Here is a 56207-nt window from a genome sequence, read left to right on the forward strand (position 1 = left end):
TCGACGCTGATGAACATCCTCGGCTGCCTCGACGTGCCCACCAGCGGCACGTACCTGGTGGACGGCACGGACGTGGGGGTGCTCGGCGACCGGCAGCTCGCCGTCCTGCGCAACCGGAAGATCGGCTTCGTGTTCCAGTCGTTCAACCTGATCCCGCGCATGAGCGCCCTGGCCAACGTGGAGCTGCCCCTCGCCTACGGCGGCGTCGGCGCGTCCGCCCGCCGCACGAGGGCCCTGGCCGCGCTCGACCAGGTGGGGCTCGGCGACCGGCTGCACCACGAGCCGAACGCGCTGTCCGGCGGCCAGCAGCAGCGCGTCGCCGTCGCCCGCGCGCTCGTCACCGCGCCGTCCCTGCTCCTGGCCGACGAGCCGACGGGCAACCTGGACACCACCTCCACCGAGGACGTGCTGCGGATCCTCGACCGGCTCAGCTCTTCTGGACGGACGATCGTGCTGATCACCCACGAGAACGACGTGGCCGCGCACGCCAAACGCGTCATCAGGCTCATCGACGGGCGCATCGTCGACGACCGCCGCCAGGCGCCGGTGGACGGCCCCCCGCCCCGGTTCGCGCGGGTGGCCCCCTGATGGGCGCCCTGGAGGTCCTGCGGTTCGCCGTGCGCGGGCTGACCGCGAACAAGATGCGCAGCGCGCTCACCACGCTCGGCATCCTCATCGGGGTCGCGGCGGTGATCCTGCTGGTCGCGGTCGGCGAGGGCACCTCGCAGTCCATCCAGCAGAACATCCAGCGGCTCGGGTCCAACACGCTGACCGTGATGCAGTCGTTCGCGGGCGGCGGCGCCCGGGGCGGCGGCGGGTTCGGGGCCGCCGCGCCCGGGAGCCGACAGCAGGGCGGCACGGGCCCGCGCACGCAGGCCAAGGAGCTGAGCCTCGACGACGCCCGCGCCCTCGCGGACGCCACCGCCGCGCCCTCGGTGAAGAGCGTGTCCCCGGTGGTCACGGCGTCGTCGCAGGCCGCCGCGTACGAGGGGGCGAGCCACTCGATCGCCCAGCTCGTCGGCACCTACCCGAGCTATTTCGAGGCGTCCAACAAGCCGATCGCCAAGGGCTCCTACTTCTACAACGACGACGTGACCGCCGCCCGCAAGATCGTCGTGCTCGGGCAGACCGTCGTGGACGACCTGTTCGGCGGCGTGGACCCGATCGGCAAGCGGATCACGGTCGCGGGCGTGCCGTTCACCGTGGTCGGCGTGCTCAAGGCGGCCGGGTCCTCCGGGTTCCAGGACGCCGACGACGTGGCGATCGCGCCGCTGCCCGCCGTCCAGCAGAGCCTCACCGGCTTCGGGCCGCTCGGGCAGATCATCGTCCAGGCCAAGAGCGCCGACGCGGTCGACACGGCGCAGTCCGAGGTCACGGAGATCCTCGACCAGCGGCACGGCGTCACCGCGACGTCCACCGCCGACTACCGCATCCTCAACCAGGCGCAACTGCAGGAGACGGTCAGCCAGACGATCGGCACCTTCACCGTGCTGCTCGGCGCCGTCGCCGCGATCAGCCTGCTTGTGGGCGGCATCGGCATCACCAACATCATGCTGGTCACCGTCACCGAGCGGACCCGTGAGATCGGCATCCGCAAGGCCATCGGCGCGCCGCGCGGGGCCATCCTCGGCCAGTTCCTCGCCGAGGCCACGATCCTCAGCCTCGTCGGCGGGCTGCTCGGCGTCGCGATCGGGTTCCTGGGCAGCAGGTTCACGATCGCCGGCGTCCAGCCGGTCATCGTGCCCACCTCGATCGCGCTCGCCCTCGGCGTCTCGGTCGCGATCGGCCTGTTCTTCGGCAGCTACCCGGCCAACCGCGCGGCCAAGCTGCGGCCCATCGAAGCGCTCCGGCACGAGTGACGTACGGCAACCGCACCAAGGAGTGACATGAGCGACATGGGCACGCACAGACGCGGGCCGTACCCCGCCGAGGCGCCCGACGACCCGCTGGAGACCTCCCCGTTCGACGGCGACCTCGACGCCGTGCTCGCGGCCCGGCCCGAGGCCCGCCGGACGTCCCGGCTGACACTGGCGCTGGCCGCCGGGGTGATCCTCGTGCTCGGCATGCTGCTCGGCATCCAGGCGCACAAGGCGTGGGGGCCGGGCGGCGAACGCGGCGGCACGTCCTTCGGCGCCGTGACCGGCCAGCGGGGGACGAACGGCGGCATGCGGACCGGGTTCGGCGGCCAGGCAGGGCAGGCGGGCCAGGGCGGGCAGCCGGGTCAGGGCGGCGTCCCGGGGCAGCCGGGCGGCCAAGGGCAGGGCGGCGGGCTCACCGTCGGCACGGTGAAGCTCGTGGACGGCGGCAAGCTCTACGTGCAGACCGCCGGCGGCGGCCTCGTCGTCGTCACCACCACGGACGGCACGAAGGTGCAGGTCAGCAAGGCCGGCAAGCTCAAGGACCTCAAGCCGGGCAGCACCGTGGTCGTCCAGGGCACCCAGGGCGAGGACGGCTCGGTCAGCGCCACGTCCGTCAGCAGCGGCGGGTTCGGCGCGCGGGGCGGCGGCTGATGGCCGGACGCGAGGCCGGGCCGCGAGGGCGGCCGGCGCCGGGCGTCGGCGAGGCCAGGCTGCTGGTCGTCGACGACGAGCCGAACATCCGCGAGCTGCTGTCCGCCACCCTGCGCTACGCCGGGTTCGACGTGCTCACGGCGTCCGACGGGCGCGAGGCCGTGCAGGTCGCCGAGCGTGTGCGCCCCGACCTGGTCGTCCTCGACGTGATGCTCCCCGACATGGACGGCTTCGCGGTCGCGGGCCGCCTGCGCACGGCGGGCCGGCGGGTCCCCGTCCTCTTCCTCACCGCCAGGGACGAGCCCACGAGCAAGCTGACCGGCCTCGGCGTCGGCGACGACTACGTGACCAAGCCGTTCAGCCTCGACGAGGTGCTCGCCAGGATCCGCGCGGTGCTGCGCCGCACCCGGGCCGACCTGGAACTTCCCTCCCGCCTCCAGGTGGCCGACCTGGAGCTCGACGAGGAGGGGCACCAGGTGTGGCGGGCCGGCGAGCGGGTCAAGCTGTCGCCGACCGAGTACAAGCTGCTGCACTACTTCATGGTCAACTCCGGCCGCGTGCTCTCGAAGGCGCAGATCCTCGACCACGTCTGGAACTACGACTTCGGCGGCGACCGCAACGTCGTCGAGTCCTACGTCTCCTACCTCCGTCGCAAGATCGACACCGTCGACCCCCGCCTCATCCACACACTCCGGGGGGTGGGCTACGTCCTACGAGCACCACGCCCCTGACCTCCCCACCCCCCAGCAGGAGAACACCGGCCCACCCCCCTCCACCACCACACCGACGGGGGCGGCCGTCGTCCGGTGGGTACGCGCCCCTGTGCGCGAACTGCGGCGCCGCGTCGCGCGCACCCCGCTGTGGCTGCGGCTCGTCGCCGGGACGCTGGTGCTGGTCACGCTGGCCGTGACGCTCACCGGCGGGTTCGCCGTCCAGCTCCTGCGCGGGTACCTGGTGGACCGCGTCGACCGGCAACTGGTGCTCGCCGCCGTGATCCGCCGTGAACCACCCCTTCCCCCACCCGCGGACGGCGCGCGCCGGCAGTACGGCCTGTACTACGTCGCCCTGCTCGGCCGGGACGGCGCGGTGGAGCGCACGCTCCAGGAGAGCCCCGGCACCGACCCGCCCACCCTCCCGGCCCTCACCCCGGACCAGGTGCGGAACACCGCGCCCCGCCCGTTCACCGTCGTGTCCGGCTCCGGCACGAGCTGGCGGGCGATCGCCGTGGAGGACGGCGACGGCGCCCACGTCCGCGTGGTCGCGATCCGCATGGCCGACATCGACGCCACCGTCACCCGCCTCGCCGTCATCGTCGCCACCGTCGGCGGCGTCGTCCTCGTCCTGCTCGGATTCGCCTGCCACTGGCTGGTACGGCGCAGCCTGCGGCCCCTCGGCGAGATCGAGCGCACGGCGGGCGCCATCGCGCGTGGCGACCTGTCGCGCCGCGTCCCCTTGCGCCACCGCCGTACCGAGGTGGGACGGCTGGGCCGTGCGATCAACGGCATGCTGGCCCAGATCGAGGCCGCGTTCCGCGACCGCGAGGCGTCCGAGTCCGCCGCCCGCGAGTCCGCCGCCGCGGCCCGGGAGTCGGCCATCGCCGCCCGTGAGTCGGCCGCCGAGGCGCGCCGCTCGGAGGAGCGCATGCGCCGCTTCATCGCCGACGCCTCCCACGAGCTGCGCACCCCGCTGACCTCGATCAGAGGGTTCGCCGAGCTCTACCGCCACGAGACCCCGGACCTCGCCGAGGCCGCCCGGCTGCTCTCCCGCATCGAGGCCGAGGCCGCGCGCATGGGCCTGCTCGTGGACGACCTGCTTCTGCTGGCCCGCCTGGACCAGCACCGCCCCCTGGAACGCGACCCCGTGGACATGCTCAGCCTCGTCGCCGGAGCCGTTCTGGACGCCCGCACCCTCGCCCCCGACCGCGAGATCGACCTGCTCCGCCTCGACGACGCCGACGACCCCGTCACGGTGATCGGCGACGAGCCCCGCCTCCACCAGATCATCGCCAACCTGATCGCCAACGCCCTCCGCCACACCCCACCCGGCACCCCGTTCCACGTCGCCATCGGCAACCTCGGCCCCCTGGTCGTCGTCGAGGTCGCCGACCAGGGGCCGGGCCTGCGTCCCGGGGACGCCGACCGCGTCTTCGAACGCTTCTACCGCGCCGATCCGGCCCGCACTCGCACCGGCAATGGCGGCACCGGCCTCGGTCTGCCCATCGCCGCCGCCCTGACGCACGCCCACGACGGCACCATCACCGTGACGTCCGCCCCCGGCCACGGCACCACGTTCCGCGTCGAACTCCCAGCGGCGGGCGGCGCCTCCTAGATCACTCTGGGAACGGTCCGTCGCCGACAGGCCGTTCGGCCGTGGGTCGCCACGAATGCTCTATCTCTATATATCGAGAACATGTATCTTGACGCTGGAGGCCGAGTGACTGAACGCGGGGGGTCCGCGGGGGCAGTCCTCGGGCGTCGGCGATCAGCGGCCGGCGACGGTCCGGGCCGCTGAGGAAGGAGGATCATCAGAGGGATGGGTTTCCACGTGTTGGGCGGGTGCGCACGGGCTGTGCGTGCTCGCCCGAAGGTGCCTTACGCGGGGCAGGTGCCTTTGGCTGCGACGGCTCCGGGGACGGGCCGGACGCGCGCGTTGCTCGCGCTCCTGGTCGCCGTTCTCCAGGTCACCTTCCCGTTCACCGCGAGGTCGAGTGGAGGTGTGACGTGATGGCCACTTCTGAGAACTCCGGGGCGGCTCGCGGCGGCGACGCCGAGGTTCGTCCCATCACGCGAATGACCGACCAGATGCTGTCCGTGCTGTCCGTGCTGCTGGTCTGTGCCGGCAGCGAGAAAGGACGGTACGGGCAGGCCATCGCAGCCGCCACCGCCCTTCGTACCGGCACCGTGTACCCGATCTTGATCCGCTTCGAGCGTGCGGGCTGGGTGACGAGTCGGTGGGAGGAACGGGATGACCCGAGCGAGTCGCGTGACTCGGGAGCGTTGCGGAAGTACTACAAACTGACGCCCGAAGGCCGGGAGCGCGCCCGTGACGCGCTTACCAGGCGAGAAGAGGAATTGGCCAAAGCCGTTTCGTCCCTCCGTCTTGTGCTGCCTCCCGGTTCGGTCCTCGGGCAATGATCAGAAGGAGAGAACCGCCCGATGAACGCCCATGACGCCCTGCCCGACGGGAGATACTTACTCCTGTTCTTCGCGGGCCTGGCACTCACGCTCCTGTTCGGAGTGTCCTCCGATATCAGGCTCGGCAGAACTCTCCGCGAGATCGAAGCCGCGACGGGCGACCGGCCGGAGGACGGGGCCGCCATCCGCGAGCACGTGGGGAGCACCCCCGGCCGCGTTCTGAAGCGCTTGGTCGCGCGAGCCTGGTTGAACCGGGTCCGGCCCTCCCGGTGTGAACGTCTCGCGGCGTTCGTCAACTCCCTGGGAGCCGCGATCGTCGGCGGCTCCTTGGGGAGGGACCTCCACATGCAGTGGACGGCCGACCTGAGGAGCAGCAAGAATCAGGGGCGTATCCCTCCCGAGCTGCTCCTGGAGGCGCTCGGGAACTTCATCGGCTCCTTCAAGATCCTCGTATCCGAGAGGATATTGGAATTCCTGCGGACCCGTTACGAGATGCAGTGCCGGGTCGGGGCGGGATTCCTGGACTTCGTGGCCCGTTCGAAATCGACCGCCTTCGTGCTGGTCGGCCTCCCGGGCGTGAGCGCTGTGACCCTCTTCGCGTACGTGCTCGGAGGAGAGCAGCTCGCGTATGCCCTGCTGGGCGCCTCGGTCTACGCCGTGCCCAATCGCGCCATGAAATGGCAGGCCGAACGCCTTCTCGCCATTCGCACCAGGCTCGCGACCCGGGAGAACGAGCCTGAACGAACCTGAACCGGGCACCTGCCGACCGAGGGCTTCCTCCACGAGGGAGCCCTTTCGGCCTTCATGGTGCGCTGCGGACCGACCGCCTGCTCGGCGTACGCGTGCCGGGCCCGTGATCCGTCACTCCACCGCGCCTGCGCCCCCGACAAACTCTCCGACCCCACCTACCTACGCTGACACCACCACCTGACGTCCCTGCTGGCCGAGGCACGCCCGGACCTGGACGCCGCCTTCTACGCGCACACCCTGCTGGCCATGTTCGACGCCGACCTCGTCAGGGCCGTCACCGCCGACGGCGGCGCCGTCCGCCTGTCCGCCTCCCTCCGCACCCTCGCCGGCGCGATCCTCCGCGCGCCGGCTTGATCTCGTGGTTTTCCAGGAGGACGTGGGGTGCGGGACCGGCTGTGATGGAGGTGCGTCGAGGAGGGCGCGTCGGTTCGCGGGCGGGAGAGTGTCATGGGCGACGCTGAGCGAGGATCGGGGTTAGGGCGGCGCGGTTTTCTGGGGCGGGCATTGCTGGGTGGGGCGGCGGCGGTGGGCGGGGGAGTGCTGGTGGACGTCGCCGCGCCCGCGCCGGCGCGGGCGGGGGCGAGTGACGCGTTCCGGTGGTGCAGCCGGTGTCAGAACATGTGGTTCATCGCGGGCGGGAACAACGGGCACTGCCCGGTCAGCCACCTGTGGGACCACAACCATTACACCAATGGAAGCTGGACGTTCTGGCTGCCCGACGACCAGTCCACCGACACCTTCGGCCAGCTCCGGCTGAAGTGGTGCCAGACCTGCAAGGCCGTGTACTTCGGCCAGGGGCGGGGTGTCTGCCCCAACAACGGGAACGGGCACACGCCGTCCGTGCGGGCGTACCGCATCGAGACCAACGTCGGCGGCACGATCTCCGGCTTCCCCAAACAGTCCGGCTGGCGGCGCTGCGAGCGATGCCTGCTGCTGTGCTGGGGCCCCGGCTGGATGGACGGCCACTGCCCCATGGGCGGCGGCGCCCACGTCATGGCCTGCTTCATCCACCCCACCCTGGGCTGGATCTTCGAGGACTACATGCCCCGCCACACCTGACCCACCGGCTTCGAGGTACATGGACGATCTCCGGGGGGAACGCTTCCTCGCCCGGCGCGGGCGTGGGTGGTGGTTGACAGGTTAGTTTCAGGTTCGGCTCATGGGTTTCTGAGGTTGGGGGGTTGGGATGGGGGAGCCAAAGTCCCTCGGTTTCCCGACGGAGTCCACCTGTGACCGCGTTGCGTCGTGTCGTCGGCACCGCCGCCGTAGCCGCCACTCTGCTGACCTCCGGCTGCGGTGGTGGGGAGTCGCCGCAGGCCACGACCGGAGCCCATCCTTCGCCCACTGGGTCCGGAGACGGGCGTGCGGCGTTCGTCGCGTGCATGAGGCAACACGGTGTGGAGGTGCCGTCCGGCCGTCCGGAAGGGCGGCCGACGGCTCGGCCCAGCGGTTCCCCGTCCGTTCCGCCGAGCGGGGGACCGAGGGACTTCGGCACCATGCCCTCCCAATCTCCGCAGATGCGCCAGGCGCTTGAAGCGTGCCGCTCCCTCATGCCGGGCGGATTCGGCCAAGGCCGCCGGATGGGCGGGGGCGTGGACGCGTCGGCGCTCCAGGCGTTCCGCACCTGCATGAAGGACAACGGCGCCGAACTACCGGAGAACGGCGGCATGCGCGGCCTGAAGACGGAGGACCCGTCCATCGCCAAGGCGCTGAAGAAGTGCCGCCCGCTGCTGCCCACCATGCCTCCCCGCAGCCCCGGCGACACGGCCTCTCCCACGACCTCCCCGGCCACGGGCACCTGATCCGGACCGGCATGAGGCCGAGGGCTTGACCTGGTTCCGCGTGCGGCCAGGTTTGCGGCTGGTTCCGCGTCTGGTTGGGCATCTGACCTGGTTCCGTGCGCGTTCCGGCATCTGGCTTGATTCAGGACTTTGACCCGGTTCCGCGTGTGGTCAGGTTCGCGTCCGGTCGGGGATCTGACGTAGTTCCGCGTGTGGCTCGGCATCTGACCCGGTTCGGGTATCTGACCCTGGTTTCGGTCGGCGTACGGCACCGGACGCGGGCGGCGTGAGGCCGGTGACCTAGGGTTTTCCGCAGGCGGTGGATAGGTGGCGGTTCCTGGGGCATGACCGGTCGTATGGCAGGGAACGACGGCCTGCTCACGGCCTTGGAGAACCTGCGGCGCCTGCTCGATCACGACCTCTTCCCCCTGGAGATCGGGGACGTCGCCTCGCATCGCCGTGCCCTGAAGGAGCTCAGGGGCCAGCTCGACGACTACCTGCTCCCTCGCGTCGCCGCGATGGACGCGCCCCTGCTCGCCGTCGTCGGCGGCTCCACAGGAGCGGGCAAGTCGACGCTGGTCAACTCGCTGGCCTGCGCCGACGTCACCGAGCCCGGCGTGCTCCGCCCGACCACGCTGGCTCCCACGCTCGTCGCCAACCCCGCCGACGAGCCCTGGTTCGGCAGGCAGAACGTCCTGCCCGGCCTCGCCAGGACCACGGGCCGCGGCCGGGGCGAGCCGGGAACCCTGCGGGTGGTCACCGCCGTGACCCTCCCGCCGGGGCTCGCCCTGCTGGACGCGCCCGACATCGACTCGGTCGTCACGGCCAACCGCGAGATCGCCGCGCAACTGCTCGCCGCCGCCGACCTGTGGCTGTTCGTCACCACCGCCGCCCGGTACGCCGACGAGGTCCCGTGGGGCTTCCTGCGCAGCGCCCGCGAGCGCAGCACCGCCCTGGCGGTCGTCCTGGACCGCGTGCCGCCCGAGGCGCTCGAACCGGTCCTCGCGCACCTGACCCGGCTACTCGACGAGAACGGCCTGTCCGGCACGCCGCTGTTCAGCGTCCCCGAGGTGGCGCTCCCCGAGGAGAACGCCCGCCTGCCCGAGCCGGCCGTCCGGGACGTGCGGGACTGGCTGGCCGGCATCGCCGCCGACGCCCACGCCCGCGCCCGGATCGTACGCCGTACGCTCGCGGGCGCGCTGGACAGCATCTCCACCCGCGTCCCCGCCCTCGCCGACGCGGCCGAGCGGCAGCGCGCCGGGCTCGCCGACCTGCACCGCATGGTCGGCAGCGCGTACGGGGCCGCCATGGCGACGTTCGACGACGGGATCCGCGACGGCTCCCTGCTGCGCGGCGAGGTGCTGGCCCGCTGGCAGGACTTCATCGGCACCGGCGACCTCATGCGCTCGCTGGAGTCGCGGATCGGCTGGCTGCGCGAACGCGTCGTCTCCGCGTTCACCGGGCGGCCCGCCCCCGACACGCGGCTCCGCGTCGCCCTGGAGACCGGGGTGGAGGCGCTGATCCGCTCCGCCGCCGACACCGCGGCCGAGCGCGCGTTGGAAGCGTGGTCCGGCACGCCCGCCGGGCACGACGTGCTCGAACGGGCCGGCGTGGTCTCCGCGGGACGGCTCGGCCGCGCCTCGTCCGCCCTGCCCGAGCGCTCCGCCGCCGCCGTACGGGCCTGGCAGGGGTACGTCCTCGACCTGGTCGCCGAAGAGGGGGCCGAGAGGCGGACGACCGCCCGGCTCGCGTCGTTCAGCGTCAACGGGGCGGGGCTGCTGCTGATGCTGATGGTCTTCGCCTCCACCGGCGGGCTCACCGGCATCGAGGTGGGCATCGCCGGAGGCACCAGCGTCCTCAGCCAGAAGCTGCTGGAGGCCGTCTTCGGCGACCAGGCCGTGCGCACGCTCACCCAGGCGGCGCGCGACGACCTGCGCGGCCGGGTGCGCGCCGTGCTCGACGAGGACGCCGCCCGGTTCACGTCCCTGCTCGAAGGCGCGGGCCCGCCCGAGGACGTCGCCCCGGCCCTCCGCCAGGCGGCCCGGGCCGTGCGCGACCACCGCGACGAGGTCGAGGCGCCCGACGCCCCGATCGTGGAACAGGCGGACCGGTCGCGATGAAACTACTCCGCCGTACCAAGAGCCTGCCGCTGGACGAACGGCTCGCCGCGCTGGCCGAGGCCGCCGACCTCGCCGAAGGCCGTCTGGACACCGGCGCGGTCGAGGCCGCCCGGGCCGTCGTCGCGCGTGCCGGGGCGCGCCGGCGCCTGTCGGTCGACCACACGGTCGTGGCCCTCGCCGGAGCGACCGGCAGCGGCAAGTCGTCCCTGTTCAACGCGCTGTCCGGCACGTCCCTCGCCGGTGTGGGGGTGACGCGGCCCACGACGTCGGCGGCCCAGGCGGCGATGTGGGGCGCCGAGGGCGCCGGGCCGCTGCTCGACTGGCTGGACATCCCCCGCCGCCACGTCGTCGACGACACCTCGGCCGTGGACGGCGCGCCGTCCAGCCCACGGGACGGCCAGGAGCCGCTTCCCGGGCTGATCCTGCTCGACCTGCCCGACCACGACTCCATCGAGCTCGCCCACCGCCTGGAAGTGGACCGGCTCGTCAACGTCGTCGACCTGCTGGTGTGGGTGCTGGACCCGCAGAAGTACGCCGACGCCGCCGTCCACGAGCGGTACCTGCGCCCGCTGAGCCGCCACCGGGACGTCATGATGATCGTCCTCAACCAGGTGGACCGCCTGACGCCCTCGTCGGCGGGCCGCTGCCTCAACGACCTGCGCAGGCTCCTCGACGAGGACGGGCTGCGCGGCGTCCCGGTGCTGGCCACGTCCGCCCCGAGGCACGAGGGCGTCGAGGAGTTGCGCTCGGCGCTGGCGCGGCGGGTGGCCGACCGGCGCGCGTGGGCCGCCCGGCTCGGCGCGGACGCGGTGACGGCCGCCGACACGCTCGCCGTGGCCGCCTGCGACGACCCGTCGAAGGACGCCGACGGGCGGGCGCACCCAGTGGCGGATCAGGCCCTTACGGACCTGGGCGGACGCGCCGAGGCGGCCGAGCGGGCGGTCGGCGGGGAGCTGGCCGGGCCGCTGACGGCGGCGCTCGCCGAGGCGGCCGGGGTGCCGCTGGTCGTGGCGGCGGTCGCCAAGGCCCACCGGCACCGTTCGATCACGGCCACCGGCTGGCCGGTCACGCGCTGGCTGCGCCGCTTCCGCCCAGACCCCCTCCGCCGCCTCCGCGTCGGCGTCCCACCCTCCGGCCACGCCTTGATCAGCACTACCGCCCGGAGCGATACGCCCGCCCTCCCCTGGAGCGACACGGCAGGCGGTACGGCACCCGTCCCCCGGAGCGGTACGGCACCCGTCCCCCGCAGCGGCACGGCGAGCGGTACGGCCCCCTTCCCGCGGAGCAGCGTGGCAGGCGGTCCGCCCTCAGCCCCAGGAAGCAGAGCGGCAGAGGGTACGGCTGCCGTCCCAGGAAGCGGTGCGGCAGAGGGTGTGGCCGCCATTGCGCGGGAAGGTGCACCCGGCGTTCGGCGGGGCGGTACGCCTGCCGTGCCGGGGAGCGGAGCGGCAGGTGGGGCGGACGCCGCGCTGCCGGCCGTAGGCGCGGCTCCGCAGGGTCCCTCACGTGGCCCGAGCGGGTCCGCGACCCCGGCCGTGCGTCGCGCGCGCACGGCGCCCGTCATCGGCCGTACCTCGATTCCGCCCGCGACGGCGATCCAGCGGTCGCAGATGGACATGGCGATCCGGGAAGCGGCGGCCGAGGCAGCGGAGGGGCTGCCGGAGCCGTGGGCCCTGGCCGTACGGCGGGCGTCCCGGTCGCGGGCGGACGAGCTGGCCGACCGGCTCGACCAGGCGGTGTCGGTCGCGTCGGTCGGCGCGGGCCGGCGACCACGCTGGTGGCGGGCGGTCGGCGTGCTGCAGTGGCTGGTCTTCGCCGTGATGATCGCCGGGCTGCTCTGGCTGTCGGCGCTGTTCCTCGTCGACTACATGCGGCTCCCCGAGGTGCCGACCCCCACGCTCGGCGTCGTCCCCTGGCCCACGGTGCTCCTGGCGGGCGGCGCGGCGCTGGGCGTCCTGATCGCCCTGCTCTGCCGCCTTCTCGCGGCCATCGGCGGGCGCCGCCGCGCCCGGAAGGCCCGCAAAGCGCTGTGCTCCAGCGTGGACACCGTCGGCCGTGAACTCGTCCTCGACCCGATGCGCGCCGAACTGTCCCGCACCCGCGACTTCGCCGCCCACCTCACCACCGCCCGCTCCTGACCCGCCCGCTTCTGACAGGCGTCCCCCCCGGAGACATCGCGCTCTGGTGTGGTCACAGGCGCCTGGGATAAGCCCCGGGCGAGGCGAGGCAAGGCAAGGTGGGGCGAGGCGAGGTGAGGCAAGGTGGGGCGAGGCCGGGCAGGGCAAGGCCGGTAGGCGCGGGGCGGGGCAGGCGTGGGCGTCCCCGGCTCACGGCTCCTTGTGGAGCTTGTCCTTTTCGGCGGGTGCGGGCTCGGGGACGTTCAGGTCAGGGACGGGGTTGAGGTTAGGCGTGCCCGCGGTGAGCGAGCGCGGGCCTGACTCCTCGGCGTCGGCGATGGCGGCCTTGGCGGCCTCCTCGGCCTCGGTCGCCGCCGTCATGGCGGCGGACCTGGTGTCCGGGACCTCACGGGTGGCCGGCGACTTCGGCAACGCCTCGGTGAACGCCTTCGACACGCCCTGGAGCGCGGAGGTCACCTCGCTCGGGATCACCCAGAAGGTGTTGCCCTGACCCTGCGCGAGCTGCGGAAGAACCTGGAGGTACTGGTAGGCGAGCAGCTTGGGGTCGGGGTCGTTGCGATGGACGGCCTGGAAGACCTCGTCGATGGCCTGGGACTGGCCCTCGGCCTTGAGGATCGCTGCCGTGCGCTCACCCTCGGCGCGCAGGATCGCGCTCTGCTTCTCGCCCTCGGCCGTGAGGATCTGCGACTGGCGCAGGCCCTCCGCGGTGAGGATCGCGGCGCGCTTGTCACGTTCGGCGCGCATCTGCTTCTCCATCGCCTCCTTGATGGTCTTGGGAGGGTCGATGGCCTTGATCTCGACGCGGTTGACCCGGATGCCCCACTTGCCGGTGGCCTCGTCCAGCACGCCGCGCAACTGGCTGTTGATGGTGTCCCGGGAGGTCAGGGTGCTCTCCAGGTCCATGCCGCCGACCACGTTCCGCAGCGTCGTGACCGTGAGCTGTTCGACGCCCTGGATGAAGTTGGCGATCTCGTACGCGGCGGCGCGCGGGTCGGTGACCTGGAAGTACAGGACGGTGTCGATGTCGACGACCAGGTTGTCCTCGGTGATCACGGGCTGCGGCTTGAACGAGACCACCTGCTCGCGCAGGTCGATCAGCGGGCGCACCCTGTCCACGTAGGGGATCACGAAGTTCAGGCCGGGGCCGAGCGTCCGGTAGTACCGGCCGAGGCGCTCGACGTTGCCGGCCCGCGCCTGCGGGACGATGCGCACGCCACGGAGCACCGTGAACACCGCGAAGAGGACGATCACGATTCCGGCGATCATGGCGGCGTTCATGCTCTACTCCCGTGGATATACGAGGGCGGTGGCCCCTTCGATTTCGATGACGTCCACCGTCGCGCCCGGCGGGATCACCAGCGACTCGTCGTAGGCGCGGGCGGACCATTCCTCCCCGCCGATCCGCACGCGGCCGTTCCTCGCCGTGACCTCGTGCGTGACGTAGGCGGGCTTGCCGACCAGGGCCGACACCCCGAACCGCTGGGCGGGCGGCTGCGTGAGATGGCGCCGGGCGACGGGCCGCAGCAGGATGAGGCTGGACACGGACGCGAGGATGAACGCGGCCATCTGGATTCCCGTAGGCAGGCCGATCGCCGCGACGGCGGCCGTCAGCAGTGCGGCGGCGCCGAGCAACCCCAGTGCCGCGGTGAGCGTGAAGATCTCCGCTACGCCGAGCACCGCCGCGAGTATCAACCAGAAGATCCACGAGTCCATCGCGTCGGCCCTCCTACATGAGGAACGCGTTTCCGTCGTCAGTGGTTCCGTGAATGCCACGCTAACCCCATTTCCCCCTCACCGACACATCCCCCCACAACCCAACCCCGCTCCGCCGTCCTTAACCCCCCACCGCCTCACCCGCCCGCAATATCCCTGTCTCGTCCCCCCGCCCCCGCCCCCCACCCCCCACCCACACTCCCCGGTCGGCTCCGCTCTGCCCGGTCGGCTCCGCGCCCCGTTCGCTCTGCCCCGTTCGCTCTGCCCCGCTCGCCTTGCCCCGCCCCGTGCGCCGTCCGCCCCGCTCTACCTGGTCAGGGTTGGGGTGGGGGGTGTAGGGCGCTGCCTTGGCGCCATTGGGGCCAGGTGAGTTGCCAGAAGCCCCAGCCGTTCCACCATTCGAGGGGTCTGTCGGTGCCGGTGACGGTGACGGGGTCGCCGCGCAGGGAGCTGTCGAAGAACCACTTCGCCTGGTCCGGGCGGGCGTTGACGCAGCCGTGGCTGACGTTGACGCGGCCCTGCGCCCACACGTTGCCGAGGGCGTGGACGTACTCGCCGCTGTTGGAGATGCGGACGGCGTGGTCGATCATGCGGTCGTAGTAGCCGGGTTCGCCCTTGCGCCGGCCGGGGGACACCATGCGGACCGGATCGCCCTTGTCCATGGTGAGGTGGATGCCGCTGGTCGTGGTGTACTCGCGGGTCGTGCCTTTGCCCGCGCTGATGGCCATGCGCCGCACGAGCCGGCCGTTCCGCAGGACGCGCATCTGGTGGGTGCGGGTGTTCACCACGCTGGTCTGCCGCCGTCCGATGGTGAAGCGCAGGGTGTGGTCGGCCGCGCCGTACGTGTGCGGGGCCGCGCGAACACCGGCGAGGTGTGCCGTGAGGGTTACACGCCGCCGGGCCGGCCACAGGGCGCGCGGGCGGTAGACGACCTGGCTCTCGCCGAGCCACCGCCATGCCCCCTCCACAGGTTTACCGTCCTCCGCGCCGGGTGTGTCGTCGGCCGGGTCCGGCTGCACGCCGGGTGTGTCGTCGGCCGCGTCCGGGCCGGGGGAGGTTCGGCTCGCCCGTACCTCCAGGGCGCGTTCGACAGCGGCGCGGTTTCGTACGGGGGTCGTGAAGGTCAGGATGATCGGCATGCCGACGCCGACCGTCTCACCGGGGCTGGGGACGGCCTCCTGAACAGTGAAGGGGCGTGACGACGGGCGGGTGTGGAAGGTCGCCACGAGCGTGGCCGGCCGGTCGCCCGGCCGGACGGGGCTCGCCGAGGCGGAGACCGCGTACGAGGCGCCCGGCACGAGAGTCCAGGACGATCGCCAGGTGCGCCGCGCGCGGTCGAAGCGGCCGGGCACGCGCACGCCGCCGACGGAGACGCGCACGCCGATCAAGGTGCCTTTCGCGGCCGTGACGCGCACATGGCGATCGGGGCGCGCGCGCACCGAGCCCGGGGCGGGCGCGACCTCGATGGCCACCGAGGGAGGCGAAACCCGCCTCGCCTCGGTGATCACCTGCGAGCCGCCGGCGACGAACACGAGAAGGATCAGAGACACGACCAGGGGGTGCCGCATCGTCCCGCCCTCCACCCCATCGATGATCAGGAACACGCCTAGAGTACCTCTGCGTGTCCGTCACGTGACGTGGAGTGAGGGGGCTGTGGATAACCTGGCCGCCTCGGGTCAGGAGGGCTGGGCGGGCTGGATCGTGCCGGTGGCCTCGGCCAGGGCGATGACGCTTCCGTCCGGGCCGGGGGCGGTGGCGGTGAGGGTGACGGTGTCGCCGTCCTCCAGGAACGTGCGGGTCTGGCCGTCGGAGAGTTTGAGGGGTTCCGTCCCGTTCCAGGTGATCTCGATGAGAGACCCGCGCCGGCCCGGCTCCGTCCCCGAGACCGTCCCGCTGGCGAACAGGTCACCCGTCCGCAGTGACGCGCCGTTGACGGTCATGTGCGCGAGCATCTGGTCGGGCGTCCAGTACATCTCCCGGTACGGCGGGGTCGAGATCGGCTCGCCGTTCAGCTCGACCCGCAGCGTGATGTCCAGCCCCCACGGCTCCCGCCTGCGCAAATAGTCCAGCGGCTCGGGATCCTGCGCCCGCCCGGGCACCCGTGCGTGCTGGAGCGCCTCCAGCGGGGTGATCCACGCGGCGATCGAGGTGGCGAACGACTTGCCCAGGAACGGCCCGAGCGGGACGTACTCCCAGGACTGGATGTCCCGGGCGCTCCAGTCGTTCACGAGCGTCACCCCGAAGACGTGGTCGGCGAAGTCGCCCGCAGGCTCGCCGAGACGGGTCGGCGTCCCGACGACGAACCCCAGCTCGGCCTCGATGTCGAGCTTGACCGACGGCCCCAGCACCGGCGGCCGTCCCGGGCCGGGAAGCCGCTGCCCGCGCGGCCGGGTGATCGGCGTGCCCGACACCACGACCGTGCCCGACCGTCCGTGGTACCCCACGGGCAGGTGACGCCAGTTCGGCAGCAGCGGCTCGCCGTCCGGGCGGAACATGCGGCCGAGGTTGGTGGCGTGCTCCAGCGAGCAGTAGAAGTCGACGTAGTCCCCGACCTCGATCGGGGGGTGCAGGCGCACCTGGCGCAACGGGATGAGGTGCGGCTCGATCGCCGCCCGGTTGGCCGCCGCCTCCGTGGCCCGCGCGGACAGCAGCCGCTGGACGAGCCGCCGCGTGTCGCTCCACGCGGTACGGCCGCGGGCGAGGAAGCCGTTGAGGCTTGCGGCGGCGAACACCTCGTCGTGCAGCGCGGGCGCCAGGTCGAGCACGTGGTCGCCGATGCGTACCCCGACGCGCGGCGCCTCGCCGGGAAGGGAGAACACGCCGTAGGGCAGGTTCGCCAGGCCGTACGGCGAGGCGTCCGCCCCGGGCACCCAGCTCGACGTCACGATGCGTCCTTCCTCGGAGGAGTCGGCGGTCCCTGCCCCGGCGGTGGACGCGGCCGGGGCGGTCGCGGGAGAAACCGCGGAGCTCGTCACGGCGGATGTGGCCGTGCCACGGGACGGGGCGGCGTGGTCGATGAGGCCGAGGGCGCGCAGGTCCTCGACGGGCGTGGTGGTGTTGCACGACCCGTACGAGACCAGCAGCTCACGGGCGCGCAGCGCGGTCTCAGGCCGCACGGTCCGCGCGAACTCCACCAGCTCGCGCCGTTCCATGAGTTCCAGCACGGACACGGGGTCGCGTCCGTCCACGGCCGCGCACACCGCGAGCAGCAGGTTCAGGAACCCGTGCCGGTACACCCCGAGGGTCGGATCGGGGTGGCGCACGGCGTGGTGGAGGCCCGCGGTGGCCTTGAACGGCGTGCCCCGCTGGGCACAGGTGCGGATGAACGCGCCCAGGTCATGCACGGAAGGGAACAGGTCCGCGGTGATCCCACCACAGCGCACCTTGGCCCCCACGCCCGGAGGAAGGTGGGCGAACTCCCCGGCGGGCACCTCGACGAACAGCCGCGCCCGCGGCGCGGCCTCCCGCACCCGTGCCGCCAGCGCGGAGACGTCCGCGCCGGCCGGCAGGGCGACCTCCACCAGCTCGACGGCGACGTTCGTCAGCTCGGCGAGGCCGTCCAGGTCGGGGGACTCCGACGGGTCGAGGATGATCCCGGCGCGGACGGGCCGCGTCAGCAGGGCGCGCAGCTCGTCCAGCCGGCCGATCGGGCACAGCAGGCGGTGCGTGAGGATCGGCTCGGCCGCGTCCTCGTCGGTGTAGTGGCGGGCCAGCGCGTCGGACATGGGGAGCGACGTGGGCGGGAACAGCCCCGCGTCGTCCACGAGCTGGAGGAACAGCGGGTTCGTCACGCTCTGAACGGCGCCGGCGAGGGCGGTGGGGTCCTGGCCCGTCATCGCGCCCACGTCCAGGCGTAACCCGGGTCCTCGCAGGACAGCGCCGCGTCGCCGAGGTCGAGCGGGCGGAAGGTGTCCACCATGACGGCCAGTTCGCTGGTCTCCTTGATCCCGCGCCGCACGGCCTCGACGGACGCCTCGACCGCGCCCGGCTGCGGGCCGTGCGTGAACCCGGCCGGGTGCAGGGATATGGAGCCGATGTCGATCCCGGACCCCTTACGGGCGGTGTAGTCGCCGCCCACGTAGAACATGAACTCGTCGGAGTCCACGTTGTGGTGGTTGTACGGGATCGGCACGGCGTCGGGGTGGAAGTCCAGCGGCCTCGGGCAGAACGAGCAGACGACGAAGCCGGGCCCCTCGAAGGTCTGGTGGACGGGCGGCGGCGCGTGCGTGCGCTTCACGATCGGCTCGAAGTCGGCGATGTTGAACGCGTACGGGTACAGGTGGCCGTCCCAGCCGACCACGTCGAAGGGGTGGTGGGCGTAGGTGAGCCTGGTGAGGCCGCCACGGGTCCTGACCAGCACCGGTGTCTCGGAATCCTCGACGATCAGCGGCTCGCCCGGCGCCCTCAGGTCGCGCTCGCAGTACGGCGCGTGCTCCAGGAACTGGCCGTACTGCGACAGATACCGCTTCGGCGGGCGGATGTGCCCGGCGGCCTCGATGGCCAGCGCCTTGACCACGGTCCCGTCGAGCGGCACCCACCGGTGGATGGTCCCGGTGGGGATGACGACGTAGTCGCCCTCGCCCGCCTCGATCACTCCGTACGTGGACTCGAACCGCACCCGGCCCGCGGCGACGTAGACGCATTCGTCGCCCTTGGAGTTGCGGTACAGCTCGCTCGGGCGGTCGGCGGCGGCGTACGACATGCGGACGTCGCCGTTGCCGGCCAGCACCCGGCGGCCGGTGACGAGGTCGCCGCCGACGGGAAGGCTCTGGGTGCGGAAGTGCCGCGGGGACAGGGGCATGTTGGGCGACAGCGCCGCGCCCGACCCCTCGGTGACGGCCTCCGCCTTGACGATCGCGGTGGGGAGGTGGCGGTGGTAGAGCAGGGAGGAGTCGGAGGAGAAGCCTTCCTCGCCCATCAGTTCCTCGGCATACAGCCCGCCGTCGGGCCGCCTGAACTGGACGTGCCGTTTGCGCGGCACCTCTCCGACCGTGCGGTAATACGGCATCGGACCCTCCCGGTGTACGCATATCGGACGACAATGTCCTCTATACGTACGACGATCCGCCATCGAGCACCCAGTGTCAACCTCGCCCCGGTCATGACACGCGACCTCTGGACCGGCCTGCGGCGCCGGTCCAGGGAACGCCGGTTTCGTGGGTCGGTCAGGTCGTGCTGAACGGTGGGGAGCCGTGGCGGTGGGCGCGGCGCCGGACGGTACTGGACCGAATTAGGAACTTCGGTCGGACTGTAGGGAAAAGGGCGGGCGGAATGGGATGCGCCTGTGGCGAATCGTGGCCTGAGTAAGGTCGACTTGGGGATTCCGTGGTGAAATTGCGGCGGATGTACCGAATGACCGCTCGGGAGGGCGAGGCCGGATGTCGGATTATCCGCCGAAGATCACGCGAACCGCCGCGGAAAGCGGCTTGGGCGAGATCGTGGGCCGTTATCGCCAGTCGGTGTTGTGGGAATTGGTGTACGCCGTCTGCTTCACGGTGTTCGGACTGATCTGCGTCCTGGCCGGCGACGAGGTGGGGAGGTGGATGGGGGCCGTTACGCTGGTGCTGGCGTCGCCCTGTTACCTGACGGCCTGGGTGAAGGCGCGCAGACACCTGTACCTGTGCTCGGACGGGCTGCTGACCACGACGGCGAAGACCACCGTGAGAATAATCCGCGCCTGGGTGGACGTCGTTCACCTCCGCGTATGGACCGTCCGGATTTATCAACAGGGCGGCCCGCAGGACATCCCGCGGTGCGTCCTTGTTCTGGAGGACGGCACGAAGGTGAACCTGGCGAGACCGCCTTATGCCAAGAGCGAGGAACTCATCATGGCGCTCGAACAACGGCTCGCCCCGACCATCCATGCGCGCAGGACCGCGGAGATCGACGAGAAGGGGGCCACCGAATTCGGCCCGATCACAATCACCGTCGAGGGAGTGCGCGACGGCGACCGGTTCGTGAGATGGACGGACATCTCCCAAATGGAACGCGGGCGCGCCCGGTTGCGCATCTGGAGCGGTTGGGGGAGACCGGTCATCTCACGGCAGCTGCGAAGGATCCCCGATGTGCGGGTGCTGATGACTCTCGTGGCGGAGAACGTCGAGCGCCACAGCGAACCGCTCCGGGAGGCGTGAGAGCGGGCGCCCGGAGGTCAGGTCAGCGCCTCCCGGAGTTCGATCGCCGTGCGGACCACGCGGGGGCCGAGGGTGGCGCCGTCGATGGGGCCGAAGGTGACGATGCCGACGGACGCCTCCAGCCAGGGCAGGCCGGGAAGCGGGGCCGCGATGCCGCGGGCGCCCTCCTGGAGCTGGCCCTCGGTCACCTGGTAGTCCGTGCGGCCCTCGCGGAGGGCCAGGATGGCCAGGCCCGCGGCGCCGCGGGTGAGGGGATGGCGGGAGCCCTCACGGTAGGCGACGTGCATGTCCGTCCAGGTGGGCTCGACCACGGCGATGGCGAGCCCCTCGTCGCCCTCGGCGGCGGTCAGGTGGGCGGTGGCGCCGGTCTCCTCGGCCAGGCGGCGCAGCGCGGGCAGCGCGGCGGCCCGCAGCAGCGGCTGGACGGCGCGCGCCAGCGCCAGCACCCCGAACCCGAGGTGGGCGCGCCCCTCGGCGTCGCGGCGGGCGAAGCCCTCGTTCTGCAGCGTGGTGAGCAGCCGGTAGACGATCGGCCGGCTCAGACCGAGTTCCTGGGCCAGTTCGGTGGGGGTGCGCCCGCGGTGGCCGTCGGCGAGCAGGCGCAGCAGCCGCAGGCCCCGCTCCAGGGTCTGCGCCGATTCCGGATTGCCCTTGTGATCGCGCATCTCCCGATTATGCGAGGCGGCGCCATACCAGTCGGCGAGGAGGCGGGACGTTTACCCTTCGATGTCCGGGAAGATCGTGCAGGTGAGTAGCGGGTGAACTGTCCCGTCACGGCATGGGCGTCACCTGGGAATCCGCCCGATGCACTGGTCGACAACAGATGTCCCCGATACAGTCTTTTCGATCGTTTAGTGATGATCGCCATGATTTCGCGCCCGCCCAAGGAGACGCTCGATGCGAATCAGGAGAGCACTGGCCCTCGGCGCCGCACTCACCGTTCTCGGCGTGGGGATCCCGGCCGCTTCGGCGTTCTCCGAGGACGGCGAGGGCGACTGCAAGAACGTCACCAACGGCGGCTCGCAGTCCGACCCGCAGTGCTTCTGGATGGCCCCCACCCCTGAGGACGCCCTCAAGGTGGTCAGGTTCTGGACCGAGAACGACAGCGCCAAGCTCAAAGAGGCCACCGAGTACCCCGTCGGCTGGATCGACTGCAAGGTCGAGCAGTGCAGCGCCGACGGCGAGGGCGACGGCCAGGCGCACGGCGAGGGCGACCCCGCGCCCGAGGGGTACGTGGAGGACAATACGCCGCCCACCTGCGACGTCGGCGGGCAGCCCTGCTCGGTGAGCCCCGAGGAGATCGCCGCCGCCGCGCGCACCGCCGCCGGGCAGGCCATCGCCGCCGCCGCGGCGAGCAACATGCGCGTCTGGATCGACAGCGAGCTCCTCGACGACTACAAGGCCGGTCCCGCCGCCTTCGCCGCCGCCGTCAAGAAGGTCGGCGCGCTGGCCGCCCAGCCGGGCGTGGTCGGCATCCGGTTCACCTCCCAGCTCGGCTACAACGGCGCCGTGAAGACGCCGGAGGAGATGAGCGGGTTCGTCGGCGCGGCCGCCGCCGCCCTCCACCAGGTCGCCCCGGGCAAGAAGCTCGGCATCCACACCGTGGTGCCCGCCTTCGGCTGCGGCGCCAGCGAGCCGTGCGCGGCCGAGATGACCAAGAAGTACCCGCTGCTCACCCCGCAGGCCATCGAGCCGCTGCTCACCTCCGGCTCGGTCGACCAGCTCGCCCTGGACGCCGGCCTGCTCCAGTCGGCGTACGGCACCTGGAAGATCAGCGCGCAGGACGCCCAGCGCAACCAGTGGGCCAAGGTCAAGGCCCTGGCCTGGGACACGCTCGTCCAGATCTCCGCCGAGGACGCCGGGCTCGCCGACAAGGACGCCTCGCCGCTCACCGCCGACCAGGCCGCCACGGTCGCGCAGGAGCGCGTCGCCGCCCCGCTGCGGGACGGCGCCGCCACCGTCAACCTGTGGACCCGCTGGCAGGACGGCACGGGCGCGACCTACCGCGTGATGGGCGCCCGCCTGGCGAACACGCCCGCCTGGGAGCAGCTCGACAAGCTGGAGCCCCTGCAGCGCCGTCTGACCACCATGTACGACCCGGCCGCGCCGGAGGTCGGCATCGGCCAGGACATCAAGAAGCTGTCCGAGGTCTTCGGCCAGCTCTACGTCACCGAGTGACCGCACGAGCGTGAAGGGGCCGTGGCGCGCGCCGGCGCCACGGCCCCTTTCGTGTGGGACCGGCTCGCACGGCGCTCAGGCGGTGCGAGCCGGCCCGGTGGGACGTCCCGGGTCAGGGTGTGGGGGTCGGCTCGCCGGGAGTGGCGGAAGGCGTCTCAGAGGCGGCCGGCGGCGGAGACGCCGAGCCGTTCATCTCGCATTTGCTGTCCTTGGTCGCGTCCTTGACGTCCGGCAGCCGGTCCACCAGCGAGACCTTGGTCTGCGCGGTCCAGCCGACAACGGTGCCGACCGGCGCGCCCACCGTCTTCGCGTCGACCACCGTGCCGCGCTCCCCGAGCAGCGTGAAGGTCTCCGGATCGAAGATCTTCTGCTCCAGGACGCCGTCGATCACCCGGCCCAGCGCCACCCCCTCACGTCCGGTGGAGTCCTTCACCTTCGGCGCCTCCTCGACGCCGGGAAGGGTTTTGGCCGCCTCGAAGAGCGCCTGCCGCTGGGCCCGCGGCATGTACGTCTCCCGCGTCAGGTCGCCGAACCTGTCGAAGGCCGCCTCGTCGGCCGGTCTGTCGCCCCCGTCCCGGGTGTAGAGCACCTCACGCATCTTCGCCGGGGTGGCGGGAAGGGTGCGGAGGTAGGCGTAGTCCCGGCGTGTCGAGCTAGGCCAGCCGGGACAGTTCGCGCCGATCTCGTTCCAGCCGCCGCCCTTCCACTGCTCGGCCTCCGCGGGGAGCGGCCGGCCGGGGACCTGCCGGGGGGAGCGCCCCTCGATCCACAGCAGCCCCTGGTGGCCGTCGGCGGACTGGTAGAACTTGCGGTAGGTCCGGTACAGGTAGCGGCCGGCCGTCTTCGAGTCGCCGATCACTTCGGCGAGGTTCATCGTCTCGGACTCGAACACGATGAACTGGTCCGGCCGCGGGTCGAGTTCGGCCAGCCGGCCGGGCGCCGTCACGTCCGCCGACGAGGTCGCCGTCACCGCCCCCGGTGTCACGGCGGGTCCCGGCCGGGACGACAACGCCACTCCCAGCCCTCCGGCCAGGGCCAGCGTGAGCCCGAAGGCCCCCACCGCCTGCCAGCCGAGCCTGGGGCGCCACACCCGGCCGCGGCCGGTGGCCTCCGCGAGCAGACGGTCCCGTGCCGCGCGCCGGGCCTGCTCGGGGTACGAAGGAGCGCTCGGGCGCGCGTCGGTGAACTGCTGGATCTCGTCGCTCATGCCATGGACTCCATGCTCAAGGGGTCGGTACCGCCGAGCACCCGGCGGAGTTTGGCCCGGACGCGGTGCAGGCGGGAGCGCACCGTCCCGACCGGGATCGCGAGCGCCCGCGCCACGTCCTCGTAGGTGAGGTCGGTCCACGCGACGAGCAGCAGCAGGTCCCGCTCCTTCGAGGACAGCGCGGCGAGCGCCCGGGCGAGCCGGGGTCCCAGCTGCCCGGCGGCGACCCGGTCGACGCTCCTGTCGTCGAACGTGTCGGCTCCGGGCCGCTGCCCGGCGACCTTGACCAGCGCGCGCACGCGGCGGCGTTCCGCCCCGCGATGGTGCGCCACCACGTTGGTCGCGATGCCGTACAGCCAGGGTCTGGCGTCGGGGTGGGACGGGTCGTAGCGGTCCCGGCCGCGGAAGGCGGCGAGGAACACCTCCGCCACCACGTCCTCGGCCGGCTCGGGTCCGAGGCGGCGCGCGGCGTACCGGAAGATCTCGTCGGCGTGCCGGTCGAACAGCAGGGCGAACAGCTCGGGCTGGTCGCGTGAGCGTGTGATCACGGTCGAGTCGTCGAGCGTGGATCCGTCGAGCAGTGCCTGGGCACTTACCACGTGCGGTCCTCTCGGGGGTGTGCGATGCGGTCACCCGTACTTGCCGCCGCACGCCTGCCCGGTTCCCACAATTTCCGTCTTATCGAGATTTTCCGCCATCGCGCCCGGTCGCTTGGCACACGCGGGGTGTACGGCCACCGCCGGCCGCCGCGGAACGCGCGCCGTAAGGGCCGGAGGGGACGGACGGCGCGTGGCCTGCCGTGCCCGGTGCGGCGTACCGCCGTGCGGAGAATGGAGCGTGAACGCCGGCGGGCGAACGCGGATATCGCCTGCGCCAGGCCCGGAAAGCCTGCGCGGCCGGCCCCGGCGGCCGGTTTTCGGGCGGAGCCGCCGCCGATTGTCGGCGCTGATCGCGGACATAAGGCCGATCTATCGATGCTGGTCAGCGCGCCGTGCGGCTGCGTGGCATCCCGTAATGCGGGACGGCCGCAAGAACGGTCCCGTACATATTCAATATTAGGGTCCTCATTCCCGATATTCCGATAACAATCACAGCTTTCACTCGTGACACACGTAACAAATCGCCATATCATCACCGATCGTGGCTGAAGGTGATCTTCCCCGTCCCTTCTCATGGAGTTTCGTATGTCCCTCATAGAGCAGCGGCCCAGCGCCGTTTCCGCCGCCTTGGCGAAAGATCGGCTCGGCGTCCCCTCGGTCGTGTTCTTCGTCATCTCCGCGGCGGCGCCGCTGATGGTCGTCGCGGGCTCGGTCCCGACGGCGTACGCGGTGACGGGCGTGATCGGCGTGCCGTTCGCGTTCCTGATGCTGGGCGCGATCTTCGCGTTGTTCGCCGTCGGGTACGTGACGATGGCCAGGCACGTCGTGAACGCGGGCGCGTTCTACGCCTACGCGGCCCAAGGGCTCGGCCGCACCCAGGGCGTGGCGACCGCCTGGGTGGCCCTGCTGGCCTACAACGCGCTGCAACTGGGGCTCTACGGCATCATCGGGTCGGCGGCCGAGCCGCTGCTCGATGACTGGTTCGGCGTGTCGCCCCCCTGGTGGGTGATCGCGCTCGTGGCGTGGGCGCTGGTGGGCGTGCTCGGCCTGCTGCGGGTGGACGTCAACGGCAAGATCCTCTCGGTCCTGCTCGTCAGCGAGATCGCCGTCGTCCTGGTGTTCGACCTGGGCGGCCTGCTGAACGCCGGTCCCGCCGGCGTCACCTTCGAGGGCTTCGACCCCGGTTCCCTGTTCGTGCCGGGCGTGGGCGCCGCGCTCGCCACCGTCGTCGCCGGGTTCGCGGGCGTCGAGTCCTCGGTGGTCTTCGCCGAGGAGTCCAAGGACCGCGACAGGACCGTGCCCACGGCCACGTACGTCGGCATCGCGATCATCGCGATCCTGTACGCGATCTCGGCCTGGGCCCAGACCGTGCCGACCGGGCCGGACGGGATCGTCGAGGCCGCGACCGAGCAGGGCACCACGCTCATCTTCAACCAGGCCACCGCCCACATGGGGTCGGCCGTCGCGACGATCGGCTCCCTGCTGTTCGTGACCAGCAGCCTCGCCTGCATGATCGCCTTCCACAACACCACGGCCCGCTACATCTTCGCGCTCGGCCGCGAGAACGTGCTCCCGCAGGTCTTCGGGCGCACCTCGGCCCGCACGGCCGCCCCGGTGACCGGATCGGTGCTGCAGACGGGCCTCGGGCTCGTCGTGATCGCCGTCTACGCGGTCTTCGGCCTGGACCCCGTCACGAAGCTGTTCTTCACCTTCGGGGCGTTCGGCGGCCTCGGCCTGCTGACCCTGCTCACCGTCACCTCGATCGCCGTGATCGTGTACTTCTCCCGCAACCCCGCCCAGGAGACGGCGTGGCGGACGCGGATCGCGCCCGCGCTGGCCGCCCTGGCGCTCACGGTGATCATCGTGCTCACCCTGATCAACTTCGACACGGTGCTCGGCGTCGCGCCCGGCTCGCCCATCCGCTGGATCCTGCCGGGCATCTTCGTCGTCGCGATCGTGCTCGGCGTCCTGTGGGCCCGGGTGCTGAAGGTGACCAGGCCGGAGATCTACGCCAACATCGGCCTCGGCGCGCGGGCCGCGAGCGGGGACTCCAAGTGACGACCAAGATCACCCGGCTGAGCGAGGCGGGCGCCGCCACCGACATCATCGCCGAGGCGTTCGGCAACGATGCCATCAGCACCTGGCTCATCCCGTCGGCGCGGGACCGGATGCCGATCCAGCGGCGGTTCTTCGGCATGTACGTGGCGCACGCGCTCTACCACGGCGACGTCTACGGGATCCACGAGTCCGGCGAACTCGCCGGGGCCGCGATCTGGTTCACCGCGCCGTTCCCCGGCATCCCGGGCGAGGAGCAGGCCATCGCCTCGTTCGCCGGGGAGAACGCCGGACGGTACGGCGTCCTCGGCCAGATGCTGGTGCGGCTGCACCCGCAGGTGCCCCACCACTACCTGAACTTCATCGCCCTGCGGCGCGGGCGCACCGGGCGGGGCCTCGGCAGCCTCCTGCTGGAGGAGCACCACCGGCGGCTCGACGCCCTGAAGATGCCGGCCTACCTGGAGGCCAGCAGCGAGGCCAGCCGCCGGCTGTACCTGCGGCACGGCTACGTGGACGTGGCCGAGCCGGTCCGGCTGCCGGACGGCCCGGTCATGTACCCGATGTGGCGGGCGCCGGCGGGCGTCTAGCGCGTGGAGTCGAGGTAGGCGGAGAACTCCTCCAGCGAGATGCGCCCGTCGCCGTCGACGTCCAGGCGCGCCACCGCCGCCCGCGCGGCCTCCTGCGAGACCGGCTGCCCGAGCACCTCCATGAGCCGCAGCAGCTCCTCGGCCGAGATCAGCCCGTCCTTGTCGGCGTCGACCAGCTCAAAGGTCACCGCGTACTCGCTCATCGCCACTCCTCGCATGATCGGTCGCCCAGAACCATAGTCGGGTCCGTGCCGCCCTCGGTGTGTTTTGCGTAGTTATGTGGGGCCGGTCTTCGCGGGACCGGTGAGGACGGCGGGGCTCCGGCCGCGCGCACCGGTTTCCGTCGGCGCCGCTCGGTAGCCTTCGAGGCGTGGGCGACGACAGCGAGGACGACATCCAGGACGCCGCCGAGGCGGAGCGGCGGCGGCTGCGCGCGACCTTCACCGAGGACGCCGAGCTGTACGACCGCGCGCGCCCCGGGTACCCGGTCGAGCTGTACGACGACCTGGCCGAGGTCGCGGGCGTCGGCACGGGGTGCCGGGTGCTGGAGATCGGGTGTGGCACCGGCCAGGCCACGGTGCCGCTCGCGGAGCGCGGATGCCGCGTCCTCGCCGTGGAGCTCGGGGAGGCCATGGCGCGGGTCGCCCGCCGCAACCTGTCGGGGTTCCCGCAGGCCGAGGTCGTGGTGTCCTCCTTCGAGGACTGGACGCCGCCGGAGCGGCCGTTCGACGTCGTGTTCTCGGCGACGGCCTTCCACTGGGTCGATCCGGCCGTGCGGGTGGTCAAGTCCGCGGCGTGCCTGCGCCCCGGAGGGACGATCGCCACGGTCGCGACCCACCATGTCGCGGGCGGGAGCGACGCCTTCTTCCGCGAGTCGCAGGACTGCTACGAGCGCTTCGACCCCAGTACGCCGAAGGGCCTGCGCCTGTCCGACGCCTCCGCGGTGGCCAAGGACGGGCGGGAGCTCGACGAGTCCCCGCTCTTCGGGCCGGTGCGCTTCTTCCGCTACGAACGCGACATCACCTACACGACCGGGCAGTACCTCGACGTCCTGCGCACCTACTCCAACCATCGCGCCCTCGACGCGCCCGTCCGCGACGCCCTGCTGGCCTGCGTAGGCTCCCTCATCGACCGCCGCCACGGCGGCCGGATCACCAAGCGCTACCTGACCGAGCTGAGGGTCGCCCACCGCGTCCCGTCCGGACCGGAAAAGGTCGGACCATTGCGGTCCGGCTGCGCCTAGGGGCATAGCGGCCCCAAACTCCGCCCTGTCATGAAACACCGCGTGGGCGAGGGGTAGGGACAGAGGGGAGAGCGGCCCGCCGGGTCGTCGCCGCCAGCGAGAGGACGGGTGCCATGGCCGCCCATGACGGGAGTCCGGCGAACGGGAGACCACGGCGCGAGGACACCCCCGAGGCGCTGCGCGAGGAGCTGCGCGTGGTGGACGAGGATCTGGCCCGCCTGCGCCAGGCCGTCAGGGAGCTGCGCGAGCGCATCGGGGACCGTGCCGACGGCCCCACCGACATGACCGAGATCGGCGCACTGATCAACATGGCCGACGAGCAGGACGGCTTCATCGCCACGCTCGAAGCCCGGCGCGAGACCCTCCTGCGCCGCCTGCGCGCGGCGTCAGGCGAGGACACGCCCTAGCGGGCACGCCCGGGACCGGCGCGGGACCACCCCGGACCAGGCCGGGAGCGGTTCACCGGCGGGCGCGCCCGGATCGGAGCGGAACGGGCTCAGGCCGGGACCGGCCGGGTCGCGCGGCGCGGGAAGCGGTGCGCGGCGACCGCCCGGACGAACGCCTCCAGGAAGCCCTCGGTGTCGGCCTCGCCGGTCACGATCACGCCCCGGGTCGCGTCGGGCGCGACGCGGGCGAGGTCGAGGAGCTCGGCGCCCTCGCCGATCGCCCCGACGGCCTTGCCGTGCTTGTACGCCTCCGACAGGAAGTGCACCGCGTCGCCGTCCTCGGCCAGCGTGCGGACGCTCTCCCGCCCGCCCGGCACCACGACCGCGTCGTACAGCACCGACCCCGTCGTCGGCAGGGCCCGGGTGACCATGACCTTCTCGCCGCCCACGCCCCGGACGGCGCCGCCGCGCGCGGCCAGGGTCTCGCAGACCGCGCCGCGCAGGGTCAGCTCGGTCATGAGGCACCGCACGTGCGAGGCGTCCACGCCGTCCGCGACCAGGAAGGCGATCTTGCGGGTGGCGATCGTGTCCGCGGGCTCGTGGTCCATGCTCAGCGCGGGCGAGCTGCGGCCGTGGTTGGTCCGCGACGGGGCGCCCGGCGGCTCGACGCCGATGCCCTCGGCGACCAGGACCGCGAGGTCGTGGTCCACCTCGTTGAGGTTGCGCACCACGCCTTCCTGGACGTGGCGGGCCTTGACCTTGCCGAGCTCGAACCGGAAGGCGGCGACGATGTGCTCGCGCTCCCAGTCGGACATGCTGTTCCAGAACAGCGTGGCCTGGCCGTAGTGGTCGGCGAAGCTCTCGCTGCGCTTCTTGATCTTCCAGCCGTCGACCCGCTCCTGGTAGTGCTGGTATCCCGAGCCGTCCGCCGGCTCCGGCCACCCGCCGTCCAGCGAGTTCGGATGGTAGGAGGCCTTGCCCTTGTCGATCCGCATCTGGTGGTAGGCGTCGCGCTGGTTGTTGCGCACCTCGGCGATCGGGCGGTTCACCGGGATCTGCGGGAAGTTCGGCCCGCCGAGCCTGATCAGCTGCGTGTCGAGGTAGGAGAACAGGCGGCCCTGCAGCAGCGGGTCGTTGGTGAAGTCGATGCCCGGCACCACGTTGGCGAGGTGGAAGGCCACCTGCTCGGTCTCGGCGAAGAAGTTGTCCGGGTTGCGGTTCAGGACGAGCCGTCCCACCGGGCGCAGCGGCACCCGCTCCTCGGGAATGATCTTCGTCGCGTCGAGCAGGTCGAAGTCGAACGCGAACTCGTCCTCCTCGGGGACGAGCTGCAGGCCCAGCTCCCATTCGGGGAAGGCGCCCATCTCGATGGACTCCCACAGGTCGCGGCGGTTGAAGTCCGGGTCCTTGCCCGCGATCTTCTGCGTCTCGTCCCACACCAGGGACCGCTTGCCGAGCTTGGGCGTCCAGTGGAACTTCACGAACGTCCCGGCGCCGTCCTCGTTGACGAGGCGGAAGGTGTGCACGCCGAAGCCCTGCATCATGCGGAAGCTGCGCGGCAGCGCCCGGTCCGACATCAGCCACATCATCATGTGGGTGGTCTCGGGCTGGAGCTGGACGAAGTCCCACAGCGTGTCGTGCGCCGAGGACGCCTGCGGGATCTCGTTGTCCGGCTCCGGCTTCACCGCGTGGACGAAGTCGGGGAACTTCACCCCGTCCTGGATGAAGAACACCGGCATGTTGTTGCCGACCAGGTCGAAGTTGCCCTGCTCCGTGTAGAACTTGGTGGCGAACCCGCGCACGTCGCGGACCGTGTCGGCCGATCCGCGCGACCCGGCGACGGTCGAGAACCGCACGAACACCGGCGTGCGCAGGCCGGGCGTGGTGAGGAACTTCGCCTTGGTCAGGGTGGCCAGGGAGCCGTCGTAGGGCTCGAAGTAGCCGTAGGCGCCCGAGCCGCGCGCGTGCACGACCCGCTCGGGAATCCTCTCGTGGTCGAAGTGGGTGACCTTCTCCCGGAAGTTGAAGTCATCCATGATCGTCGGACCGCGTTCGCCCGCCTTCAGCGAGTTGTCGGTGTCGTCGACAGGGATTCCCTGGTCGGTGGTCAGGACGCTGTCGCGCTTGTCCACCCGGGCCGCTTCCAGCTGACGGTCCTTGGCCGTACGGTCGTCACTGGTCATCGTCGTAACCCCCCGATCACCTCGATTGACGTGACGCGATTCTGACGATCTGGCGTCCGCCGGGGGCCGCGGGCTAGCGCACGGCGCCCCCGGGGGCGGCGTGTTCGGGGAAGCGCGCCCGCTCGGGCGCCATGTGCTCATGTTCGAACCACCGGCGCAGGCGGTTCAGGAAGAAGGCCAGGGACACGCCGTAGACGACGTGGCCCGCGGCCATGACGGCCTGCCGGCCGGGCCGGTCGCGGTGGGCGTACTGATGCAGGCCGAGGGCCGGCACCCACCATTGATAGCTTACGGCCCAGATCAGAAGGCCGTACGCCGCCCCCGGCGCGACGCGGACCCGGCGGCGACGGCCGGCGGCGAGCGCGAACAGGGCCCCGCAGGCGCCGCCGAACGCGAAGTGCGCCGCGCCGCTCAGCACGTGCTCCCCTCGTTTGGCGCGGTGTTTCGGGCCGGGCAGCAGCGCGCGGGTGATGCGCTGCGGCGGCGGCTCGCCCAGCAGGCCCAGGTGTTCCCCCGCGAGCAGCACGGTGGTGAAGGCGGCCGTGGCGAGGAGGCCGCTGACGGCGCCCTCCACAAGGTTGCGCGTCATTGCCGCTACGTGCCCGGGGCCCCGCCCGGCAAACCCCGCGAAAACGCAGGTCGCGGTCATATCCCAGGAAATCTGCTGTACTCAGGGGAACGTCGAGACTCAGGGGAACGTCGAGTCGGCGTCCTGGCCGGCCACCGCCAGCACTCCGTCGATCTCGCTGAGCCGCGCGACCAGGCGCGCCGGAGAGCCGGACCCGTGGACGGTCAGCCACAGGGTCACCGTCCCCGGCTCGGCCTGCGCCTGCTGGTCGACGGAGACCTCGCTCAGCGTGAACCGCTCCTCCGCGCAGGCCGCCATCACCGTGCGCAGCACCCCCCGGCCGTCGAGGTAGCGCAGGTGGAGCCGCGTGGGGGCGAACCTCGACACCGGCAGCCTGCGGGCCAGCGGGCCGAGCAGGAACATCAGGGCGAAGTGCCCGGCGGTGACGATGAGCGCCAGCAGCCACAGGCCCGCCCCCGCCGCCATGCCGACCGCGGCCGTGAGCCAGATCGTCGCGGCCGTGGTGAGCCCCCGCACGGCGTCGCGCCTGATGAAGATCAGGCCCGCGCCGATGAAACCGATGCCCGACACGATCTGCGCGGCCACCCGGGAGGGGTCGAGCGTGACGTGATCGCCGAGGACGTCGCCGAAGCCGTACTTGGACACGATCATGATCAGGGCCGCCGCGAACCCGACCGAGGTGTGGGTGCGCAGCCCCGCGCTCTTCTGCCGCGCCTCACGCTCGGCGCCGATCGCCGCGGAGAGCACGAACGCCAGGGCGAGCTCTCCGACCTGCACCCAGCCCTGGCCGGTGAGGTCGATGGCGGATCGCAGCACCATCGATCTAGATTAGTTCAAGCTCCGGCGAAAGGGACGGCGGCCCGGAGCGCGTCGGAGAGCACGCCGGGCGCCTCGGCCAGCGACGGGCCGTACCAGGTCAGATGGCGTCCGCTGACCAGGGCCGCGGGAACCCCGGGGAAGAAGCCGGGGCCGTCCTCGGCGGTGAAGCGGTACGGCTCGTCCGGCAGCACGACCAGGGCGGGATCGGCCGCCAGCAGCTCGGGCAGCGGGATCTTGGGGTACCGGTCGGGGTGGCCGGCGAAGAGGTTGCGGACGCCCAGGCGCAGCAGCAGGTCCCCGGCGAAGGTGTCCCGCCCGGCGACCATCCACGGCTTGCGCCACACCGGGATCACCGCGGGGCGCGGTTCGGGCGCCGGCACGTCCCGCCAGGCCGCGTCGGCGGCGCGCAGCCAGTCCGGTTCTGGCAGGCCCATGGCCGTGACCAGCATCCGCCGCAGCGAGGCGAGCGCGTCGTCCAGGGTGCGGACGACCGTGACCCACACCGGGACGCCCGCCGCGCGCAGCGCGTCCAGGTCCGGGACCCGGTTCTCCTCCTCGTTGGCCACGACCAGGTCGGGGGCGAGCGCGATCACGCGGGCCACGTCGGGGTTCTTGGTGCCGCGCACGCGGGCGACGTCCAGCCCCTCCGGGTGCGAGCACCAGTCGGTCGCCCCCACGAGCAGGCCGGGGGCGGTGGCCGCGATGGAGTCGGTGAGCGAGGGCACCAGCGAGACGACCCGGCGCACCCGGGCCGGCACCGGGACGGGCAGGCCGAGGTCGTCCCGCGGCGTCATGACGGGCTCCCGGCCGCGGCCCGCGTCCACCGCGCCGCGCGGTCGGCCTCCGAGATCAGGGCGCAGTCGTCGCAGTAGCCGCCGCCGGGCACCCGGTAGTACAGGCAGCAGGTCGCGCGGACGTAGAAGTACGCGCCGGGCCCGGGTTCGGCGAGCCGTCCCGCCCCGGCGAGGACGCCGAGCCGCAGCACCTCGCCGGCCAGCCCGGCCGCGGACGCCGCGAAGGCGGGCCTGCCGCGGGGCAGCGTGCGCAGGATGCCGGCCAGCGCAGCGGCGGCGTTGCCCCACAGCAGCGCGGGCGCGATCTTGGTGATGCCGAGGACCGCGTGGGTCAGGGGTTCCAGCGTTTCGGTCACGACGGTCCGGTAGACCAGGGCGGCGGCCCGGCGGGTCCAGGCCGCGGGTGGTCCGATGTTTCCCGGCCCGGGATGTCCTGGGACGGCCGCCCACCGCAGGGCTGGGGACGCCCGGAGGGGGAGCGGCCCGGTCGCGGCCGGGCGCCAGAGCAGGCCGTCCGAGGCGTCCACCGGGACCAGTCCGTGCCCGGCGGCCACCCCGACGACGGGCGACCACAGCCGGGCCGCCAGCCCCTGGAACAGGATGGACGCCGCCACCCTGCTCTCGGGCGTGCCGAGGCGCCGCTCGAAGTCGGTGACCCTCGCGCGCAGGGCCTCGGTGTCGCGGGGCAGGTCGCGCAGCGGGCGCCACAGGATCTCGTCGTCGCGGCCGGGGCCGGTCTCGATCGCGAAGTACGGCCCCATGGCCGAGACGTCGGCCAGCGCGGTCGCGACCGCGCCGGGGTCGGCGGGCGCCGGGGCGTCCGGGGGCGGTGTGGTGGTCACACCGGCATTCTTCGTCACCGGCCCGCGCCCGTCATGCCCGCCCCCCGGCCCGGGGCGGCGCCGTCGCGCCGGCTCCCCGACACGGGCGGGCGCCGTCGTGTCAACTCCCCCGGCGCCGCGCGGGACCGCACGTGAGGAACGGTCCTCGGGCGGCCCCTGGACGGCGTGGTTTTCTGGACTGATCGTCTCCTCGGGACAGCTTGACCGTTTTGGGTCTTGCCCAGTGAAGTCGACAGAGTTATGTTTCGCTCAAACTCTTAGGAAACTTTCCTAAAGGAAGAGCCCCCCACATGCGCCGATTCTCCCTCGTAGTGCTGCTGGCGCTCGTAGCGACCGCTCTGGCGATCCCTGCGAACGCGGCAGCCGCCCGCTTGACCGCGGCGTTCACCCTGAACGGCAATCAGGGTAAGTTCGTCGTGACCAACCCGGGCACCACCGCCATCACCAACTGGTCGCTTGAGTTCGACCTGCCCTCCGGAGTGTCCGTCAGCAGCCCGCAGAACGCCACCATCAACCAGAGCGGAACACACTTCCGGCTGGTCCCGGCGTTCTACATCGCCAACATCCGGGCGGGCGGGAGCACCGAGCCGTACAGCCCCACGTTCACGTTGAGCTCGGCCGTCCAGCCGACGAACTGCACGATCAACGGGGCGAACTGTGACGGCAGCGGGGACGACCCGCCCCCGCCCGCACCGCTGAGCGCGACCTACTCGGCCTCGGGCAGCCGCGGTACCTACGTGGTGAGCAACAACTCCACCACCACCCTCAGCGGCTGGTCCATCACCTTCGACCTGCCGTCGGGCGTCACCGCGAGCAACGCCGAGAACGCCACGCTCACCCAGAACGGCACCCAGGTCATCCTGAGCCCGGTGCACTACAACACGAGCGTCGGCGCGGGCCGGACCACCGATCCGTACAGCCCGTCCTTCACCCTCAGCAGCGCCTCGGCGACCCCGGCGAACTGCCGGGTCAACGACGTGCGCTGTGACGGCCGCCCCGACACCCCGCCGGGCGCGCCGGGCAACCTCCGCTCGCCGGTCAAGACCACCAAGACCGTCTCGCTGGCGTGGGACGCCTCCACCGGCGGCAGCCTGCCGGTCGTCGCCTACCAGATCTTCCAGGGCAGCACGCTCGCCCTTGAGGTGAGCGGCACCAGCGGCACCGTCACCGGCCTCACCCCGAACACCGCCTACTCGTTCACGGTCAAGGCCAAGGACCGCAAGGGCACCCTGTCCCCGGCCAGCGCGGCCCTGTCGGTGACGACGAGCAACCCCTCGGACGACACCACGGCGCCGAGCGTGCCCGCGAACGTCCGCACCACGGCCACCGGCCCCGGTGAGATCTCGCTCGCGTGGAACGCCTCCACCGACAACAGCGGCATCGCCGGCTACGACGTCTACAACGGGTCGGCGCTGGCGCTCAGCGTCCTCGGCACCACCGCGACGGTGAGCGGCCTGTCGCCGTCCACCGAGTACACCTTCACCGTCAAGGCCCGCGACCTGTACGACAACGTGTCCGCCGCGAGCGCGCCGCTCAAGGCGAAGACCTCCGACATCGTCGGCAGCGGCTACGCCCGGGTCGGCTACTTCGTGCAGTGGGGCATCTACGGCCGCCAGTACTTCGTCAAGAACCTGGACTCGACCGGCGCCGCCGCCAAGCTGACCCACATCAACTACGCGTTCGCCAACATCGACCCGCAGAACCTGACCTGTCTGCAGGGTGTCACCAAGGGCACCACGCAGAACCCGCAGGACCCGAACCAGGGTGACGGCGCCGGTGACGCCGAGGCCGACTACGGCCGGCCGATGAGCGCCGCGCAGTCGGTGGACGGCAAGGCCGACACCGGCTGGGAGCCCCTGCGCGGTAACTTCAACCAGCTCAAGAAGCTCAAGGCCAAGTACCCGAACCTCAAGGTCCTGATCTCGCTGGGCGGCTGGACGTACTCCAAGTACTTCTCCGACGTGGCCGCGACCGACGCCGCGCGCAAGAAGTTCGTGTCGTCCTGCATCGACGTCTACATCAAGGGCAACCTGCCCACCTACAACGCCGCGGGCGGCCCGGGTAGCGCCGCCGGCATCTTCGACGGCATCGACCTCGACTGGGAGTGGCCGGGCGCCGAGGGCCACGCCGGCAACCACGTCGGTGCGAACGACAAGGCGAACAACACCCTGCTGATCGCCGAGTTCCGCAAGCAGCTCGACGAGCTCACCAAGACGACGGGCAAGCGCTACCAGCTCACCGCGTTCACCCCCGCCGACCCGGCGAAGATCGAGGCCGGCTGGGACCTGCCCGAGGTCGCCAAGTCGCTGGACATCTTCAACGTCCAGGGGTACGACTTCCACGGCGCCGGCAGCGACAACTCGTGGGAGCCGAACCGCACCGGCCACCAGGGCAACCTGTACGCCGACGCGGACGACCCGTACAACTTCCACTTCAGCGTGGAGAACGCGGTCAACGTGTACCTCCAGGCCGGCGTGAACCCCCGCAAGATCACCATCGGCCTCGCCTACTACGGGCGTGGCTGGCAGGGTGTGGCCGAGGGCGGCAAGAGCGGCGAGTGGCAGTCGGCCACCGGCGCGGCGCCCGGCCAGTTCCAGGAGGAGGCGGGCACCCGCGGATACTCCAACCTTCTCGCCAGCGTGCCGAACTGCACCGTGAAGCACGACGAGGTCGCGGTCGCCACGTACTGCTACACCGGCAACGGCGGGCAGTGGTGGACGTTCGACGACGTCTGGGCGATCCAGAAGAAGTCCGCGTGGCTGCGCTCCAAGAACCTGCTCGGGGCGATGATCTGGGAGATGTCCGGTGACCCGGGCACGCTCACCACGGCCCTGGACGCGGCTCTGAAGTAAGACGCGCGACGGCGCCCGGCCACCGGGCGCCGAGACGTGAAGTCCGGCCGGTCGCCCGCGTGGCGGCCGGCCGGACGGCTTTCGCGCGAGGACAGGGCCCGCGTGCCGGACGCCGACCTTTGTTACCAACTGGTCAGTAATATGTAGAGTCAGCTTGTCAATCGGGCAAAGCGGGCCGACATTCTGAGCAATGTCGCCACTCGGGGGATGACCCCAGGAGGCCCGCTTGCACCCCCTGCGCCGTACCCTCCTCGCCCTCCTCGCCCTCACCGCCTGCCTGACCCTCGCGACCGCGACCGCCGCCCCGGCCGCCGCCGCCCCGCCGCCCCCGGCCGCCATGGCCTCGATGGGCGACTCCATCACCCGCGCCTTCAACTCCTGCGGCTTCTACGTCGACTGCCCCTCACGCTCGTGGTCCACCGGGTCCACCGGCTCGGTCAACAGCCACTACCTGCGCATCCGGGGGGTATCGCCGTCCCTGGTCGCCTACAACGACGCCGTGTCCGGGGCCAAGGTCGCCGACATGGCGGGCCAGGCCCAGCGCGCGGTGTCGCAGGGCGTCGGCTACGTCACGATCCTCGTCGGGGCCAACGACGTGTGCACCTCGTCGGAGTCGGCCATGACCTCGGTCGCCGACTTCGAGTCCCGCTTCCGTGCCGCCGTCCAGACCCTCGCCGACGGCCTGCCGCAGGCGCTGATCTTCGTGGCCAGCGTTCCGGACGTCAAACGGCTGTGGGAGGTCGGCAAGGGCGACCTCGCCGCCCGCACCGCCTGGTCGACGTTCGGCATCTGCCAGTCGCTGCTGGCCGGCCCCCGCTCCACCGCCGCGGCCGACGTCGCCCGGCGCGACCGCGTGCGGCAGCGCGCCGCCGACTTCAACGCCGTCCTCGCCCGCGTCTGCGGCGAGCGGCCCACGTGCCGGTACGACGGCGGCGCCGTCTTCGCCTACCGCTTCACGCTCGCCGAGATCAGCACCTGGGACTACTTCCACCCCAACGCCACCGGCCAGAAGGCGCTCGCCGCCGTCACCTACGCCGCCGGGTACGGCTGGTGACCTTCGCAGCGCCGTCACGGCCCGTCACGGCACGGCGTATTCGCTGTCGCGCACGTCGGTGATCGCCATGTGGCCGGGCGCGTGCCCGATCGCGAAGGGCGGCCGTGACGCGGCCACGGCCGCCTGCGGCGTCACCCCGCAGGCCCAGAAGACCGGGATCTCGCCCGGCCGCACCTCCACCGGGTCGCCGTAGTCGGGCCGGCCGAGGTCGGCGATGCCCAGCGCGGCCGGGTCGCCCACGTGCACCGGGGCGCCGTGCACGGCCGGGTAGCGGGACGTGACCCGCACCGCGGTCGCGACCAGCTCGGGCGGCACCGGCCGCATCGACACCACCAGCGGCCCGGCGAGCGTCCCCGCCGGACGGCACGCCCGGTTCGTCCGGTACATCGGGACGTTGGTCCGGCCCTCCAGGTGCCGCACGGGCACGCCGGCGTCCAGCAGCGCCGCCTCGAAGGTGAAACTGCAGCCGATCAGGAAGCACACCAGGTCGTCACGCCAGTAGGCCCGCACGTCGCCCACCTCGGCGACCTGCTCGCCGTGCTCGTAGACGCGGTAGGCGGGCAGGTCGGTGCGCAGGTCGCCGTCGAAGATCGACGCCCAGGTCTCCCCGGGCTCGGTGACGTCGAGCACCGGGCACGCCTTCGGGTTGCGCTGCGCGAACAGCAGGAAGTCGTAGGCGCGGTCCTTGGGCAGCGCCAGCAGGTTCGCCTGCGCCCATCCCGCCGACCAGCCCGCGGTGGGGGTCACCAGGCCGTCGCGGAAGGCGGCGCGCGCGTCGCGCGGGGGCACCATCGCCGGGTCGAGCACTGTCATCGTCCCTTCCATCTCGCCGAACTCTCCGAACGCCGGCGGCAGGTCACCGCCGTTCCCTCGCCGTACTGGTCGAACGCCGGCGGCACGCCACCGCCGACCCACGCGTCACGGCCACGTCGCCGTGATCGCCCCCCGATCCGGCCGCCCGAGGGCGGTCTCTCACCGCGCGCCGAGCCGGAAGCGGATCCGCTGGCCCGGACGCACCTGCGCCGCGCGGTCCACGTCGCGCGAGCACACCACCGCGATCACCGGGTAGCCGCCGGTCACCGGGTGGTCGGCCAGGAACAGCGTCGGCTGCCCCGACGGCGGCACCTGGAGCGCGCCCGGCACCATGCCCTCCGGGGGGAGCTCCTCCCCGCGGACCCGCTCCAGGACCGGGCCGCGCAGGCGCATGCCGACCCGGTTGCTGTCCGCCGTGACCTCGTACGGCGCCGAGCACAGCACCCGCAGGGCGTCGGCGCCGAACCAGTCGTCGCGCGGCCCGGGCAGCACGCCGAGCACCGGCGCATCCTCGCCCGGCTCGGCGACCGGCGCGAGGTCGACGCCGGGGAACCGGTCCGGCGGCGGCCCCACCGGCAGCAGCGTGCCGGGCCGGGGCAGTTCGGGGCCGAGGCCCGCCATGATGTCGGTGGCCCGCGACCCGAGCACCTCCGGCACCTCCAGCCCGCCGCGCACCGCCAGGTAGGTGCGCAGGCCGCTCCCTGGCACGCCGAGCCGCAGCGTCGCGCCGTCCGGCAGGCGCTCGACCGCGTGGTGGCCGATGCCGCGCGCCCGCCCCGAGGCGTCGGTGACCGTCGCTGGGCACGGCGCCCCGCTCAGCGCCACCAGCAGGTCGCCGTGGGCGCGCACGGCCAGCCCGCCCAGGGTGACCTCCAGCGCGGCGGCCGTCTCGGGGTTGGCGAGCAGCCGGTTGGCCAGGCGCAGCGCGCCCCGGTCCGCGGCGCCCGAGCGTCCCACGCCGAGGTCGCCCCGCCCGGGACGCCCGAGGTCCTGGACGCTCGCGAGCGGCCCGGTCGCGACGACCTCCAGGAGTCGCACCGCCTCACCCATCGCGCGCCTCCGCGAACCGCACCCGCATGCCGGGGCGCAGCAGCGCGGGCGGGTCGGCGTGGACGTCCCACACGGTGAGCTCCGTGCGGCCGATGAGCCGCCACCCGCCCGGGGACTCCCGCGGGTACACGGCGCTGAACCCGGCGGCCAGCGCCACCGCGCCCGCGGGCACCCGCACCCGCGACTCGCTCCTGCGCGGGACCCGCAGCCGGGGGTGGCCGCCGATCAGGTAGGCGAAGCCGGGGGCGAACCCGGAGAACGCCACCGTCCAGGGTGTGCCCGTGTGCGCCGTCACCACCTCGCGCTCCGACAGCCCGGTCAGGGCCGCCACGTCGGCGAGGTCGGCGCCGTCGTACACGACGGGCACGGTCACCTCGCCCGTCCCCGCGCTCCGTCCCCGCGACGGGCGCGCGTTCAGCACCGCCGCCTCGACCGTCCCCCGGTGCGCCGGGGGCTCGAAGCGCACCAGCAGGGTGCGGGCGGCGGGCAGGATGTCGGTGACCCCCGGCGGCGGGTCGGCGGAGAGGGTGTCGTACAGGGCGAGGACCTCCGCCGCGCCGCCCAGTTCCACCAGGACGGCACGGTCGCCGCAGCGCCGGAAGCGCGGGCTCATGGCCGCTCCTCGCCGGGGTCCCTCGCGAACGGGGCGAGCGTCACCCCCGCGGCGGTCAGCGTCTGCCGGATCCGGTGGGCCATGGGCACCGGATCCGGGCTGTCGCCGTGCACGCAGATCGAGCCGGCCCGCAGCCGCAGCGGCGTGCCGTCCGCCGCCGCCACCGGCTCGCCCCGCGCCAGGCTCAGGACGCGGCCCGCCACCACGTCCGGATCGTGCAGCACCGCGCCGGGACGGTCGCGCGGCACGAGCGTCCCCTGCGGGGTGTAGGCGCGGTCGGCGAAGAACTCGGGGACGGTGGCGAGCCCGGCCTCCTCGGCCAGCCGCAGCCACGCGGAGCCGGGCAGGCCGAGCACCGGCAGCGCCGGGTCGTAGGCCCGCACGGCCGCCACGACGGCGGCCGCCTGGGCCTCGTGGTGCACGATCGCGTTGTAGAGCGCGCCGTGCGGCTTGACGTACCGCACCCGGCTGCCGGCCAGCCGCGCGAACGCGTCCAGGGCGCCGATCTGGTAGAGGATCTCGTCGGCCAGGGCCTCGGGCGGCACGTCCACGAAGCGCCGCCCGAAGCCGGCCAGGTCGCGGTAGCCCACCTGGGCGCCGATCGCGACGCCGCGCGCGACCGCCGTCGCGCACGTGCGCCGCATGATGGTCGGGTCTCCCGCGTGGAAGCCGCACGCCACGTTCGCGCTGGTGACGATGCCGAGCAGTGCCTCGTCGTCGCCGAGGTCCCACCGGCCGAAACCTTCGCCGAGGTCGGAGTTGAGGTCGATCGTCGTGATCACGGGAGACATTGTCGGGCTCCGGTTCGCTGCTTCTCGTTCCAGTGTGGTCCGCCCTCGTCAGGGCCGTGTGGTCAGCCCGTGCCGGGGCCGTGCGGCGGGTGTCAGCCGAGCCGCCGCGCCCGGGTCTCCGGCAGCCCGGCCAGGGCCACGACCGCGATGGCGTAGGCGAGGGCGCCGAACGCCATCGCGCCGCCGACGTCGTAGTTCTGGGCCAGGTACCCGATGACGGTGGGGAAGAACGCGCCGACGCCGCGTCCGACGTTGTAGGCGAACCCCTGGCCGGTGCCCCGGACGTGGCCCGGGTACAGCTCGGACAGGAAGGCGCCGAACCCGGAGAAGATCGCCGACGAGCAGAACCCGAGCGGGAAGCCCAGGACCATGACGTACTGGCCGGCCGTGGCGGGCAGGCCCGTGTACAGCAGGATCAGCGCGCCGCTGAGCACGGCGAACACGGCGAACGTCCATTTGCGCCCGATGCGGTCGGTGAAGAACCCGCCGGTCAGGTAGCCGCAGAACGCCCCGGTGATCAGGAAGGCCAGGTAGCCGCCGGTGCCGATCACCGACAGGCCGCGCTCGGTCTTCAGGTAGGTCGGCACCCAGGTCGCCAGCGTGTAGTAGCCGCCCTGCACGCCGGTGGCCAGCAGCGTCGCGAACAGGGTGGTGCGCAGCAGGCCGCCCCGGAAGATCGTGAGGACGGGCACGTGGCCGTCCGGCGTCTGCCGTCCGGTGAAGGCGGGGGCGTCGGTGACGTTGCGGCGGACGTAGAGGACGAGGAGCGCGGGCAGCGCGCCGGTGAAGAACAGCACGCGCCAGGCGAGGCCCTCGTCGGCGACCATGAACACGACCGTGTAGACGGCGACGGCGAGGCCCCAGCCGACGGCCCACGCCGACTGGACGACCGCGACCGTGCGGCCCCGGTGGCGCGCGGCGGCGTACTCGGCGACCAGGATCGCCCCGGCGGCCCATTCGCCGCCGAAGCCGAGGCCCTGGAGGGCGCGGAAGACCAGTAGCGTCTCGTAGTTCGGGGCGAGACCGCACAGCGCCGTGAAGATCGCGTACGTCGTGACGGTGATCATCAGGGTCCTGGCGCGGCCGAGGCGGTCGGCGAGGACGCCCGCGAGGATGCCGCCGAGCGCCGAGGACACGAGCGTGGCGGTGGTGAGAAGGCCGGTCTGCCCGGTGGTGAGGCCGAAGGCGCCGGCGATGGCGACGAGGCCGAGGGGGAGGACCCAGAAGTCGTAGGAGTCGAGGCCGTAGCCGAGGAAGGCCCCGGTGAACGCCTTCCGCCCTTTGCGGCCGAGCGCGGTGTACCAGGCGAGGAACGTCGTGTCGTGTCGATCTTGGGGGACTTCCACCGTGGGTTCCGGCGTGGACGATGTCGTCATCGCGCACCTCGATTGTCGATGTCCGGCCTGCGTGTCCTAACTGTTCGCGTGCGTTGTCCCGCCGCTGGCCGCCGTCCGTGCGGCGGGGAGGGCGCCGCCGGGGACCGGGGGCGCCGTGGCGCCCCGTCAGTGGCTGGTGACGCTCACGGTACATCCGCGTGTCCTCCATTTCAACGATCTGACGAGTCCACTTCTGAGCGATCCTCTTTGAGGATCGTTGAACAATATGACAAGTGATACGATGCGAGCCCGCGGACGGAAAGGTGAAGCTCGTGATCGACAGTGCGGCGGAGCGCGCGGCCCGGCGCCTCGCGATGGACCGTGACCTGCTCGGGCGCACCAGCACCGCCGAGCGTGTGGCGTCGCTGCTGCGCGAGCGCATCATCGACGGCGTCTTCGCGCCCGGCGAGCGGCTGTCCGAGGAGTCGATCGGCGCGGCGCTCCAGGTGTCACGCAACACGCTGCGCGAGGCGTTCCGCCTGCTGTCCCATGAGCGCCTGCTCGTCCATCAGCTCAACCGCGGGGTCTTCGTCCGCGGCCTCACCTCCGGCGACGTCGTCGACCTGTACCGGGTGCGCAGGCTGGTGGAGTGCGCCGCGATCCGCGAGGCCGTGCCGCCGCCGCCCGTCGCGCTCGCCCGCCTGCGCGAGGCGCTGGAGGAGGCCGGCCGGGCGACGGACGAGGAGCGCTGGCACGACGTCGGCAGCGCCAACATGCGCTTCCACCAGGGCCTGGTCGCGCTGGCGGGCAGCGAGAGGCTCGACGAGATGATGCGCCAGGTCCTCGCCGAGCTGCGGCTGACCTTCCTCGCCATGAGCAACCCGCGCGCGTTCCACGGCCCGTACGTGGCCCGCAACCGTGAGATCCTGAAGCTGATCGAGGCGGGGGACGCCGCGGGCGCCGAGCGCCTGCTGGCCGACTATCTCGCCGACGCCGAGCGGCAGCTCGTCGAGGCGCACGCGAACGCGGGGGAGTAGGCGCGCCGAGCCCGCGGCGGCCGGTTGGGGGTCTCCATGAACGTGGTGGCGTTGTCCGACACCCACGCGCCCCGGCGCTGGAAGGGGTGCCCGCCGCGGGTGGCAGAACACCTGCGCGGAGCGGACGTCGTCCTGCACGCGGGCGACGTGTGCACGGCCTCGGTGCTGGACGAGCTGGCGGCCTTCGCGCCGGTCCACGTGGTCAAGGGCAACAACGACGGTCCCGACGTCGTCGCCCCGGAGACCCTGGAGCTGGAGCTGGACGGGCTGAAGGTCGCGATGATCCACGACAGCGGCGCGGCGGCGGGGCGCTGGGCGCGCATGCGGCGGCGTTTCCCCGACGCGCGGCTGGTCGTCTTCGGCCACTCGCACATCCCCCTCGACCACGAGGAGGACGACCTGCGCATCTTCAACCCGGGCTCCCCGACCGACCGCCGCCGCCAGCCGCACGGCACGCTCGGGCTGCTGTGCGTCGAGCGCGGCCGGCTGGTGTCGGCGCGGATCGTGCCGGTCACCTGACGCCGCCGAATTCCCGGCGCGCCGTCGCATATTCGGCAATGTCGCCGCGGCCGATTCCCGGTGACGGCACGGTGTCCGCGGCGCGTATTCCGGGAAACGCGGGACGGGGTCGGGAGGGCGCCGAATAGGGGGGCCCAAATAGAACACGGCCGGAGCCTCGGCTCCGACCGTCTCCATGCCCCGCCAAGCGTGGCGATCATCCCCAGGGGGTGTTGCCGTTCTGGTTCGTGGGGGTCGGGGTGGGGGTGGGGGCCACTTCGCCGTCGGCGAGGTGCGCTACCGCCGTGGGCTGGGCGGTTCCGGCGATGGCGGTGGTGGCGAGCGCGCCGCCCCCCGTCATGACGACCGCGACGACGACGATCCGGGTGGCGGTGTTCCTGATGGCGCTTCGCATGTGGCTGACCCCTCGTCTGTGGCCCTGCGGCTCACGTCCGTGCCGTTTCCCTGTTCGCGATTCAGAAGCTAATAGGGGTCGCTATCCACTCCCTATCGGTCCGCTTCTGCCGCGCCAAGTCCCGATAGCCGGTCATCGACAACGGATTGCGGCGCGCGACCGTAGGGGGTCGTGGGAAAGCGCCGGACGCCTGGGGCGGGCGGGAACGGCGCCGGGGCCGCGGGGCCCGGCCGGGTCCGGGCACGGCCTCGCGCGCGAAGCCGGCGGTCGCGTCCGGGGTGACTCGCGGCCTTGATGATCACCTGGGTGCTGTTCGGCTGTGCCGGAATCTCACCGCACTTATCGTGAGATCGGTACCCGTATGACACCCCTTACCAGGCACCCGGAAAGCCCCCTAAAGCCGCTTAAGGGCATCAATACACCCCTATACCGGATTATTGCCTTGACGCTGGGCTTTTCCGGATCCGAGAGTCGCAGGGGGAACTGATCATCCATCGGCGACGTGTCGCCTGACTCCTCCCAGTTGATCTGCCTTGTGAGGGTGTGCCATGAGCTCCATCCAAGCCGCCGGAAGCCACCGTCCCTCCGACTCCACCGCCGTCGTACCCCGGGGCCGGGCCCGCCTGGTCCTGCTCAGCGTCCTCGCGGGCGCGGTCCTCGCGTCCCTGTGGTCCTTCCACTTCGTGGACAGCGTCATCGGCGACAACGTCGCCAACACCCTGCTCGGCCACGACGCCAAGGGCACCGCCATCACCGGCGTCGCCGCCGGGGCCGTCTTCGCGTTCGTGTCCGGGCTGGCCGGCACCTTCACCGCCTGCAACGTGGCGGCGTTCGGCGCGGTGGTCCCCCTCGTCCGCGAGGGCGCCACCTGGCGCGACCGGCTGCGCGAGACCTTACGCCCGCTCGGCCGCCTCGCGCTCGGCATGATCGTGGTCAGCGGCGTGTACGGCGCCGTCGGCGCGCTGCTCGGCGAGCGCCTGCCGCAACTGTCGCAGGCGACCGTCGGGGACGGCCTTCCCGTCCGGCTGCTCCAGGCGTCCGTCGTCTTCGGGATCATCGGGCTGGCGTTCATCTGGCTCGGCCTCGCCAGCCTCAAGATCGTCCCGGATCCGCTGGCCGGCCTTGAGCGCCGCTTCCCGAACGTCCGCCTGGTCGTGCTCGGCGCGCTGGTCGGCGGCTTCCTCATCGGCCGCCCGTTCCCGCTGTTCCACAAGCTGTTCGTCTACGCGGCCGAGACCCACAACCCCTTGTACGGCGCCGCGGTGTTCGTCCTGCAGTCGCTCGGCAACATCGTGGTGATGGCCGTGCTGTTCGCCGTCCTCATGCTCGCCGCCAGGGGACGCTTCGCCCGCTGGCTGGCGGCCAGGCCGGCGCGGCTGGCCACGGTGGCGGCGGTCGCGTTCCTCGTCGCCGGCGCGTTCACGGTGATCTACTGGGACATCCGTCTGCCGTCGATGTTCGGCTACGGCTGGTACCCCGTCGCCGGCTGGTAGGCGCCCGCCGGGTCGAAGTGGAGGCGCACGCTCGTGCCGGACGGACGGCGGTGCACGCGCACCAGGTCGGCCAGCTCGTTGACGATGATCAGCCCCCGGCCCCGCGTCGCGGTGTCCGGGGGTGGGACACGGCCCGCGAGCGGGTCGTCGAGCCGGCCCGAGTCGTCGAGCTGGTACACCAGCGTGCCGTCCTCCACCCAGACCGTCACCGTGCCCGGCCCGCAGGTGTGCTCGGCGGTGTTGCTGGCCAGCTCGTTCATCGCGATGAGCAGCTCGCCCACCCGGCGCTCGCCGAGCCCCGCGGCCGCGGCGCGCTCCGCGAGGAAGGCCCGCACCCCCGGCAGCCCGCCCGTGCCGTTGAAGGTGTGGGACGCGGCCCGCGCGGGGGGCGCGGGCAGCGGCCGGTCGAACAACGCGACCGCCTCGACCGGGTCGGTGTAGGCGGGGCTCGGCCAGGAGCCGGCCGGGTCTTGCATGACCGGGTGCGTGCGCTCGGCGTCGTCGAGCGCGTACGGCTCCAGCCGGGAGACGTCGTACGGGCAGAGGATGACGGCGTCGCGCCCGGCGAACGCGGCGTTGATCAGCGCCTCGTGCGCGGCGCAGGCCGGGTACTCCAGCGCGCTGCGGCCCTTCCAGATCGGCTCGCCGATGACCCACACCCGGCGTCCGGAGTGGGCCTCGGCGAAGGCCAGCAGCACCGACGGGATGATGCGCCCGGGGTTGCGGCCCGCGACCGACATGTCCTTGAAGACCACCTCGTCGGCCCGCGTCCCGAGCCGGTCGCGGATCGCCGTGCCGCCGCCGGGCACGGCCACCAGCGCCGGAGCGCCCGCGGCGAGCGCCTCCTCAAGGAAGGCCGCGCACTGGGACACGTACTCGTCCTCGTCGCGGTAGAGCAGCCCGATGTGCTCGAACGGACCGGCGGGGGACGCGCTCATGCCGGCGCGTCGGGATGCGTGGTGGCCATCAGGTCGAGCTCCTTCGCCGGGAAGCGCCACGGGTCGTCCAGGAGCGCGGCCGAGGCGTGGCCACCGGCGAAGCCCGGCCACGCCTCGTACCGCCGCGGACGCCTGGTCCGCCGCGGACGCGTGATGCCGGAATTCGCCCCCGTCGCCCAGCTCATGTCGCCGATCACCTGTAGTTCCGCATATGCACTTCCCCACGCGGCGGCGATCTCACGTCCCCTGGTGACTCGCCCGATGGTGGGGCGTACCAGCTAACCGCACAAGCGGCCTCCGAGGCAACGAATCCGGCATTTCGGACCTTGTCTCGACGTTCGGGGACATGTGCCGGTGGCCAGCGCATGCTTACATGATTACAGTACTTCAGGCTAGGCTGCGCACCCGAAGCCTGCATCCGTCCGGCGAGGTGAACGCCCGTGATCGTGGAGTACATCCGTTACCGTGTCCCCGACGGCGACGAGTTCGAGGCGAGCTACCGGAGGGCGGCGGCCCACCTGGCACGCGCCCCGCAGTGCGTGGACTACGAGCTGTCCCGTTGCGTAGAGGAGCCCGGCTCCTACATCCTGCGCATCACCTGGACGTCGGCTCAGGACCATCTCGAAGGTTTCCGGCGGAGCGCCCTGTTCCAGGACTTCTTCGCCGAGATCCGTCCCTACGTGGACCGGATCGAGGAGATGCGCCACTACGAACGCACGCCGGTCCGGGGGACGGGAGCCTCCATCCCCTCGCTCTACGAATGGGCGGGCGGCGCCGAGGCCCTCGAACGGCTCACCACCAGGTTCTACGAGCTCGTCGCCGAGGACGACCTCATCGGCCCCCTGTTCAAGGGTATGGACCCCGGCCACCCCCGCTACGTGGCCATGTGGCTGTCCGAGGTCTTCGGCGGCCCGAACCGGTACACCACCGAGCGGGGAGGCTACCCCCACATGCTGTCGATGCACCTCGACAGGCACATCACCGAGCCGATGCGGCGCAGATGGGTCGTCCTGCTCATGGACGCGGCCGACGAGATCGGGCTCCCCGGCGACCCGGAGTTCCGCGCGGCGTTCGCCGGCTACATCGAGTGGGGCACGCGCATCGCGCTCACCAACTCCCAGCCGGACGCGAACCCCATGCGTGACGCCCCCGTACCCCGCTGGGGCTGGGGCGTCGCACCTCCGTACCAGGGCTGATCCCGCCCGGACGACGACCGGGACCAGGGCTGGTCATCACCGAGGACGGGCGGGGCCGAACCCGCCTGAGAACGATCAAAGCAGGCCCCCCGTCGGGGCAGGCACGGTCGTGCCCGTCCAGGAAAGGGCCTCGCCTCCGGCTCGGGCTGTTCTTCCCAGGGGCTCCCGCCCCCTTCGACCCCCCAGCGTGCAGGCCGTAGGGGAAGACCCGAGTCCGAGGCGAGGACCGTCTCCGGGAAGTTGGTTCAGACAGAGGGGACAGTGCACCGAACGACGGCAAGCCGCAGGACCGGTGCAGAGATCAGACGGTTGTCACACTGGCGGCGAAGGAACGAGAACCCCGTTGAGGCAGGGATGGTCATGCCTGTCTGGGAAAAGGGCCTCGCCTCCGGCTCGGGCTGTTCTTCCCAGGGGGCTCCCGCCCCCTTCGACCCCCAGCGTGCAGGGCCATAGGGGAAGACCCGAGTCCGAGGCGAGGACCGTCTCCGGGAAGTTGGTTCAGACAGAGGGGACAGTGCACCGAACGACGGCAAGCCGCAGGACCGGTGCAGAGATCAGACGGTTGTCACACTGGCGGCGAAGGAACGAGAACCCCGTTGAGGCAGGGATGGTCATGCCTGTCTGGGAAAAGGGCCTCGCCTCCGGCTCGGGCTGTTCTTCCCAGGGGGCTCCCGCCCCCTTCGACCCCCAGCGTGCAGGGCCATAGGGGAAGACCCGAGTCCGAGGCGAGGACCGTCTCCGGGAAGTTGGTTCAGACAGAGGGGACAGTGCACCGAACAACGACAAGCTGGAGAACTGACTAAGCGATCAAAGGGTTCTCACGCTGGCGATGAAGGAGCGCCACTCTTGTGGGCTGAAGACGAGAGCGGGTCCGCTGGGGTTCTTGCTGTCACGGACCGCGACAATATTGGCCAGGTTGAGCGCTACCTCTACGCATGCCGCGCCATTCGACCCGGAACGGGAGGACTTCCGCCACTGCGCGTCACTCAGGTCCATTGATCCATCACATCCTTGATCATCTTAAGGGATACGTTTTCAGGATATGCCCATGCACGTATGGATTCATAGCGTATCCATACGTCATAAACGACATTAGGATCAGCCGAAACCAAGCCTTGTGCTGGCGAGTCGGCGTATACAACGTCCGGCTCCCGGTCGGGAAGTTCGGCGATCATGAATGTGCCTAGCAGACCGGAAACGCATTCCGGATTCACAACCTGCACGGTCACGTTGGGGCGCTCGGCGGCCTCTAGGAGGAACGCCAACTGCTCACGCATCTCCTGGTCCGTTCCTATACGCCGCCGCAGCACACCTTCGTCGAAGAGAGCCAGCACCAAAGGCGGGTCTCCCCTCTCCAGAACGCTGCGCCGCCGCAACCGAGCCCGAGTCCGCTCCTCGACCTCTTCTGGTCCGATCCGAGGTTCCCTGCTGAGGAGGTAGCGTGCATACCCTTCCGTCTGCAAAAGCCCTGGAACCAGCAGCGGATCCCAGCTTCGCAGCACCGTCGCGCGCGGCTCTATCTCTTCCAGCCAGTCCATCCACCAGATCGGGCCGCCTGGGTTGGACAAGATTCGTCGGTACAGGCCGACGAAATACTCTTTATCCGACAGGCCGAACACCTGGTCCAGGATTTCGGCCTGATCGGGTTGCGGGGTTCGGAGGCCCTTTTCGAGACGACTCACCTGGGTTTGCGTGCATCTCAGACGCACTCCGAGCGCAGATTGCGACAACCTGGCCGATTCGCGTAGACGGCGCATTTCCGCACCGAAACGAGCCCTCGGCGATGTCGCATCCTGGGGTTGCTCCGTTCCCAACGCCTTCTCCATTCCTCGGGGGTGGAATTCGACGGAGGTTGCGATGATGACGGTATCCCAAGTTGAGTCTGTCCGTGTTGCCTTTCTGCTTTCAACGGACTCGAGATCCTTATGGATTTCAAATCCACCGGCCGGACACTCAACACAGGTAGCCATTCGGTGGTGGACGCGTCGCTGATGTGCCGCTTTCCCCTTATCCGGCATGAGATGAGACCGCGACGGCATTGGCGACAAAGGCCATGCACACGTCGGTGCTACGGCTCGCACGCTGGGGGTCGAAGGGGGCGGGAGCCCCCTGGGAGGAACAGTCCGAGCCGGAGGCGAGGCCCTTTTCGGAGGTCGGCCGGGCATCGGACGATGTGTATTTCGCGGGCTCGGGTTCGCGCGAGGTTCACCGGCCGGCCCTCCAATCGGCGGCGATCGCCGGTGCGGCGGCCACTGGCGTAAGCCGGGACGGATTCGTGATTGATCGGATACGCAGCGCCATCTATGCTCCCGGCCATGGGAATCCCTACCGAACCGATCGGCAGCATCCCCCGGCCCCCCGCCCTGCTCGCGGCGCTCTCCGCCCATGCCTCGGGTGAGATCGACGACGCGGAACTCGCCGCGCGGCAGGACGAGGCGGTCGCCGACACCATCCACCGGCTGGAGCTGGCGGGCTCCCCGGTCCTCGTGGACGGAGAGCAGTCCAAGCCCAGCTTCGTCACCTACCCCCTCGACGGCCTGCCCGGCCTGAGTCCCGACGGCGCCGTGATCCCCTTCGCCGACGGGCACACCCGCCGCCTGCCGTGCCTGACCTCGGGCCCGTTCGGCTACCAGGCCCACGCCGTCACCTACCTGCGCGCCGCCCGCCGCCACACCGCGCTGCCCGTCAAGCAGGCCGTCATCGCCCCGTCGGCGCTGAGCCTGCTCTACCCGGCCGCGGGCGTCGACGGCTACCCGCGGGCGAAGTTCCTCGACGACCTGGCCGCCGAGGCCGAGGCCGATATCCGCGCGTGCCTCGACGCGGGTGCGCACGTCGTCCAGCTCGACTTCACCGAGGGCCGCCTGTCGCTCAAGCTCGATCCGAGCGGCGGTGTGCTGGACGATTTCGTGGCGCTCAACAACCGGGTGCTCGAACGCTTCAGCGAGGACGAGCGCGCCCGCATCGGGGTGCACACCTGCCCCGGCGGCGACCAGGACTCCACGCACAGCGCCGACGTCGACTACGCCGGCCTGCTGCCCAAGCTCTTCAGGCTCAAGGCGGGCAACTTCTACATCCAGCTCGCCGGCGAGCCCGACCCTGAGCGGGTGCTCGGCATCATCGCCGACACCCTGCCCCCGGACGTCAGGGTCTTCGTGGGGGTGACCGACCCGATCGACCCGGTCGTGGAGAGCGTGGAGCAGGTGCGCGACCGCGTCCTCGCCGCCGCCCGCCACATCCCGCCCGAGCGGCTCGGCACGTGCGACGACTGCGGCTTCTCGCCGTTCGCCGACGACACCTCCACCTCCCGTGACACCGCCTTCGCCAAGATCGCGGCTCGCGTCGAAGGCACCCGCCTGGCCTCCGAGGCCCTCGGCCTCTGACCCGCGCGCCTTCCCCGGTCTTCGGCGAGGCCGGGGAAGGGCCGCCTTCAGGACAGGGACACGCGCAGCTCCCACAGTTCGGGGTAGAAGCGGTCGCGGTGGCGGTCGGCCAGGTGGGTGGCGCCGGGTGTGCCGGCTGTGCCGGGTTTGCGGCCGATCTGGCGTTCGACGGTGAGCATGTGCCGGAACCGGAACGCCGACCACGTCTGGTCGTGCTCGACGAGGGCCTCGGCGAGCTCCCACAGCTCGGCGTGGTGCTCGCGGTCGCCGGCCAGCTCCAGGAGGGCGGCCTGCCGTTCCCGCCCGGTGGCGACGGCGAAGCCCGCCTTGGCGAGGACGGCCAGGAAGCCGTCCCACAGGGTCGGCCCGCCCTCCTGGCCCGCCGGCGGGCGGGCGCCGGAGAGCAGCTCGATCTGGTGGAACTGCGCCGACTGCGACCCGCTGGCCCGGCCGAGCGCGCCGCGGAAGCGCAGGAAGTCCGGTGGCGCCATGGTGTCCAGCACGTCGAACTGGCTCGCCAGCAGGCGCGCGATGACGTGGCAGCGCCGCAGCCGCAGGCGGGGCAGGTGGCCGTCGCCGGCCAGCATGCGGTCGCGGGCGTCGGTGAGCTCGGTGATGAGCTGGCGGAACCACAGCTCGCACGCCTGGTGGGCGGTGATGAACAGCAGCTCGTCGTGTTCGACGGGGACGGACACCGGCCGGAGCTGGTCGAGCAGGTCGGGCAGGCGCAGGTAATCGCCGTAGGTCAGTGGCGTCAGTGGCATGGTGCGGACCCTTCAGGGGCGCCGTGTCGGCAGAAGCTGGTGGGTGGCGAACGCCTCCTCCGCGCCGGGCGCCTCCAGCACCCCCGCGGACTGGAAGGTCCGCACGGTGGCCTGGCAGGTGTCGGCGATCCGCGCCGCCCCGGCGTCGCCGCCGTAGCAGTCCGCGACGACCTGCGCCGCGGCGTCCGCGTCGAGGCCCGCCAGCAGGAGCGAGGAGCGCACCGGCTCGACGTCCCAGGTCAGGCAGGCGTGGATCAGCGGTGGCAGCGCCCGTGCGACCGGGCCGCGCAGGGCCGGGTCCAGCCCGGCCCACAGCTCGGCGAAGAAGGCGGCGAAGAAGCGGTGGTGGCGGCCCTCGTCCTTGGCGTGGTCGCGGGTCAGGTCGCGGACCACGGTGACCACGGTGCGGTCGTTCGGGATCTCGTTGAGCACGGCGGTGATGAGCGTCTCGAACACCACGGCCTGGAGCAGCGGCACCAGCGCGGGCGTGTCCGGCAGCAGGCTCCGGCCGGCCCGCTCCAGCCGGTCGACGAACCCGCCGTAGTCCCACGGGGGGATGGCGACGCCGGTGCCGGCGGCGATCTGGTCGGCCAGGTCGAGGCTGTAGAGGGCGTGGTAGCCCTCGTCGCAGTACACCTTGAAGGCGTCCAGGCGCAGACGCACGGGCAGGCGCAGCCCGGCCCGGTCGTTGGCGATCAGCTCGGCCGTGGTGTTGACGATCCGGGTCTCCAGGTGCGTGGTGGAGAGCAGGAACTGGTAGAGGTGCCGGATCGTCAGCTCCCGCCGCGTCCGCGAGGGCAGCCCCGCCAGCGCCTCGTGGGCCAGGTAGGGCACCAGGCTCTCCGGGTAGAAGACCTTGCCGTCCTCGCTCTCCTCGGTGAACATGCGGCGCACGCCCCCACGGACGCCCGCCGCCTCGTACCACTGGTCGAAGGGACCGCTCATCTCGTCTCCCCCAGGACGTCCGCGAGGCGGGTGACACCGGCGGCGACCGTGCCCGCGTCGGTGGCGTGACAGAGGCGGAACCAGCCGGGCCGGGGGCAGCCGAACACGGTTCCCGGCAGGATGTTCACCCGCGCGGCGTGGAAGATCTCCTGCCACAGCGCGTGCTCGCCCTCGGCGGTGTGGCGGCGCAGGCGTCCGCGCAGGTCGATCCAGACGGAGAACCCGCCGGACGCCTCGACGTGCGGGATGCCGTGGCGGGCCAGCAGGCTCGCGGTCGCGGCGTAGGAGCGGCGGAGGCGCCGCCGGGACTCGGCCAGGAAGTCCCGCACCCACGCGGTGTCGCCGATCAGCCGCGTGAGCGTGGCCTGGGTCTGGGTGGAGACCGGGGCGAAGTACGCGAGCGCGCGGGCGGCGGCGCGCACGTCCGGGTCCCGCGTGTACAGAACGCCCGCCTTGAGCCCCGGCAGGCCGAAGTCCTTGGCGAACCCCCACACGCCGTGCACCCGGGACGCGTGCCGCCCGGCGACGGCCGGGTCCAGCATGCTCGTGAACGCGGCGGTCCCGAACACCGAGTGCGCGTAGATCTCGTCGGCGATGACGTCCACGTCGTGCTCCCCGGCCACCCGCAGCACGTCGCGCAGCACCCCCGGCGCGTAGACGTGGCCGATCGGGTTGGACGGCGACGTGAGCGCCAGCGCGCGCACGGTCACGCCGTCACGGCGCGCGGACCCCAGCACCCGGTCCAGGACGCCGGGGCTGAGCGCGTACCCGGTGGCCTCGTCCATCGGGGCGGGCAGCAGCCGCGCGCCGGAGCGGCCGGTCAGGTCCGTTTCGAACGCCGCGTAGTACGGCGCGGGCGTCACGACGGCCTCGCCCGGGTCGCACAGCACCGTCGCCAGGATGTCCAGCGCGGCGGTGGCGCCGCTGACCACCACCAGGTCGGCGGGGTCGACCGCCGTGTTCCAGCGCGGCGAGAGCAGCGCGGCGATCGCGGCCCGCAACTCGGGAGTGCCGTGCAGCGGGGCGTACTGGCAGTCCGGCTCGCGCGGCGGGCCGGCCTGTGCCAGCCGGGGGGCGAGCAGGTCCCACACCAGGCGGTTCTCGGCGGTGCCGAGGTTGACGTACCCCTTGGGGTTGTCCTCGGGATGGTAGGGATCGGACTCGGCCTCGAAGTGGGCCGCCGCGATCGCCGGAACGTCGGCGACCAGGCGGCGGGCCGTCCGCGACACCATCAGCGCACCCCTTCCGGCTGCGCGTCGGGGGCGAGGCCGGTCAGCAGGCCCGGATGCACGCCGAGCCCCATGGAGGCGTCGATCACCGCGCCGTGCAGCGGGACGGCGTGCTCACCGGTCAGCCACCACACCACCTCGGCGATCTCCTCCGGCTGCAGCAGCCGTCCCCGGGGCAGGCGCGCCTCCAGGGCGGCGCGCTGCCCGGCCGTCAGCCCCGACAGCGTGCTGGCCTCCAGCATGGTCGTCTCCACCGCGCCCGGGCTGACCGCGAACACCTCGACCGGCCGGTGCGCCAGCTCGGCGGCGAGCTGCCGGGTCAGGTACGCCAGCGCGGCCTTGCTCATGCCGTCGGCGATGTGGAAGCCGGGGAACACCGAGACGCCGCCGCCGACGCTGGAGACGTTGACCACCTTGCCGTAGCCGCGGTCGATCATGCCCGGCAGCAGCCGCTGGATCAGCCACAGGGGGCCGACGCTGTTGACGCGGAGGAACGCCGCCACCCGTTCGTGCTCGGGGCCGGGGACGTAGTCCTCCACGGTCTTGGAGCCGACGGCCGCGTTGTTGACCAGGACGTCGACCGGTCCCGGCAGCGCCCCGAGCAGTTGCTGGTGGCTGTCCCAGTCGCCCTGGTCGAACTCGAACGCCCCGGTCTGGGCGCCGGACGCCGACAGCTCGCCAACCAGCGACTCGGCCCGCGCCCTGCCGGACCTGTAGGTGAACCACACGCGGTCGCCGCCGGCGGCGAACCGCCGCACGCACGCGCGGCCGATCCCGGCCGATCCGCCGGTCACCAGCACCGTCCGCGATCCGGGCATGGCCCGCCTCCTGTTCACCGACCGGCCCTTCGCCGGTTCACGCCACGCCGGGTCACGCCGCCGTGCCCTTCGTACCCGGGGTGCCTGCCGTGCGCGTCGGGCTCGCCGGGGCGGCGAGCCGGGCGAGCACCTCCCGCCCGAGGGGGTCGGACGGGTCGCCGAGGCCGAGCGGCAGGTCGAAATGGTTGCGGCCGGGCACGACGACCTCGGTGATCCCGGCCCCGGCCGCGCGGGCCGCCGCGACGAGGAGGTCCTGCTGGTCGGCGAACCCGACCGGCTCGTCGCCGCCCCGGACGGCCAGCAGCGGCGGCATGCCCGCGCGCAGCGCCCGCGCCGGGCTGTTGCGCGCCGCCTCGTCCGGGTCGAGCCGGATCGCCGGCCCGATTGACGTGCGCAGCAGGGGCTCCAGCTCGTAGAGGCCGCTGATGAGGACGGCGGCGCGGATCCGCGTCGCCTCCGGCCGCGATCTCAGGCACATCGCCACGAGCTGGGCGCCGGCCGAATGCCCGGCGAGCACGACGCGCCGCCCGTCGACGCCGAGCGCCTCCGCGTCACGGCACAGCCGGGCGACGCCGCGCCGCACCTGGGTCCCGATCTCGTCCAGCCGGTGGCGCGGCGCGAGGCCGTATCCGAGGGCGGCGAACGCGGCGCCGGCCGCCACCACGTCGCGGGCCGCGAACGCCGACTCCGCCGGACCGAGTTCCTGCCAGTAACCGCCGTGCACGAAAACGAGCAACGGCGCGCCGGGGGCGGCGGCGGGGAAGAAATGCGCGCGTTCGTGGTCGCCCGGCCCGTAGGCGATCTCGCGCCATGGCAGAACGCGCCGCGCCTCCGCGGAAAGGCGCGTGTATTCGCGCAGGAACGGGTCGGGGGAAATGGTCGCGCCCGGCAGATAACCGCGGTCCCAGCTTTCCCTGTCGGCGCCCCAGCCGCGGTCGGGTAATGGGCGCGGGTCCGTTCCTGTGTTCACGTGACGCTCCGATGACCGTGTTCACCTGCGATGACAGGGAGGCGTCCGCCTGTGCGCCGTCGGCGTCCCTGCTCGCCGAAATCGGTTTCACTCGTACAAGGGGCCGCGTCCTGTCGATAGGGCCGGCCATGGTCCTGTCACGGGGAACGGGCGTTCTCTGAAGGAGTTCCGGGCCTGTCCAAGGTCCCACCCACTCCTGTCCGGGACGCATATTTTCCGGGCAGGTCGTCGGCACAGCGTTAACTGCAGATCATGATGAGGCGGGCGTTGAGA

53 protein-coding genes (1 of these 53 running past the window's edge) are annotated in these 56207 nt (G+C 72.0%); 24 read left to right on the forward strand and 29 right to left on the reverse strand.

Annotated features, from left to right (window positions below):
- The 11 genes from BJ982_RS10135 to BJ982_RS39190 all read left to right on the forward strand — a co-directional run.
- A protein-coding gene (locus BJ982_RS10135) for an ABC transporter ATP-binding protein (RefSeq protein WP_184878762.1) crosses the window boundary here: on the forward strand, window positions 1-588 show its 3' portion. The gene continues 144 nt to the left of window position 1, outside the view; only the last 588 of its 732 coding nucleotides appear in the window; its start codon lies off the left edge, out of view; it ends in the stop codon at window positions 586-588.
- Complete coding sequence (locus BJ982_RS10140; protein ID WP_184878765.1) at window positions 588-1859, forward strand: ABC transporter permease; 1272 nt, start codon at window positions 588-590, stop codon at window positions 1857-1859. Before BJ982_RS10135 ends, BJ982_RS10140 begins: the two co-directional genes overlap by 1 nt.
- Before the next feature lie 27 nt (window positions 1860-1886).
- Window positions 1887-2510 carry a hypothetical protein gene (locus tag BJ982_RS10145; protein ID WP_203959398.1) on the forward strand — a complete coding sequence of 208 codons (624 nt, stop codon included), beginning with the start codon at window positions 1887-1889 and terminating at the stop codon, window positions 2508-2510.
- Window positions 2510-3241 carry a response regulator transcription factor gene (locus BJ982_RS10150; RefSeq protein ID WP_184878768.1) on the forward strand — a complete coding sequence of 244 codons (732 nt, stop codon included), beginning with the start codon at window positions 2510-2512 and terminating at the stop codon, window positions 3239-3241. The genes BJ982_RS10145 and BJ982_RS10150 overlap by 1 nt, the downstream gene beginning before the upstream one ends.
- A gap of 91 nt (window positions 3242-3332) precedes the next feature.
- On the forward strand, window positions 3333-4838 hold the full coding sequence (locus BJ982_RS10155) for a sensor histidine kinase (RefSeq protein WP_239123534.1): 1506 nt from the start codon (window positions 3333-3335) through the stop codon (window positions 4836-4838).
- 461 nt (window positions 4839-5299) lie between these two features.
- Window positions 5300-5644, forward strand: a complete 345-nt coding sequence (locus tag BJ982_RS10160; RefSeq protein ID WP_239123531.1) for a PadR family transcriptional regulator — start codon at window positions 5300-5302, stop codon at window positions 5642-5644.
- A 21-nt stretch (window positions 5645-5665) separates the two neighbouring features.
- Window positions 5666-6394 carry a hypothetical protein gene (locus tag BJ982_RS10165; protein ID WP_184878771.1) on the forward strand — a complete coding sequence of 243 codons (729 nt, stop codon included), beginning with the start codon at window positions 5666-5668 and terminating at the stop codon, window positions 6392-6394.
- 525 nt (window positions 6395-6919) lie between these two features.
- Window positions 6920-7453, forward strand: a complete 534-nt coding sequence (locus BJ982_RS10170) for a hypothetical protein (protein ID WP_184878774.1) — start codon at window positions 6920-6922, stop codon at window positions 7451-7453.
- Between the two features lie 521 nt (window positions 7454-7974).
- On the forward strand, window positions 7975-8196 hold the full coding sequence (locus tag BJ982_RS10175; RefSeq protein WP_184878778.1) for a hypothetical protein: 222 nt from the start codon (window positions 7975-7977) through the stop codon (window positions 8194-8196).
- A gap of 335 nt (window positions 8197-8531) precedes the next feature.
- Window positions 8532-10295: a GTPase family protein gene (locus BJ982_RS10180; RefSeq protein ID WP_239123529.1), complete on the forward strand. Its 1764-nt coding sequence runs from the start codon at window positions 8532-8534 to the stop codon at window positions 10293-10295.
- Complete coding sequence (locus BJ982_RS39190) at window positions 10292-12433, forward strand: GTPase (protein ID WP_239123528.1); 2142 nt, start codon at window positions 10292-10294, stop codon at window positions 12431-12433. Before BJ982_RS10180 ends, BJ982_RS39190 begins: the two co-directional genes overlap by 4 nt.
- Window positions 12434-12622: 189 nt before the next feature.
- Here the strand turns inward: BJ982_RS39190 and BJ982_RS10190 are convergent, their stop codons facing one another.
- The 5 genes from BJ982_RS10190 to BJ982_RS10210 form a co-directional block, all read right to left on the reverse strand.
- Entirely contained in the window at window positions 12623-13711 is a 1089-nt protein-coding gene (locus BJ982_RS10190; protein ID WP_184878780.1) for an SPFH domain-containing protein, read from the reverse strand.
- Between the two features lie 3 nt (window positions 13712-13714).
- On the reverse strand, window positions 13715-14146 hold the full coding sequence (locus tag BJ982_RS10195) for an NfeD family protein (RefSeq protein ID WP_184878782.1): 432 nt from the start codon (window positions 14144-14146) through the stop codon (window positions 13715-13717).
- A gap of 314 nt (window positions 14147-14460) precedes the next feature.
- A complete protein-coding gene (locus tag BJ982_RS10200) occupies window positions 14461-15750 on the reverse strand; it encodes a L,D-transpeptidase (protein ID WP_239123521.1) in 1290 nt (429 codons plus the stop codon).
- Between the two features lie 72 nt (window positions 15751-15822).
- A complete protein-coding gene (fahA, locus tag BJ982_RS10205) occupies window positions 15823-17031 on the reverse strand; it encodes a fumarylacetoacetase (RefSeq protein ID WP_203959400.1) in 1209 nt (402 codons plus the stop codon).
- Between the two features lie 947 nt (window positions 17032-17978).
- Window positions 17979-19154: a homogentisate 1,2-dioxygenase gene (locus tag BJ982_RS10210; protein WP_184878784.1), complete on the reverse strand. Its 1176-nt coding sequence runs from the start codon at window positions 19152-19154 to the stop codon at window positions 17979-17981.
- Window positions 19155-19524: 370 nt separating this feature from the next.
- Here BJ982_RS10210 and BJ982_RS10215 point away from each other — a divergent pair, with 370 nt between their 5' ends.
- Window positions 19525-20280: a DUF6585 family protein gene (locus BJ982_RS10215; RefSeq protein WP_184878786.1), complete on the forward strand. Its 756-nt coding sequence runs from the start codon at window positions 19525-19527 to the stop codon at window positions 20278-20280.
- 17 nt (window positions 20281-20297) lie between these two features.
- Here BJ982_RS10215 and BJ982_RS10220 read toward each other — a convergent pair whose 3' ends face one another.
- On the reverse strand, window positions 20298-20945 hold the full coding sequence (locus tag BJ982_RS10220; protein ID WP_184878788.1) for a helix-turn-helix domain-containing protein: 648 nt from the start codon (window positions 20943-20945) through the stop codon (window positions 20298-20300).
- A gap of 232 nt (window positions 20946-21177) precedes the next feature.
- Between BJ982_RS10220 and BJ982_RS10225 the strand changes: the two genes are divergently transcribed.
- On the forward strand, window positions 21178-22458 hold the full coding sequence (locus BJ982_RS10225; protein WP_184878790.1) for a hypothetical protein: 1281 nt from the start codon (window positions 21178-21180) through the stop codon (window positions 22456-22458).
- A 112-nt stretch (window positions 22459-22570) separates the two neighbouring features.
- On the opposite strand, the gene BJ982_RS10230 is transcribed toward BJ982_RS10225, so the two are convergent.
- Both BJ982_RS10230 and BJ982_RS10235 read right to left on the reverse strand, forming a co-directional pair.
- Window positions 22571-23665, reverse strand: coding sequence for a CU044_5270 family protein (locus BJ982_RS10230; protein ID WP_184878792.1), 1095 nt, complete (start codon window positions 23663-23665; stop codon window positions 22571-22573).
- Window positions 23662-24264 carry an RNA polymerase sigma factor gene (locus BJ982_RS10235; RefSeq protein WP_203959397.1) on the reverse strand — a complete coding sequence of 201 codons (603 nt, stop codon included), beginning with the start codon at window positions 24262-24264 and terminating at the stop codon, window positions 23662-23664. The genes BJ982_RS10230 and BJ982_RS10235 overlap by 4 nt, the downstream gene beginning before the upstream one ends.
- A gap of 585 nt (window positions 24265-24849) precedes the next feature.
- Between BJ982_RS10235 and BJ982_RS10240 the strand changes: the two genes are divergently transcribed.
- A complete protein-coding gene (locus BJ982_RS10240) occupies window positions 24850-26322 on the forward strand; it encodes an APC family permease (RefSeq protein WP_184878794.1) in 1473 nt (490 codons plus the stop codon).
- A complete protein-coding gene (locus tag BJ982_RS10245; RefSeq protein WP_184878797.1) occupies window positions 26319-26906 on the forward strand; it encodes a GNAT family N-acetyltransferase in 588 nt (195 codons plus the stop codon). Before BJ982_RS10240 ends, BJ982_RS10245 begins: the two co-directional genes overlap by 4 nt.
- Here BJ982_RS10245 and BJ982_RS10250 read toward each other — a convergent pair.
- The gene (locus BJ982_RS10250) at window positions 26903-27109 is read right to left on the reverse strand and encodes an EF-hand domain-containing protein (RefSeq protein ID WP_184878800.1); all 207 of its coding nucleotides are present in this window, start codon (window positions 27107-27109) and stop codon (window positions 26903-26905) included. The genes BJ982_RS10245 and BJ982_RS10250 overlap by 4 nt on opposite strands.
- 167 nt (window positions 27110-27276) lie before the next feature.
- Between BJ982_RS10250 and BJ982_RS10255 the strand changes: the two genes are divergently transcribed.
- Both BJ982_RS10255 and BJ982_RS10260 read left to right on the forward strand, forming a co-directional pair.
- Window positions 27277-28149, forward strand: a complete 873-nt coding sequence (locus tag BJ982_RS10255) for a class I SAM-dependent methyltransferase (RefSeq protein ID WP_203959396.1) — start codon at window positions 27277-27279, stop codon at window positions 28147-28149.
- Between the two features lie 113 nt (window positions 28150-28262).
- Window positions 28263-28556, forward strand: coding sequence for a hypothetical protein (locus BJ982_RS10260; RefSeq protein ID WP_184878803.1), 294 nt, complete (start codon window positions 28263-28265; stop codon window positions 28554-28556).
- Between the two features lie 89 nt (window positions 28557-28645).
- Here the strand turns inward: BJ982_RS10260 and BJ982_RS10265 are convergent, their stop codons facing one another.
- The 5 genes from BJ982_RS10265 to BJ982_RS10285 all read right to left on the reverse strand — a co-directional run bounded on the left by BJ982_RS10265 (window position 28646) and on the right by BJ982_RS10285 (window position 33762).
- A complete protein-coding gene (locus BJ982_RS10265) occupies window positions 28646-30718 on the reverse strand; it encodes a catalase (protein ID WP_184878805.1) in 2073 nt (690 codons plus the stop codon).
- 73 nt (window positions 30719-30791) lie between these two features.
- Window positions 30792-31307: a DUF6789 family protein gene (locus BJ982_RS10270; protein ID WP_184878807.1), complete on the reverse strand. Its 516-nt coding sequence runs from the start codon at window positions 31305-31307 to the stop codon at window positions 30792-30794.
- 99 nt (window positions 31308-31406) lie between these two features.
- Window positions 31407-32126: an MgtC/SapB family protein gene (locus BJ982_RS10275; protein WP_184878809.1), complete on the reverse strand. Its 720-nt coding sequence runs from the start codon at window positions 32124-32126 to the stop codon at window positions 31407-31409.
- Window positions 32127-32140: 14 nt separating this feature from the next.
- A complete protein-coding gene (locus BJ982_RS10280; RefSeq protein WP_184878811.1) occupies window positions 32141-32920 on the reverse strand; it encodes a helical backbone metal receptor in 780 nt (259 codons plus the stop codon).
- Window positions 32917-33762, reverse strand: a complete 846-nt coding sequence (locus tag BJ982_RS10285) for a (2Fe-2S)-binding protein (protein WP_203959395.1) — start codon at window positions 33760-33762, stop codon at window positions 32917-32919. The genes BJ982_RS10280 and BJ982_RS10285 overlap by 4 nt, the downstream gene beginning before the upstream one ends.
- 290 nt (window positions 33763-34052) lie before the next feature.
- Between BJ982_RS10285 and BJ982_RS10290 the strand changes: the two genes are divergently transcribed.
- A complete protein-coding gene (locus BJ982_RS10290) occupies window positions 34053-36614 on the forward strand; it encodes a glycosyl hydrolase family 18 protein (RefSeq protein ID WP_184878813.1) in 2562 nt (853 codons plus the stop codon).
- A gap of 226 nt (window positions 36615-36840) precedes the next feature.
- Window positions 36841-37668, forward strand: a complete 828-nt coding sequence (locus BJ982_RS10295) for an SGNH/GDSL hydrolase family protein (protein ID WP_239123518.1) — start codon at window positions 36841-36843, stop codon at window positions 37666-37668.
- Between the two features lie 24 nt (window positions 37669-37692).
- Here BJ982_RS10295 and BJ982_RS10300 read toward each other — a convergent pair whose 3' ends face one another.
- The 5 genes from BJ982_RS10300 to BJ982_RS10320 all read right to left on the reverse strand — a co-directional run bounded on the left by BJ982_RS10300 (window position 37693) and on the right by BJ982_RS10320 (window position 42311).
- The gene (locus BJ982_RS10300; protein ID WP_203959394.1) at window positions 37693-38481 is read right to left on the reverse strand and encodes a putative hydro-lyase; all 789 of its coding nucleotides are present in this window, start codon (window positions 38479-38481) and stop codon (window positions 37693-37695) included.
- A gap of 159 nt (window positions 38482-38640) precedes the next feature.
- The gene (locus BJ982_RS10305; protein WP_184878815.1) at window positions 38641-39531 is read right to left on the reverse strand and encodes a 5-oxoprolinase subunit C family protein; all 891 of its coding nucleotides are present in this window, start codon (window positions 39529-39531) and stop codon (window positions 38641-38643) included.
- Complete coding sequence (locus BJ982_RS10310) at window positions 39524-40144, reverse strand: 5-oxoprolinase subunit B family protein (protein WP_184878817.1); 621 nt, start codon at window positions 40142-40144, stop codon at window positions 39524-39526. Before BJ982_RS10310 ends, BJ982_RS10305 begins: the two co-directional genes overlap by 8 nt.
- Window positions 40141-40926: a LamB/YcsF family protein gene (locus BJ982_RS10315; RefSeq protein ID WP_373869694.1), complete on the reverse strand. Its 786-nt coding sequence runs from the start codon at window positions 40924-40926 to the stop codon at window positions 40141-40143. The genes BJ982_RS10310 and BJ982_RS10315 overlap by 4 nt, the downstream gene beginning before the upstream one ends.
- A 101-nt stretch (window positions 40927-41027) precedes the next feature.
- Entirely contained in the window at window positions 41028-42311 is a 1284-nt protein-coding gene (locus BJ982_RS10320; protein ID WP_184878822.1) for an MFS transporter, read from the reverse strand.
- A 272-nt stretch (window positions 42312-42583) separates the two neighbouring features.
- Here BJ982_RS10320 and BJ982_RS10325 point away from each other — a divergent pair, with 272 nt between their 5' ends.
- Together BJ982_RS10325 and BJ982_RS10330 are read left to right on the forward strand one after the other, a co-directional pair.
- On the forward strand, window positions 42584-43288 hold the full coding sequence (locus BJ982_RS10325) for a GntR family transcriptional regulator (protein WP_307784659.1): 705 nt from the start codon (window positions 42584-42586) through the stop codon (window positions 43286-43288).
- A 36-nt stretch (window positions 43289-43324) separates the two neighbouring features.
- Entirely contained in the window at window positions 43325-43807 is a 483-nt protein-coding gene (locus BJ982_RS10330) for a metallophosphoesterase family protein (RefSeq protein ID WP_184878823.1), read from the forward strand.
- Between the two features lie 196 nt (window positions 43808-44003).
- Here BJ982_RS10330 and BJ982_RS10335 read toward each other — a convergent pair whose 3' ends face one another.
- The gene (locus tag BJ982_RS10335) at window positions 44004-44201 is read right to left on the reverse strand and encodes a hypothetical protein (RefSeq protein ID WP_184878825.1); all 198 of its coding nucleotides are present in this window, start codon (window positions 44199-44201) and stop codon (window positions 44004-44006) included.
- Between the two features lie 548 nt (window positions 44202-44749).
- Between BJ982_RS10335 and BJ982_RS10340 the strand changes: the two genes are divergently transcribed.
- Complete coding sequence (locus tag BJ982_RS10340) at window positions 44750-45694, forward strand: hypothetical protein (protein ID WP_184878827.1); 945 nt, start codon at window positions 44750-44752, stop codon at window positions 45692-45694.
- Here the strand turns inward: BJ982_RS10340 and BJ982_RS10345 are convergent.
- Together BJ982_RS10345 and BJ982_RS10350 are read right to left on the reverse strand one after the other, a co-directional pair.
- Window positions 45664-46632 (reverse strand): anti-sigma factor RsbA family regulatory protein, encoded by a 969-nt coding sequence (locus BJ982_RS10345; RefSeq protein WP_184878829.1) that lies wholly within the window; start codon window positions 46630-46632, stop codon window positions 45664-45666. The two genes, BJ982_RS10340 and BJ982_RS10345, sit on opposite strands and share 31 nt — an antisense overlap.
- Window positions 46629-46817: a hypothetical protein gene (locus BJ982_RS10350; protein ID WP_184878831.1), complete on the reverse strand. Its 189-nt coding sequence runs from the start codon at window positions 46815-46817 to the stop codon at window positions 46629-46631. Before BJ982_RS10350 ends, BJ982_RS10345 begins: the two co-directional genes overlap by 4 nt.
- 255 nt (window positions 46818-47072) lie before the next feature.
- Between BJ982_RS10350 and BJ982_RS10355 the strand changes: the two genes are divergently transcribed.
- Window positions 47073-47828 carry a group II truncated hemoglobin gene (locus tag BJ982_RS10355; RefSeq protein WP_184878833.1) on the forward strand — a complete coding sequence of 252 codons (756 nt, stop codon included), beginning with the start codon at window positions 47073-47075 and terminating at the stop codon, window positions 47826-47828.
- A gap of 807 nt (window positions 47829-48635) precedes the next feature.
- Here BJ982_RS10355 and BJ982_RS10360 read toward each other — a convergent pair.
- Window positions 48636-48824: a DUF397 domain-containing protein gene (locus BJ982_RS10360; RefSeq protein ID WP_184878836.1), complete on the reverse strand. Its 189-nt coding sequence runs from the start codon at window positions 48822-48824 to the stop codon at window positions 48636-48638.
- Complete coding sequence (locus BJ982_RS40360; RefSeq protein WP_311772255.1) at window positions 48815-50215, reverse strand: helix-turn-helix domain-containing protein; 1401 nt, start codon at window positions 50213-50215, stop codon at window positions 48815-48817. The genes BJ982_RS10360 and BJ982_RS40360 overlap by 10 nt, the downstream gene beginning before the upstream one ends.
- Between BJ982_RS40360 and BJ982_RS10370 the strand changes: the two genes are divergently transcribed.
- Window positions 50144-51208: a cobalamin-independent methionine synthase II family protein gene (locus tag BJ982_RS10370; RefSeq protein ID WP_184878842.1), complete on the forward strand. Its 1065-nt coding sequence runs from the start codon at window positions 50144-50146 to the stop codon at window positions 51206-51208. The genes BJ982_RS40360 and BJ982_RS10370 overlap by 72 nt on opposite strands.
- A 47-nt stretch (window positions 51209-51255) precedes the next feature.
- Here the strand turns inward: BJ982_RS10370 and BJ982_RS10375 are convergent, their stop codons facing one another.
- From BJ982_RS10375 to BJ982_RS10395, 5 genes are read right to left on the reverse strand one after another with little or no spacing between them, the layout of a single operon-like run.
- Window positions 51256-51972, reverse strand: a complete 717-nt coding sequence (locus BJ982_RS10375; protein ID WP_184878844.1) for a tryptophan 2,3-dioxygenase family protein — start codon at window positions 51970-51972, stop codon at window positions 51256-51258.
- A 12-nt stretch (window positions 51973-51984) separates the two neighbouring features.
- Window positions 51985-52917, reverse strand: coding sequence for a diiron oxygenase (locus BJ982_RS10380; RefSeq protein WP_184878847.1), 933 nt, complete (start codon window positions 52915-52917; stop codon window positions 51985-51987).
- Window positions 52914-54149 (reverse strand): aminotransferase class I/II-fold pyridoxal phosphate-dependent enzyme, encoded by a 1236-nt coding sequence (locus BJ982_RS10385; RefSeq protein WP_184878850.1) that lies wholly within the window; start codon window positions 54147-54149, stop codon window positions 52914-52916. The genes BJ982_RS10380 and BJ982_RS10385 overlap by 4 nt, the downstream gene beginning before the upstream one ends.
- Complete coding sequence (locus tag BJ982_RS10390) at window positions 54149-54964, reverse strand: SDR family NAD(P)-dependent oxidoreductase (protein WP_184878853.1); 816 nt, start codon at window positions 54962-54964, stop codon at window positions 54149-54151. The genes BJ982_RS10385 and BJ982_RS10390 overlap by 1 nt, the downstream gene beginning before the upstream one ends.
- Window positions 54965-55016: 52 nt before the next feature.
- The gene (locus BJ982_RS10395; RefSeq protein WP_184878856.1) at window positions 55017-55934 is read right to left on the reverse strand and encodes an alpha/beta hydrolase; all 918 of its coding nucleotides are present in this window, start codon (window positions 55932-55934) and stop codon (window positions 55017-55019) included.
- Between the last annotated feature and the right edge of the window lie 273 nt (window positions 55935-56207).

The sequence above is a fragment of the Sphaerisporangium siamense genome, assembly GCF_014205275.1.
Taxonomy (GTDB): domain Bacteria; phylum Actinomycetota; class Actinomycetes; order Streptosporangiales; family Streptosporangiaceae; genus Sphaerisporangium; species Sphaerisporangium siamense.

Coding starts and splice junctions, on each gene's coding strand:
- BJ982_RS10270 (WP_184878807.1), bottom strand. CDS start 31,307: ATGACGCGCAACCTTGTGGAGGGCGCCGTCAGCGGCCTCCTCGCCACG.
- BJ982_RS10220 (WP_184878788.1), bottom strand. CDS start 20,945: ATGCGCGATCACAAGGGCAATCCGGAATCGGCGCAGACCCTGGAGCGG.
- BJ982_RS10375 (WP_184878844.1), bottom strand. CDS start 51,972: ATGCCACTGACGCCACTGACCTACGGCGATTACCTGCGCCTGCCCGAC.
- BJ982_RS10385 (WP_184878850.1), bottom strand. CDS start 54,149: ATGGTGTCGCGGACGGCCCGCCGCCTGGTCGCCGACGTTCCGGCGATC.
- BJ982_RS10165 (WP_184878771.1), top strand. CDS start 5,666: ATGAACGCCCATGACGCCCTGCCCGACGGGAGATACTTACTCCTGTTC.
- BJ982_RS10360 (WP_184878836.1), bottom strand. CDS start 48,824: ATGGACCTGAGTGACGCGCAGTGGCGGAAGTCCTCCCGTTCCGGGTCG.
- BJ982_RS10215 (WP_184878786.1), top strand. CDS start 19,525: ATGTCGGATTATCCGCCGAAGATCACGCGAACCGCCGCGGAAAGCGGC.
- BJ982_RS10290 (WP_184878813.1), top strand. CDS start 34,053: ATGCGCCGATTCTCCCTCGTAGTGCTGCTGGCGCTCGTAGCGACCGCT.
- BJ982_RS10180 (WP_239123529.1), top strand. CDS start 8,532: ATGGCAGGGAACGACGGCCTGCTCACGGCCTTGGAGAACCTGCGGCGC.
- BJ982_RS10160 (WP_239123531.1), top strand. CDS start 5,300: ATGACCGACCAGATGCTGTCCGTGCTGTCCGTGCTGCTGGTCTGTGCC.
- BJ982_RS10300 (WP_203959394.1), bottom strand. CDS start 38,481: ATGACAGTGCTCGACCCGGCGATGGTGCCCCCGCGCGACGCGCGCGCC.
- BJ982_RS10310 (WP_184878817.1), bottom strand. CDS start 40,144: ATGAGCCCGCGCTTCCGGCGCTGCGGCGACCGTGCCGTCCTGGTGGAA.
- BJ982_RS10380 (WP_184878847.1), bottom strand. CDS start 52,917: ATGAGCGGTCCCTTCGACCAGTGGTACGAGGCGGCGGGCGTCCGTGGG.
- BJ982_RS10250 (WP_184878800.1), bottom strand. CDS start 27,109: ATGAGCGAGTACGCGGTGACCTTTGAGCTGGTCGACGCCGACAAGGAC.
- BJ982_RS10175 (WP_184878778.1), top strand. CDS start 7,975: ATGGGCGGGGGCGTGGACGCGTCGGCGCTCCAGGCGTTCCGCACCTGC.
- BJ982_RS10390 (WP_184878853.1), bottom strand. CDS start 54,964: ATGCCCGGATCGCGGACGGTGCTGGTGACCGGCGGATCGGCCGGGATC.
- BJ982_RS10260 (WP_184878803.1), top strand. CDS start 28,263: ATGGCCGCCCATGACGGGAGTCCGGCGAACGGGAGACCACGGCGCGAG.
- BJ982_RS10320 (WP_184878822.1), bottom strand. CDS start 42,311: ATGACGACATCGTCCACGCCGGAACCCACGGTGGAAGTCCCCCAAGAT.
- BJ982_RS10230 (WP_184878792.1), bottom strand. CDS start 23,665: ATGAGCGACGAGATCCAGCAGTTCACCGACGCGCGCCCGAGCGCTCCT.
- BJ982_RS10210 (WP_184878784.1), bottom strand. CDS start 19,154: ATGCCGTATTACCGCACGGTCGGAGAGGTGCCGCGCAAACGGCACGTC.
- BJ982_RS10195 (WP_184878782.1), bottom strand. CDS start 14,146: ATGGACTCGTGGATCTTCTGGTTGATACTCGCGGCGGTGCTCGGCGTA.
- BJ982_RS10305 (WP_184878815.1), bottom strand. CDS start 39,531: ATGGGTGAGGCGGTGCGACTCCTGGAGGTCGTCGCGACCGGGCCGCTC.
- BJ982_RS10340 (WP_184878827.1), top strand. CDS start 44,750: ATGAGCTCCATCCAAGCCGCCGGAAGCCACCGTCCCTCCGACTCCACC.
- BJ982_RS10240 (WP_184878794.1), top strand. CDS start 24,850: ATGTCCCTCATAGAGCAGCGGCCCAGCGCCGTTTCCGCCGCCTTGGCG.
- BJ982_RS10190 (WP_184878780.1), bottom strand. CDS start 13,711: ATGAACGCCGCCATGATCGCCGGAATCGTGATCGTCCTCTTCGCGGTG.
- BJ982_RS10330 (WP_184878823.1), top strand. CDS start 43,325: ATGAACGTGGTGGCGTTGTCCGACACCCACGCGCCCCGGCGCTGGAAG.
- BJ982_RS10140 (WP_184878765.1), top strand. CDS start 588: ATGGGCGCCCTGGAGGTCCTGCGGTTCGCCGTGCGCGGGCTGACCGCG.
- BJ982_RS10350 (WP_184878831.1), bottom strand. CDS start 46,817: ATGAGCTGGGCGACGGGGGCGAATTCCGGCATCACGCGTCCGCGGCGG.
- BJ982_RS39190 (WP_239123528.1), top strand. CDS start 10,292: ATGAAACTACTCCGCCGTACCAAGAGCCTGCCGCTGGACGAACGGCTC.
- BJ982_RS10225 (WP_184878790.1), top strand. CDS start 21,178: ATGCGAATCAGGAGAGCACTGGCCCTCGGCGCCGCACTCACCGTTCTC.
- BJ982_RS40360 (WP_311772255.1), bottom strand. CDS start 50,215: ATGGGCGGAGAGCGCCGCGAGCAGGGCGGGGGGCCGGGGGATGCTGCC.
- BJ982_RS10145 (WP_203959398.1), top strand. CDS start 1,887: ATGAGCGACATGGGCACGCACAGACGCGGGCCGTACCCCGCCGAGGCG.
- BJ982_RS10335 (WP_184878825.1), bottom strand. CDS start 44,201: ATGCGAAGCGCCATCAGGAACACCGCCACCCGGATCGTCGTCGTCGCG.
- BJ982_RS10345 (WP_184878829.1), bottom strand. CDS start 46,632: ATGAGCGCGTCCCCCGCCGGTCCGTTCGAGCACATCGGGCTGCTCTAC.
- BJ982_RS10150 (WP_184878768.1), top strand. CDS start 2,510: ATGGCCGGACGCGAGGCCGGGCCGCGAGGGCGGCCGGCGCCGGGCGTC.
- BJ982_RS10280 (WP_184878811.1), bottom strand. CDS start 32,920: ATGACGCCGCGGGACGACCTCGGCCTGCCCGTCCCGGTGCCGGCCCGG.
- BJ982_RS10370 (WP_184878842.1), top strand. CDS start 50,144: ATGGGAATCCCTACCGAACCGATCGGCAGCATCCCCCGGCCCCCCGCC.
- BJ982_RS10265 (WP_184878805.1), bottom strand. CDS start 30,718: ATGACCAGTGACGACCGTACGGCCAAGGACCGTCAGCTGGAAGCGGCC.
- BJ982_RS10275 (WP_184878809.1), bottom strand. CDS start 32,126: ATGGTGCTGCGATCCGCCATCGACCTCACCGGCCAGGGCTGGGTGCAG.